Here is a 56315-nt window from a genome sequence, read left to right as displayed (position 1 = left end):
CGCCAATGTGTCACCTGTCCCCGAAGCGCGGCGCCCAGAACGGCAGGTTGCGGAAGTAGTCGATGTCCTGGCCTTGATCGTCGAACGCGAAGGCGATGAGGTCGTCCCACTCGGGTCGCACGTTGCGGCCGACCGGCCACACCGTGTCCTGGCTGGTGTACAAGTAGTACCGCCTCGGCGTGGGAGCCGCGTCTTCCCAATCCACGGCGACCGAGTAACCATCGCCAGGGTTGCCGGTGACGACACCGCGAAGATGGAAGTCCATCACCGACACTGAATTGTCTCGGCGGTCGAACGGCACGTCGTCCGTCACGTTCTTCCGCGTCCGCACGACGATTCGTTCGCCCACCCGCATGTCGACGACCTTGGGCTCGTACCGAGGATCGGGATCCATCCGCCACTCGCCGGACGCCAGAAAGTCCTTCACCTGGTTGCGGCCCGACCGCTTGCTGCCGCATCCCACGATCCAGTAGCACTCGTCGTCACCGAGCTGAGCGACGTCGCCGGACTCCGTGTGCGACGCGCTCTCCTGGGCGATCTCCGCCCCGTCATTCGTGGGCAGTTCGTGAGGCCTTACGGGTGAGGTGTGGACTGAAGGCGTATCGGACGCTGCGGGAGTGGCGGGGCGGGGGTACTCGGGATAGACGAGTTGTACGACCTGCGGGCAGTGATACCTGGTGTAAACGCAAAAGTGCTTGCGCATAACATCCAACACCAACCTCGCCGCGGCGGCAGTGACCTGTGGATCCGCGAGGAGTTGTTCCAGCTCTGTGAGTCCGCGGATCTGCAATCGCACCATGTCGCTACCCGCATCGTCGTAGCGGACCGTCCTGATGCTTAACTTGGGGTGACGCCGCCGGAGCCCCCACCTGGCTCGCGTGTTCGGGAACAACACGCTTTCACGAACATTGACGAACCCGAAGAGTTCGCCGGGAACCCGCTTGTCTTCGTGGACAACGAAGGTTTCCATTTTCCCGACATTGACGCAGAACCGACGGGGCGAGTGCGTGCCCGCGAACGTTCCCGCACTGACACCCCAGTACTGGAATTCGGTTGCGCGAGGGACGGGTACGCACGACTCCAGGTACGTTCGCAATACCCCGGTGACCGCCGTCGAATGTGGTGCGTCCGTGTAGCGCCGAGCAGCTGTCGAGTAACGAATCTCCTGCTCGGGGATTGCCTTCAACGGAGTCTGATCCCCACCGTTGTACTCACCAGGGTTCAGAATCCAGCGGGCCTGTTCCTCGTCGGACAGCAACTCGTCGAGGGCATCGCGTCCCGCTGTGGTGCTGGCGTTGAGAACGTTGCGAAGCCGGACTTTCTTGCTCTCGAGTTCGTGCGTGAGGAATCGCTCGTACTTCTTGAGCTCCTGCTTGGATGCCGTCTCCGGGAGGAGGCGTACTGAGGCGATCTCCGACCCCCACTTGGCCGCATGACCTCCCATGCGTGAGCGAAGGTCGACGGATTCGCCGACGTAGTACGTGTCGTTGTCGAAGCGGAGGAGGTAGTAGCCGCTCTGACGGGGACCGTTCGCCGGTAATGCCGTCGACCGGACGTCGCCGAAGGGAACCTCGGGAAGGAACCCACGCTTGTCTGCCCAGGCCGCTGCCGCATCCGTGTTGCTCATGCCGAAAACATTAGAGCCATGGCGGAGACGGATCTGTCGGCTGATCGATGCAATTTCTCCGCGTCAGTCGGGGCGATGCTGGACGGTGCAACTCACCGCGAGGGCTGTCTCCGTCAGTTGATCTTGTGGTCGGTCCGCGCGCTGCACACAGGCGGGTGACCACGTGGTCCGCTACGTGGTCACCCAGTCGGGTAATGCGGCGAGCGGGAAGCTCGCCCGCTCACCCGGGCGAGTTCGGCCCGAAGGGGGTCGGGGTGGGGACGCGCAATCCGCCGACGTCGACGCCGCTCGGTCCGGCCTGCACACCGGGGACCGAGAGGGGGCCGACGGCCGCGCCGCCGATGTTCGCGGAGAAGCTGGGGTCGGGAGCGATGGCGCTACCGCCATTCGACTGCGCGGACGCGATGCCGGCACCCGCGGCGAAAACGAACGCTGCGGCGAGGAACGTGGTGGCGGTGCGATTCATGAGCGTGGTGTAAGTGGACATCAGGAGGCCTTTCGGGGATGGGTTCAGCGGGGAAGTCGCAGCGAAGGGCCGGCATTGGTGGGCAACCACAGGCCGGCCCCTCGCGTGCGATCAGCAGAAAACGCCGTTGAAGCAAAAGCTGCTGTTGCCGCCGTTGCCCGCATTCTGGGAGCCCTGGCTGTTTCCGTTGCCGATCTGAGCGCCGCCGACATTTGAGTTGAACCACCCACCGGGACCTCCGGGGCCGGCGGAGGCGACGCCCGACCCGGCGGCGAGGGCGAAACCCGAGATGGCGAGAGCGGCCACCGTGAGCTTGAAGGTGTCGACATCTGAATCTCCTTGTTGAGAGAGGGTTTTGCTGACAACAAGAAGCATGCCGGGCACGCGCCATCGGCGGTATTAACCCCAGGAGGGAACCTGATCACCACCCGGGAAGGGCCCCGCCGCGACCGGACCGTGCAGCCCGGTCGCCGCGGTCACGTGCTCACCGACCGGTGAGCGCCCGGGCCTGATCGGTCAAAGCGACTGTCGCCGCGCGCAACTGGTCGACGGAGTCGAGTGGCTCTGCGTATCCGACCCGGGTCACGGCCACGCCGCGGGGCGTGGTGACGCGCAGGTCCAGTCCGTAGCGATCGGCTCCCTCGCAGGTGACCGTTTTCGCGTCGGGGAAGCCGCCCAGCGCTTGGGCCATCGCGCGCAGGGCGTCCGCGTGGTCGGCGTTGAGGTGCTCGATCGCCGGGCCGGCATGCGGGGTGACGGGGTCTGCTGTCGCGGCGGCGTAGGACTCTTCGCTCGCCGAGTCCATTCGGCCGTATCCGCCGACCCACCGCACACGCTGCACCCGCAGGACCCAGAGCGAGAAGTCGCTGAAGTCGATGTAGACGTGTGCCGCCGGAATGGCCGCCAGGTGTGCCTCGCGCGCGGCGGCGAGTTCGTCGCCTTCCGGGCGGTAGACGTACCCGGCGAGGGTGATGCGGGTGCTGGCCAGCGGATCGGCGGGCGGGTTCGGTGCGACGATCGCGATGCTGGCGCGGGGATCGTGCGCGAGGTTGCGGCCGTGCTCCGCCATCTGCGACACACACAGCACGGGGGAGCCGTCGAGCAGACCGTAGGTGACGAACGACGCCCACGGGTCGCCGTCCCTGGTCAAGGTCGCGAGGGTGCCCACATTGGTCGTGGCCGCGACCGTCCGGGCCTCCTCTGCAGCGGACGGGCGGGCCGGGTTGGCGACCTCCTCCAACGGCGGCGGCACGGTTGGGGCATCACCGGGATCTCCGTGATCTACGTTCGTCATTCGTTGAACGGTACCCCGCCGGAAATTGCCGGTGGCATTGCCGTCGACCTGCGCTTACCGTTGAACTGAGGGCTCGATCGCCGAGTGGCTATGCGAGTGCGACCGGGTCCTCGCGAAGTGTGATCGTGGGTGATGCGAGATGACCGCGTTGGGCGTGCTGGCGCTGGTGCTGGGTGTGCTGTTGATCGTCGTCGAGGCACACGCACCGACCGCGGGTGTGCTCGGCGGGCTCGGGGCACTGTTCGTCGGGGCCGGGGTGTGGCTGCTGTTCACGTCCAGCGACACCGCGCAGATGATCGCCATCCCCGCAGCCGCGGGAGTCGCGGTGGTCGGTGTGGGTCTCGCCGTGGTCGGCGGCCGGAAGGCGCTCGCCGCCGGGCACGCGCCCGTGCGCACCGGAATGCAATCCCTCATCGGATCCGACGCCACCGTCCGCAACTGGAAAGGACGGCAAGGTCAGGTCGAGGCCGCCGGAAGCCTGTGGAAGGCGCAGACCCTGTTCGGGGACGACGAGACGCCGACCGCGGGCGATTGCGTCGTCGTCGAGCAGATCCGCGGACTCACCCTCACCGTGCGCCGCCGCGAACCTTGGGAGCTGCCGTTATGACCACCATCATCGTCATCCTGTGCGTCGTCATCACCCTCCTCGCCGTCCTGGCGAGCAGCTCGATCCGGGTGCTGCGTGAGTACGAGCGGGCCGTCGTGTTCCGGCTGGGCCGGCTGGTCGATCTGAAGGGGCCGGGGCTGGTGCTGCTGATCCCGGCGATCGACCGGATGGAACGGGTCAGCCTGCGGACGGTGACCTTGAAGATCCCCGTCCAGGAAGTGATCACCCACGACAACGTGCCGGCCAAGGTCACCGCCGTCGCCTACTTCCGGGTGGTCGACGCCGACCGGGCGATCGTCGAGGTCGAGGACTTCCTGGCCGCCACCCTGCAGATCGCCCAGACGACCCTGCGCTCGATCCTCGGCAAGGCCGACCTCGACTCACTCCTCGGCGAGCGGGAACGCCTCAACGAGGACCTGCAGAAGGTCATCGATCAGCAGACCGAACCGTGGGGCGTGAAGGTCACCACCGTCGAGATCAAGGACGTCGAGATCCCCGCCAACATGCAACGGGCCATCGCCCGGCAGGCCGAGGCCGAGCGGGAGCGTCGCGCCAAGATCATCAACGCCGAAGCCGAGTTCCAGGCCTCCGCGAAACTCGCCGAGGCCGCTGACGTCATCAGCCGCAACCCGACCACCCTGCAGCTGCGTTACCTGCAGACCCTGAGCGCCATGGGCGGCGAGAACAACTCCACCGTCGTCTTCCCGATGCCGCTCGACCTGGTCCGCCCGTTCCTCACCGCGGCCAAGGACTCGGCAGCGACGGACGACGGCGACGAGCGCGCCCGGTTCGAGGCCCAGGCCAACCTCGCCGCGATGATCCCGCCCGCCGGCCCGGAGGCGCGCGCACCGCACCACGCACGAAACTGACGTCGTGCCCCACCGTTCACCCTCCGGCCACCGCGCGTGCCCCGGGAGGTGACCGGAGTGCGCTTGGCTAGGGTGGACACACAGTGGCGTCCACCCGGGCACCTGCCCCCGTCGGGGCGAGCGGAAGCGAGAGACCGATGAGCGGCACAGAGGCAGCCGACATACGGACGGCCGAGTATCCGCGACCGTCGCATTTCGTGCTGCACCTCAGCGACACCCATCTCGTCGACGACGACCTGCTGTACGGGGCCGTCGACAGCGAGGCCACCCTGCGGCAGATCTTCACCGAGATCGAGTCGTCGCACGCCCGCCCGGACGCGCTGGTGTTCACCGGCGACCTCACCGACCGGGGTCAGCCGGGGGCCTACGAGAAGCTGCGGGCGATCGTCGAACCGGTCGCGGCGTCGCTCGGTGCGCAGGTGATCTGGGCGATGGGCAACCACGACGACCGCGGCCACTTCAGGACGGAACTGCTCGGGCAGGAACCGTCGTACGAGCCGATCGATCACGTCTACGACGTCGACGGGCTGCGCATCGTCACCCTCGACACGACAGTCCCCGGACATCACCACGGGGAGATCTCCGAGAGCCAATTGATCTGGCTGGCACAGCAGCTCGCGGTTCCGGCACCCCACGGGACGATCCTGGCGCTGCATCATCCGCCGGTGCCGTGCGTGCTCGACCTGGCGGTGCTGGTGGAACTGCGTGATCAGCCGCGCCTCGCCGACGTGCTCCGCGGCAGCGACGTCCGGTCGATCCTCGCGGGACATCTGCACTACTCGACGACGGCGACGTTCGCGGGCATCCCCGTCTCCGTCGCGTCGGCCACCTGCTACACCCAGGACCTCAACGTCCCGGCCGGAGCGCTGCGTGGACGCGACGGCGCCCAGGGCTACAACCTCGTGCACGTGTACCCGGAGACGATCGTGCATTCGGTGGTCCCGATGGGCAGCTACGACACCGTCGGCGAATACGTCACCGCCGAGGAAACCGAGCAGCGGCTCGCGGCCGAGGGCGTGCGGATCCCGGACACCGGGGAGCGGGCCGTGAAGCCCGTCCGGGTGTGATCAGCCCCTGCGCGGGAACTTCTCCCGGTACGCCATGACGTCGGAGAGCCGGAACCGGCGGTGGGTGCCGCGCATCTCGAGGGGCAGTGCGTTCGTGTCGGCGAGCCGGCGCACATAGGTGTCGGAGACGCCGAGGATCTCCGCGGCCTGCGACGTGGTGAGCAGGTCCGCCACCGCGCCCAGTGCCACACTCTGACCATTCGCGAGGAGCGTGAGCAGTTCGATCACGGCGTCGCGCGCCGGGTCGGGCAGCACCATTCCGTCGAGCGTGACGACCGGAGACGCAGCGAGGGCGGTCCCGAGTTCGGCGGCGACCTTCGGGCCGAGCGCGGAAACGATGTGGTCGATGCTCATGGGTCCACGATCTCATGAGCCCGGACGGGCGACGCCTCGGAGCGGTAGCATTTTCAGATGGACGAGTTGCACGACCCTGACGCCTTCGAACTCGCGCGTGCCGACCAGATCGACGTGACGCCGGAGATCGACGAGATCGGTGAGCTGCTGCGCAAGTCCGGCCGTAAACACGCGGTCGACGACGAGGACGAGCCCTGGCGGCACGGATACCCGTACGACACGAAGATGACGCGCCGGCAGTACGAGAACCGGAAGCGGAAGCTGCAGATCGAACTGCTCAAGTTCCAGGCGTGGGTCAAGGAGCACGGCGAGAAGATGGTCATCATCTTCGAGGGCCGGGACGCGGCCGGCAAGGGTGGCGCCATCAAGCGGTTCACCGAACACCTCAACCCTCGTGGCGCGCGGGTGGTGGCGCTGGAGAAGCCCACCGAACGCGAACGCACCCAGTGGTACTTCCAGCGGTACGTGCAGCACCTGCCGGCGGGCGGGGAGATCGTGATGATGGACCGCTCCTGGTACAACCGGGCCGGCGTCGAACGCGTCATGGGCTACTGCACCCCCAACGAGTACCTGGAGTTCACCCGGTCTGCGCCGGAGTTCGAGCGGATGCTCGTGCAGTCGGGCATCCACATCGTGAAGTTCTGGTTCTCGGTGGGCCGGGAGGAGCAGCACGCCCGGTTCGTCTCCCGCAGCACCGACCCCGTCAAGCAGTGGAAGCTCTCACCCACCGACCTCGCGAGCCTCGACAAGTGGGATGCCTACACCGAGGCCAAAGAGGCCATGCTGTTCTACACCGACACCCCGCACGCGCCGTGGACGGTCGTGAAATCGAACGACAAGAAGCGGGCCCGCCTCGAGGCGATTCGCTGGATCCTCGACCGGTTCGACTACACCGGCAAGGACGATCGCGTCGTCGGCAAGCCTGACTCTCTCCTCATCGGTTCTCCCGCAACGGTCTACGACGAGGGCGAGCGCCCCGCCGATTCGTTCCCCGCCATCTGATCAGAGCCCGGTCTCCCACGGTGCCGGGATCGGGAAGTAGTTCTCCAGGAACTGCGTCACCTTTTTGGTCCGCAACTCCAGGTCGATCTCGGGTGCGCTGCCGTCGTTGAGGCAGAAGAAGTCCATCGACCGCTTCGCGAGCAGCGAGTCCATGTCGCGGAGCCCCGACTTCATGGTGGTGTCGACGTACTTCACCCGCGCCGCCGTCTGCACCACTGCGCGACCACTCATCAACGCGTAGTAGTGATACAGCGAGTTCGTCACCGAGATGTTGGAGCTGGCGCGGAAAGTGCTTGCGGCCGTGGCGGCGAACTCGTCGGGGAACTCCTTCTCCATCTCCTCCATCACGCTCTTGCGGAGCGGGGTGGCGGCGTGTTCGAGGTGCCGGGTGGTCATCAGCCCGAAGCGGTCCTGCAGGAGCCGGCGGTTCACGCGGGCCGCATTCTCGAAGCCGCTGCGCTCGTCGTCGTTGTGGCCCAACCCGATTCGGGTGGTCGCCTCGATGAACATGGTGATCCCGCCGGGGGAGAAGAACATCTGCGGACCCACCGAGCGACCGAAGAACATGTCGTCGTTGGAGTACAGGAAATGTTCGGCGAGGCCGGGGATGTGGTGCAGCTGGCTCTCGACGGCCTGCGAGTTGTGGGTGGGCAGCACCGACGGGTCGGCGAAGAACTCCTCGCTCGGCATGAACGTGACCCGCGGGTCGTCGGCGAGCCACGCGGGACGGTCGGAGTCGGTGGCGACGAAGATGCGTCGGATCCACGGCGCATACATGTGCACCGAGCGGAGGGCGTACTTGAGTTCGTCGATCTGCCGGAACCGGGCGGCGGAGTCGTCACCCTCGCCGACGACGTAGTTCTGCATCCGCTTGGCGCGCTGCGCCTGGAACTCCGCGGACGATCCGTCCACCCAGGAGAACACCAGGTCGACGTCGAAATTGATGTCCGACGCGTGGTCGGCGAACATGTTCTCGATGGTGGGCCACACCCGTCCGAACCGCTCGACGGTGCCGCGGACAGCCTCCTCCGAGCGCACCACCCGGCGGGTCAGCGAGTTCTCCATCGGCAGCACGATCTCGTCGTCGCTGATGGACCACAGCTCGATCTGCACCCCCGTCGACGCCCCATAACTCAGGCCGCTCGCCAGGTGCACGCGCGGACGGAACAGCCGGAAGATGCGGGCCTTCGACGTCGCGGACAGGCTGCCGTCGGAGACCAGGACCGCCGGCCCCTTGGCGTCGACGGTCTTGGAATAGAACGGACGATCCTCACACGCGGCGACCAGGGCGCCGCGCAACGCCTTGCGCTGCGCCCAGTTGACCGCGATGACCGGGCGTTCGTCGTTGCCCCGCACCAGCAGATACTCGACCCCGGCGCCGTCGAGGACGTCGCGGACGAACAGCAGGTCCTCGACCATCGCCTCGTGCGGCGTGGTGTGCGTGATCGGCAGCGCGAAGCGGCCCTTGAACCGGACCACGTCGGAGCGGTCGCGCAATCTCGACGCCGCAGCGGCGGAGGCGTGGGCGACGGCGTCCGCGGTCTCCTGCTCCGGGGGTACGAAGTAGACGTCATGCGGAGCGGAGGATTGCGTAATGTCGGGCCTTTCGGTGGTTGTCGCGAGTGCGATCGTGCCCAGTCTAGGCGCTCCGGTGCGGCTACCGCTGCGAGGAAGCGTCCGACGCGAAGTCCCACGTCGGACGGTTCCCGGCCAGAATCTGTTAGGAAGGACAGATGGCCGAGAGCACCGGGGACATCGATGCACCGAAACGGGATACCTGTCAGGCTTTCGAGGACGTCGTCGCGCTCCTGAACTATCCGATGTTCGTGGTGACCACGCGGTCGGACGACGAGATGTCGGGGTGCCTCGTCGGGTTCGCGTCGCAGGTCAGCATCAACCCGCCGCGCTTCCTGGTCGGACTGTCCAACAAGAATCACACCTTCTCGGTCGCCTCGCACGCGGAGCGTTTGGCGGTTCACCTTCTCACCCGTGACCACGTCGCTCTCGCGACGCTCTTCGGCGAGCAGACCGGGGACGAGATCGACAAGTTCGCCCGATGCGACTGGCATCCCGGCCCCCACGGGCTGCCGATCCTGGACGATTCACCGGCGTGGTTCAGCGGCCGAATCCTCGAACGACTCGAACTGGGTGACCACGTCGCGTTCCTCCTCGCCCCGGAGACCGGATCCGCCCCGGACGACCTCGGGCAGCTGGTCACCTTCTCGGACGTGCGCGATCTCGAACCCGGGCACGAGGCGTGATGCCGCAGATGCGCAAGCTGAGCAGCGGTGCCGACGAGGTGCCGGCGGAACAGTTCTACCGCGACCCACCGGACGGGGTGCGGGTGAACATGGTTGCCAGCCTGGACGGTGCGGCCGCCTTCGGTGGACGCGTCCGACCCCTGTCCGACCCGGTGGATCACCAACTCCTGCGCGCGATGCGTGCGTATGCCGACGTGGTGCTGGTCGGGGCCGGCACCGTCCGCGCCGAGACGTACGGACCGGTGCGGTTGACGGAAGAACAGGCTCGTTATCGACTCGACCGGTGGGGACTCGACGCACCACCACCGATCGCCGTCGTCACACGAACGGGCAATCTGCCGCCCGATTCACCATTGTTCGCCGGTCGTGTCAGGCCGATCGTCATCACCACACGACGAGTCGCGGAAGCCCGTGGGGCAGCCCTCGGGGAAGCGGCGGACATCGTCGTTGCCGGTGACGGCAGCGTCGAGATGCCCGCCCTCATCGCCGCTCTGCGGGAGCGCGGGCTCGGCCGAATCCTGTGCGAGGGCGGCCCCACCCTCCTCCACGATCTCGTCACACACGATCTGGTCGACGAGATGTGCCTGACCCTCGCCCCACGACTGGCCGGTCCGCAAACACTGCCCGCATCGTCCGGTCCGACAGTGCAAGCGCCGCGCACACTTTCACTCGAACATGCTCTGACGAACGACGACTTTCTCTACCTGCGCTACGGCCGGAAAACGCAGTGCGACTGACGCACTGCCGTCAGTCCAGGACGGTGAAGAACGAGTCGCCGTCCTCCGCCGACCCGTCGATCTGCCCCCGGTCGGTGCGCGAGTCCTGCACGATGACGCCTTCGACCACGTCGGCGTGCTTGGTTCCGAACACCGGAATGTCGATCTCCTCGTCGTCGATGACCCGGTCGACGTCCTCGGTCAGCTGGTCGTCGGGGAGATCCGCCAACGACACCTCGCTCTGCTCCTCGAGCATCACATCGGGCTCTTCCTCGGACAACTTCTCGTCGAGGGACTCACCCTCCCGCTCCTCGCGCGCCGTGGTGCCGAACTTGTCGGCCTCACTCCACCCGTCGGGCGGATCGACGACGTCATCGCCGTCGTTGTTGCGCACGTCGTCGGAGTCCAGGCTCTCGCTGGGGCTCAGCGTGTCACCGGGCCCGTCTTCGATACTCATACGCATCAAATGCCCAGATCAGGCGTCGTTGAAACTTCGATCGATCGAGGTCAGGCGACGGCCGGAGCGCTCCGCAACGTCTCGAGCGCCGCGATCTGCGCCGCCGACCATTGCGTCGAGTTCACCCGACTCGAATCGAGGTGCACGAGTACGACGGTCAGCTCCGCGGCCTGCACGCCGTCCTGGTGGATGGTGATCAGGAAAGTCAGCGAGGTGGTGCCGATCCGGTCCAGGGTGACGACGACGTCCGCGTCGCCGGTGAACAGTTCGCGCCCGAAGTTGCTGACGACGTTGACGACGGCGATCTGGGTGACCGGGTCGAGCAGGTCACCGCACGACTCGACGAGCGCCCGGCTCCACGCCGCGCCCGCCGCCTCGTGCGCGCAGTAGAACGGCACATGGCGGCTCACCGACGCCGGTGCGTCCGGCCGGGCGTTGTTCCGCAGGGCAATCGTGTAACGAGGCATGGATCGGACATTACTTGCTGTCCGGACGCACTTGCTTTCCGGGCGCGCAGAGCAGGTGGTAGTCGCTGGACTACCGACCTGCACCGAAAGCGGCGAGGAGGCGCTCCAGCACGTACGGCCAGGGTATGCGCTCCTGCTCCAGCCGGAGATCGCCGTCGCGCAGCGACAGCAGGGCGGCGGTTTCGGACGCGGTGAGGTGCGACCCCTCGGTGAAACTGGGCGACTGTTCCCGGACCGCGAGATCCCGCCACCGATCCAGAGTCGCCGTATCCATCAACAGACTCCGCACGTGCGGAAGATGTCGGCGCAGACGATCGAGGATGGCGAACCCATGACTGTCGAGGTCTCCCCAATACCAGACTTCCGAGCCGACAACCCACGGGATTCCGGCCAACTCGTGAACCGTGTAGCCGCCGCCGTGCAGTGCCACGGTTCCCGCCAGCCGAGGCAGCGCATACAGCCCTTCTTTGTTCTCGAGAATCAGGGTGTGCGCGGGAGCCAGCGGCAACGCGGCGAGCTCGTCCAGCGAGGTCGCGAAGCGCCGCGGAGTTCCGATCAGTAGATCGGGATCGCACAGTGCGACGTCGCGCAGGTTCGGCATGCTCCGGATCCCGAGATCCCGGTGGCCGCGAACGCCGTCGATCAGACTCTCCACCGTTCCGCGATGCCGCGAGAGCCATTTCGTGTCCACCCCCGGAACGGGAAGCTGACGAATGAGATACCCGGAGTTCGGATGGTCGCTCAACCATCGCGCAATGGTGGTCAGCCTGACGAAGTCGTCGCCGTCCAGGTCGAGCCATTTCGCCGCGGTCGCGGCAACCGCGGCCGACAACGCCGGGGAGCCGGGACCGAGGCCGTGGACAAGTGCATCACGTCGCATCACCAGGGCGCGCCATTCGGTTTCGCGGCCACCCGCGGACGCAATCTGGCCGGCCCCGGCCAGTGTCAGCCGCACCGGCACCTCCTGGGTGCCGAAACTCGGCCATCGCCGCGTCGCCCACTCCACAAGGCCGGCGCCGGTATAGGCGCGCCAGGCACGTACCCAGGCGACAACCGTGTCAGGATCCTCGGCAATCTGCGGCTCGGACGGCGGATGCAGCGCAACCGTCAGCGAATCCTGTTCGGCGAGTGAGGGGTCGGCCAGCCAGCGACGGCGGCGACTGTTGTAGGCGGTCCGTGCCTTCGTCGCGGCTGCGGGCGGCAGAACGCACCGTGTGCTCATGTACCAGTCGCGTCGTCGAATTCGATGAGACTGAGTTCGGTGTGCATCCGGTCGCGGATGCTCACGGTCGCAGCGCCGCCGATGTACTCCTCGAGTGTGCCGAGCAACTTGAGCGGGGTCGCCAACACCATGTGAAAACCGAACTGCGCGAACACGTCCAAGGCTCGACGTGTGTAGGCGGAGTCGGCGCGGTCGAACGCCTCGTCCAGGATGACGGTGCCGTAACGGGGAAGGTCCGCGCCGTCGGGGGCGAGCTGATACCGCAACGCCGCCGCCAGGCAGAAGAACACGAGTTTCTGGGCCTGACCGCCGGACAGCCCTGAGCTCGAATCGTGGTAGTTGCGAGCTTCTCCGGCGCCGTCGACCTCGACGCCGATGAATCCGACGTGCAGGCGAGTGTCCAGAACCTGGCGCTGCCATCGCTGATCCGCGGGCTCCTTCGATGCCAGACGCTCCAGCGCAGCCGCCATCCGCCCGAATCGTTCCTCGGCCGCGGGGCGCTGCTCGATGTCCCATCCACCACTCGTGATCCGGGTCAGGTCATCCAGGAAGTCGGCCGCCGCCGGCGAGCGTCGCTCGCGGACGTCGATGCGCAACCACCGGTCGGTGTCGAACGCGGAGCGGTGCAGCGAGTCGTTGACCGGATCGATGCGGGAACGGATCTCGGCGGGCGCCTTACGGATCGTGCGAGCGAGTTCGCCGATGTTACGGTGCGACTGGTCGTGCAGCAGCTGGAAGAACCGATCCTCGTACCGGGGAAGACCGTCGGAGCGCAGGCGTTGGAGGATTGTCAACGCATCGTCGACATATTCGGCATCAACCCTCAACTCACCGCCGCGGGCCTCCCATCGCGCCAGATACTGGGACAGGATCTTGATGATCGACGCGCCGGCGGCGGACACCGCGTTCTGCGCCTCAGCCCCGTCCCTATTGATGCCCTGGCTGACCTCGAACAGGGCCTTGTCGATGTTGTCCGACGTGACCCGCCGCGCGAACTTCCGGAATCGCGCCTTGATCCGTGCGGCAACGGCCGCGGGAGCCGCATCGTTCGCGTCGAGTTCGGCCTGCGCGATCCTCGTCTCGAGTTCCGTCACCGCGGTCCGATGCACCGTCAGAGCGGTATCGGCCTGACGCCGGGCCGCGTCAGCCTCGTTTTCCGCCTTCTCCGCGAGCTCGAGGGCAGCCGACAACGCAGAATGCTCCGGGTTGTCCTGCTGCCAGGAGTCGAGACGGTTGTCCACTGCGTCGACGGCGGCCTGCGCAGCGCGGACGTCGACATCCGTCCACTCCGCATCGAGGATGGTCTGTGCAGCGCGATTCTGCAGGGAGATCCGCTGATCCTCACGGTCCAGCGCGTCGAGTCGGCTCGTCGCACCTGCGATCGTGACGTCGAGATCTGCAATTCGTCGGCGGATGTCTTCGAGTTTGGCTTCGTTGTCGAATCCGAGGACCCACCGCCGTCGGTCGTCGATGCGGTTGCGATCATCCTTCTCGTGCCGCTCCGCGGAGTGCTTGACCTGCCCGGCACGTGTCACGGCCCGGGGGTGGTCCGCGAAGCCGGCCGCGGTGTCGATGCATGCATAGTCGTAGCGGTCGGCGAGATGGTGGTGGATCCACGCGGCGAGCGGACCGTCGGCGACATCTATTCGTCGCACCAGCGACAGCGCTCCGGTCTTCGGCACCGTCGGCGATATGGCGCCGACCCGCACTCTGCGGTACACGAGGCGTGCGCCGAGGTGGGTGGCATCGACGGCAGCGGCAACCGCCGGATACACCTCTTCCGGGACGAGCAGGGTGCGGCCGAGGCCGCCGAGGACTCGCTCTATGGGTCCGGTCCACTCGGAATGCTCGTCCCGCACCGCGATCAACTCGCCGGCGAACGGCACAGCGTCGTCCGATATGCCGGCGGTGGAACAAATCGACTCGCGGGCACGTAGCAGACCCGGATCGATATTTGAGCGTCTGCGGGCGACGATCTCACGATCGGTGATCAGCTCGGCGCGCTCCCTCTGTGCGGTGCCGCGCTGTTCGGCGAGCGTGTAGCGGTCACCGAGCCGGTCCTCGTGTGCGGTGGTTGCCTGCCGTAACTGGTCCTCGAGTTGCCCGCGCAGTCGCGTGAACTCCTCCGCGGTCTCCGGAACGGTTCCGTCCCAGGCCGACACCGCCTCGGCGATCTGATCTCGCCTGGTCCGCACACGCGCCAGCATTTTCATTTCTGCGTCTCGTTGCGCGTGCAGGGTCGCCAGTCGGCCGCCCCCGACGCCTTCGAGTTTCACGGTCAGATCGAGGGTTTCCTGCCGTGCACGTTCCGCTGCGGCGGTGGCTTCGCTCGCACCCGCCTCCAGCAGTGGCGTCAGGGCGTGGCGTTCGGTGAGTTCCCCGCGCAGGAGAGACAGGGTCATCTCGGCATGCACCGCGCCGAGATGTGCGTTCTCCTCGTCTGTGTCGCGAAGGGACTGAAGCCCGCGCCGCCGGGTATCGGCGAGATCGACCAAGGGTGCGAGCATCTCCACCTGCCGGCGCGCGTCCACGACGACGCGGTGCGCCTCCTGCAGGTCGTGGAATTGGTTGACCGCGCGTTCGGCCATCGCGAAGGTATTCGGGGTGTCGAGCATGTAGTCGCGGAACAACTGGTCGAGGCTACCGAGGCTTTTCGCCGACAAGGTGCGGTGCAGCAGGCGCTGAGCCCCTTCCGACGAGATGCCGAGGCGGGAACGGAAACTCCGGGCGAACGGCCCATAGGCTGGGCTGACGGTTGCCGCCGGCCACCGTTTCCTGATGGCCCTCGTGTCGATACCGCGGGTCATGAACGACGCGAAGTCGGTCAGGTCGAGTTCGTGCTCGAGAATGAGATGGACGTGACTGACGTCCGCCACGGCGTTCTGCCCCCGCCCCAGATGCATGAGCTTGATGAGGGTGATCGGCGGATCGTCGGTGTCGGCGCGGTAGGTCAGGGCGATGCCGCTCCACGTCGCGCCGGTGCGCAGGTAGGAGGCGACCAGACCGTCGGTATCGGCGCCCGCCTCGCGTCGCCACGCGCCACGAATGTACGTGACGAAGTTGCGTCCCGAGTTCGTGGCCTCCTGCGCGGCCGCATTGAAGCGGAGTTGATTGCCCGGGACGAGCACAGCCGAGATGGCGTCGATGAGCGTGGACTTGCCGGAGCCGGAATTGCCGGTGATCAGGAAACCCTTGCGGGCCACGGAAAGATCGTGGTGGCCGTGCAACGTGCCCCAGTTGACGACTTGTACACGCGCGAGACGGCGCTGACCGGGATGGATCACTGTGTGTCCTCCTCGAGAATGCGCCGGAACTCCACCTCGACGAGAGCGACCTGTTCCGCGTCGAACAGCTGCCGCAACACGGGGGAGACCTCCATCCGGTCGTCGGTCGACGTCTTGGTGAGCAGCGAGTACTTGTCGAGCTTCTTCCACGATGCGTTGACGCGCTTCGCGTAACCGGCTGGGTCGGTGTCGCCGGCCGCGCGATACATCTCGAGCTGTTCGCGCAGTTCGTCGAGATCGACGATCACCCGTTCACCAGGTTGCGCACGCAGCAGTCGTTGCCGCAAGGCGAGCAGCATGACCGTGTCCATGAATGTCAGACGCTCGGTGCGGAGCACGGTGGGAGTATTGGGGTCACCGGTCTCGGCGGGGCGGGTGAACGCCAGCTCGTTCTCGTCGTCGATGACGAGATCGAGAAAGACGTCGGCGAGGCGGGACCGCAGGATGCGCTCGTCCCGGATCACCGCGCGCCACACCTCGGGATGCCGCGCCGCGGTGACGAGAGGACCCTTGAGTAACTGCACGAACGCGCGGCGCGTCTCGAGGTCGAGTTCGCCGGTGTCTCCAGGGAAGGGGCCGCGGGTCGTCGGCTCGTCGTTCATGTCGGGCTCCCCGTCGGTTCGAACGCCGGACGGCTGGTGAACTCGTCGTCGGCCGGATCGAACAGGCGGCGTCGAATCGTCGCCCGCCGTGGAACTCCGGCTCCCGAGATCCACTCGATGTCTTCGGTGCCGTCGATCGTGTGCCCGTGGTGGGTGGCGAGGACGATCAATCCAACCGCGCTCGCGAGTCCTTGAGTCGCCGGATAGTCGCGCAGGACATCCCCGATCGTGGCGCGACCGTGCGCGCGCAGCGTTGCCGCGACGTTGTCGGTCAATTCGTCCATATCGATCTCGGATTCTCGGACGAGTCTTCGCAGTTCGTCGAGATCGACGGTGCCGGCGTCGTTGGTGAGCACCGGTTCGGTGACGAGGTTGTCGGCGGGGTTGTGCAGGCGAAGAGCCGCGACCGATTCGAGGCTCATACCCACGCGCACCAGCTCGAGGTCGAGCACGTCGTAAGGTCGGCGACGCGTGGCCACGGCGACAGCACTCTGCTGCGCGCTGCGCAGCAACCGCTGCAGCCGGCGGTGTTCCTCGTAATGACGTGACTGGACGAAGTGGCGCAAGGACCGAGACAGGGACGTCATCGTCGAATGCACTTCGGAGCCAGCGGTTTCCATCTCCGTCAACAACGCCCTGAACCGCCGTTTCTGATCGTTGGTCAACCTGGCGGCAAACGGCCGCTGCAACACTGCATCGATCCACTCGTCCATCTGAGACGACCGGGCCGGATCGAGAATCATGTCGTAGAACGCGGTGAAGCTGCGGCCGGCATCGGAATCTCCGATCAGGTCGACCCCGCGGAACACGTCTCCCAGGGTGTCGCCACGGTCACCCTCGTCATCGAGGATTCGGGCCCGCAGGTCGCGGTTGAGTTCCTCGAGTTCGGCGCGGACCCGGGCGAAGTCCGCGGGTACCTCGGAGGCCAGCGCGAGAATCTCGGCAGAACGCTCGACGGCGCGGTCGCCGTCGAGGACCGGGAAGACTCCCGACTCCACTGCTGCGATCTGCTGGTCGACGGATGCGCGTTCGGTCAGCAGCGCGGTGAGACGAGTCTCCGTGCGGGGATCGGAATCACGTGCGAGTGCCTGCAACTGGGTGGAGAGCGTGGTCAGGCGGGATTCGGTCGCGGAACTCGCCTGACTGGTGAAATTCGCGACGAATGCCATCGCGGCGAAGGCCCCCTCGGTCGGTTCCAGAGTCTCCTCACGGGTACCGGCCGCTGCTCGTCGGAGCAGATAACCGGACCGCACCCATTCGGTGCAGTACGCCTGACCGGTTCGCGGGAAGTCGAGACCCTCGTCGCGCATGGTCTGAAGGTCGGAGTCCAAGAGTGCGAAGAGTTCCGGAGCCGGGAGGCGGCGGGTCCCATGGTCGAAGTGCCGGCCCAACAGAGCCAGAATTGCCGGTGCGGTATCGGCGCGCAGCAATGTCCACGCAGCGTGGTCCTGGCGCAGGCGAAGAAGCCGATGGACGTCGGCGGTGATGGACATCGAACTCCTTTCGTGGTGGCGACCATGCTGTCATGGGTGACGGGCTGACGATCAACCCGCGCAGGCCGCGTAATCGACTCATTCGGCGATTCGTTCCCGCCCGCCACTGAGGTCCGCCAACTCTGCCGCCACCCGGCCCGCCTGCCAGCCATGCGCATTTGTCACCGAATGCGAGGTCGTGACGACCGAGGGGAACTGCTTCTCGAACACCGAACCCACCGCCTCGCTGCGCTCGGCCATGATTGGCACCAACTCCTTGCCGTACTGACTGGACGCGTCACGGCCGGCTTGTTCCCGGGCGATCACCAGTCGTTCCCCGATCCGGGTGGCAAACGCGAGGAGGAACGAGCGGCGGAAGCTGGGTGAGCGTTTCACCCGGTCACCGCCCGCCTCGCTCAACGCGTGGGAGGCCTGAACGAGCAGCGAGGTGAACAGCATCTCGCTGAGATCCAGATCGACGGGCATCCCGACCATGCTGACGAGGCCGAATCGTTGGTGCCAGAGCACGCGCACATTGTTGGTCTTCGCCACACAGTGCAGCAACTGCACCTTCGCTTCGGGGTACGGATTGTCGACGAGCAACCGGCGGGTGACCACCTGATCGCTCAGCGAGGTGTGTGCATGCGCGTCGATCACGGCGCTGTCGATCGCATACCGGGTCATCAGATCCTGCGCCTTCGCCGAAAGGGTCTCCGCTTCCTCGGCGAACGTGGTCGCTTCGGCCTTGGCCAGCAGGCCGCGGATGCGGGAGAGCACCTTGGGTTCGGCCCCGCGATTGGCGGGCCGTGACGCCGCCGCCCCCGTCACCCAGTCGGGTGGGGTGGCCATCAGTGGCGTGATGGGGACCAGGTAGTTGCAGAAGCCGAGGAGCGAAAGGATCGCCGTCCAGGTGGCCGTCGGCTCAGCGTTCTCTGCCGCACGCCAGGCGGACAGTCGACCGCGGGCAGGTGCGTCGTCGGCGCCGATGTTCAGCTCGTCGAGCTGCTCGCGCCACGGCTCGGGGGCGCTCTTGTGCGCCGAGGTGCGGCTGGCATGGGAGCCGATCGCAGCGACCGTCAGCCGGGCGGTGCGCGCACCGAATTCCCGGCGCACCGCGTGCACCAACTCGGCCGGCTGCCACCCCGAGGCGAACGCGTGGTCCATCGACGCGTCGAGTAATTGTGAGACCCGGTCCAGGGCAGCACCGGAAACGGGGGAACTCTCGAGCTCCGCCAGGTTGTCGACCGTCCGGCGCAGCGACTCCGCATTCGTCGACGGCCCGAACGCGAACTCGATCCCCGCGAAGATCAACGATTCGGCGTCGATCTCGTGACGGAACTCACGATGTTGCCGGGCGCCGTCACGTTGCTGCTTCTTACGCTTGCGTGCGGCCCGGTTCTGCTGGCTGTTGCGGCTCACAGCGACTCCTCACTCGGGGTGAACTCTGTCCTACGTCATCGGGCAGCGGACCGGCCGCGCGACCGGTGGGCTGTTTCACGCGCCCGGTCGGCGTGGTCGAGCAGCGCGACGACGGTACGGGGCTGGTGGTCGCTCCGTCGAACATCGCCGGTCACGCGCGCTAACTCCGCTTGTACCGCCGCATACCGGCCCTGGGCGACAGCGAGCAGAAGCCTGTTCTTGGTCGATTCGGGCAACTTCGCGATGTGCTTGCGCAGTGCCGCGGTCGCCTGGGCCTTCGAGGGCAAGGCCGAACTGGCCTCGCGCGCCGCGGCCAGCAGATGGGGGTCGATCCGAAGATAATCGGCGAGCGCCTGTTGTGGTCCGGTGAGGTCACCGAGACCGGCGGGCACTGCGGGCTCGAGTTCGTGCTCCGACTCGGTCTCGAACGCGTATTCGTTGTGTTGCGCCGTCCCGATCGCAGCCAACCATCCGAGGTACAGCGGACGCAGGTCACCCATCGTGATCTCGTCGCGCACGCGCGCGAGGGACGCCATCCAGCCCTCCGCCTCTTCGGTGAAGTCGGCCGAGTCGTCCTCGCTGGTGAAGTCGAAGACGAAGTGCTTTCCGGTCGCCTCGGCCGTGAGGTAAGGGTCGACCGTGTAGTCGTCCGCAACTCCCGAGAGCGCCTCAGCCGGTACTTTCACCATCAGACGGCGGGTGCCCCAATTCGTGACGTGGATATGCAGGTCGTAGCACTTGTGCATCATCACGCGTGGATCGCCGCGGAAATCGCCGAAATGATACGTATTGGTGAAGCTGGTCGGCGTTATCACTGCCCTGGTCGACAGCTTGCGTACCTCGGACTGCATCCGCGCATTCAGCGGCTTGTCGACTGCGAGGAACTCGAAGTATTGATACTCGCTCACGAGGTCTCCTCGATGCGAATCGGTTCTCGGGGGGCGAGCACATTCCTATCAGAACTCCCCGACAGCATCGGGGGTCCGAGGCGAGGCCCGTCGGCCCGCGTCACTCGAACAACCCGCGGAGGTCGTCGGCGTCGAGGCTGGAGCTGAGCAGGGAGTCTGCGTCCATCACGCTCGCGAACAGCGCCGACTTCTTCGCCTTCAGCGCCATCACCTTGTCTTCGATCGTGTCCTTCGCGATCAGCCGATACACCATCACGTTCCGCGTCTGCCCGATGCGATGAGCCCGGTCCACGGCCTGGGCCTCGGTGGCCGGGTTCCACCACGGGTCGAGGATGAAGCAGTAATCGGCTTCGGTGAGGTTCAGCCCGAAGCCGCCCGCCTTGAGGCTGATGAGGAACACCGGGGCGGCGCCCTCCTTGAACTCGCGGAGCACGTCCCCTCGACGACGGGTGCTGCCGTCGAGGTAACTGTGCGCGATCCCGGCGTCCGCGAGCCGGTCGCGGATCTTGCCGAGGAACCCGGTGAACTGGCTGAACACCAGCGCCCGGTGACCGCCCGCGACGACGTCGGCGAGCTGCTCGAGCAGGGCGTCCACCTTCGCGGACGGGATGTCGTGATACTCGGCGTCCACCAGGCCGGCGTCGAGGCTCAGCTGCCGCAGCAGGGTGAGCGACTGCAGGATCGTGAAGCGGTTCTTGTCGACGTCGGCGAGCAGGCCGAGGATCTTTTGCCGCTCACGCTGCAGGTGAGTGTCGTAGACCTTGCGGTGCCGCGGGTGCAGATCGACGTCGAGCACCTGCTCCTGCTTGGCCGGAAGATCCTTCACCACTTGTTCTTTGGTGCGGCGCAGCATCAGCGGTTTCACGCGGCGGCGCAGCTGCGCCAGAAGTTCGGTGTCGCCCTGCTTCTCGATCGGCTTGCGGTAGTAGTCGGTGAACCGGGCCGGATTCGGGAACAGTCCCGGGGCGGTGATGGACAGTAGCGACCACAGCTCCATCAGGTTGTTCTCCATCGGTGTGCCGGTGATCGCGAGCTTGAACGGGGTCTCGAGCCGGCGAACGCACTGGTAGATCTTGGACTGATGGTTCTTGGTGAACTGGGCCTCGTCGAGGATCAACCCCGACCACGCGGACTCCGCGTAGGCCTCGAACTCCAGGCGGAACAGGGTGTACGACGTGACGACGATGTCGGCGCCCCGGACCAGTTCGTCGAGGGGGACGCGCCGGCGGGAGCGGGTGTCGGAGATCGCGATGACGTTCGCGCCGGGCGCGAAGCGGGCCGATTCGGACTCCCAGTTCGACACGACACTGGTGGGGGCGATGATGAGGAACGGCGGCGCGTCCGGGTTCGACTGCCGCGCATGGCAGATCAACGCCAGCGCCTGCAGCGTCTTGCCGAGACCCATGTCGTCGGCGAGGATGCCGCCGAGCCCGTGCTCCCACAGGAAGGCCAGCCAGCGGAACCCCTCCACCTGGTACGGGCGCAGCCGGGCATCGAGCGTGCTCGGGACGTCCGCGGGCCCGACGGTGGTCGGCGCCATCAGACCGTCCACCTGCTGCCGCCACTGCGTCGCCTGACGTTCGACGGTGCCGAGCGCGGCGAACTCGTCCCACAGGCTCGCCTGGAAGCGGCTCAGCCGCAACGTCCCGTCGGCGCGGTCGCGGAGGGCGCGCGCCTCGTCGATCAGCTTCCGCAACGTGTGGAGTTCGGGCTTGTCGAGGGAGAAGTAGGCGCCGTCGGGCAGCAGCAACTCGGACTTCCCCGCGGCCAGAGCCGAGAAGACCTGGTCGAACGGTACGTCCCGGCCCTCCACCGTGAAGGTGACGCCGAGATCGAACCAGTCGGTGCCGCCCTCGGATGCGGTGACGGAGACCCCGATGGCCAGGGAATCGCCGGCCTCCCGGTAGTCGGCCGCTTCGCCCACGACGTCGATCGCCACGTCGGACTTGCCGTGGAGCAGGGGCAGGACCTCGGTGGTGAACCGCATCGTGTCGAGTCCGCGCAGTGCCGTCGATTCCGGGCCGCTCGACCCCAACCCGTATCTGTCCCAGGCGATGTCGAGCTCGTCGAGCAGTGCGCGTTCGCGGGCGTCGTCCCGGTACTCGTCGCCAGGGGTCCGGACCGTGAGCGGCGCGCGATGCTCGTCGTCCCCGACGGTGTACAGCCATTCCCAGTCGACGGTGACCTCGTGGTCGGGGAGATACGACGCCCGCATCACCAGGGTGGGCTCGGAGATCTCGGGTGGGACGAACGAGCCGTCCGAGGAGATGACCGTGGCCAGGTTGCGCAGCTTGGGCAGGAAGTCCGTCAGGAAACGGGACTCTTCGGCGGCGGGAACCTCGATGGGTGTGCGGCGGCGCACGAGATCCTGCAGGGGAGCGGGAACGGTTGCGTCGAGCCGGGCGAGGTGAATGCGGTCGTCCGCGTCGACGTAGAACAGGCCGTGGGCCCGGACGCCGATGAAGCCGACGGTCACTGCGTCGGCAGGCTCGCCGTCGACGCGGACCACCGGCCGCACGACGAGCGCGCGGGTGGCGTCGTCGCGGGTGGCGTCGAGGCAGACCTCGGCCGAGCGGTAGGGGGCGAGCGCGCCCAGACGCTTGGAGGAGTGGATGAGCTCGACACCGACCCGGGCCGCCTCGTCGAGCAGCGACCACAGCTGGCGGCTGGCGAAGACGCCGAGGTCGAGATCGGTGTGGTTCTGGCGGCGGTAGGTCAGACCCCCGACGGACAGCAGGTGGATCTCGTGCAGCACCCGGATCTGCTCGGCCGGATGCTGGAACTGGCTGCCCAGCTTGTTCCACGCCAGCCCGCCGACGATCCAGCCCTTGCTGCCCGGCTGGACGGGCCGCACCAGCAACTGAGGTGCCGCACCGGCAGCCGACGCCTGGACCCGGAACTGGATGGCGAGCGGCGAACGCCCTACGGAATCACCGAACGGATCGGCGGTGAGCAGGGAACCGAGGGAGCGTTCCCACGTGGGCGCGACCGCCGCCTGGGCCTCGGACCTCGCCTGACGCATCGCGGTGATCAGCAGGGCGGCGACGTGCTTGCAGTTCATGCCGACCGGACACGTGCAGATCCCGTACCGGTACACGGTGCGGCCACTGCTGGAGACGATGAACGCCGACGCGGAGTACGGCTCCCTCGCCGTTCCCGCCACCTGGCCCCACAGCTCCTTGGCCGCCGGATCCCACGACATCTGGATTACCGCGTTGTCGCGGGCGTACTGGTCGCCGCGGTTGTATGTGGTGGTGCCGAGGACCGCCTTGATCGACGCCACGTCGATGTCGCGCAAGTCCCCGGGAAGCATGGCCACAGAGTAGTCAACCGATCCGACAGGTCCCCGGGGTGCGGTGACTCCCACCCCAGGGTTCCTTGTTCCGCGCCTCACCCGATCGCAGACTTCGGTGCGTCGGGGGAAACCCAGCGATCGGAGAGAACACCATGGCCGAGATGGTCGAAGCACACCAGACACACCGCACCGGTGGAGTCGCGCGAACACTGATCACCGCGTACGGAACGGTCGTGTACGTCACGTTCCTGGTCGTGTTCCTGTACGCGATGGGATGGGTCGAGGGCCTCGTGGTGCCTCACACGATCAACGACGGTCCCGACGCCCCCGTAGCCGCCGCCGTGGTCATCGACGTAGCACTACTGACGGTCTTCGCAATGCAGCATTCGGTGATGGCCAGGCCCTGGTTCAAGAAACGCTGGACCAGGATCGTCCCCGAACCGATGGAGCGCTCGACCTACGTACTGTTCGCCACGGCCGCGCTGGCGCTGATGATGTGGCAATGGCGTCCGCTGCCCGAGCAGATCTGGGACGTGGAGACCAGCTGGGTCCGCGCCGCGATCTACGTCGTGTCGCTCGGCGGGTGGGCCCTCGTGCTGGCGGCGACGTTCGCCATCGACCACTTCGATCTGTTCGGGCTGCGCCAGGTGCTGCGGAACCAGAGCGGAAAGTCGGCTCTGCCCAGTCACTTTCGGACGCCGGTGCTGTACCGGGTGATCCGGCACCCACTGTATGCCGGCTTCATCATCGCCTTCTGGGTGGCGCCGACGATGACCTGGGGACGGTTGCTGTTCGCCATGGGGACCACCGGCTTCATCCTGGTGGCGGTGCGCTTCGAGGAGCACGATCTGGTCGACACGTTCGGCGACGACTACCGCACCTACCGCTCGCGGGTGCCGATGCTCGTCCCGAGGGTCGGCTCGGGAGGGCGGTAGCGTCACAGACCGCCGGCGACGTCGATGGTCGTGGCGGTGACGTAGGACGCCTGGTGGGACAGCGCCCACAGCACCGCTTCGGCGATCTCCTCGGGCTCCGCGACCCGGCCGAGTGGCACCTTCCCGGCCACTCGCCCGGGTCGTCCCGGGTCGCCGGCAGCGGCGTGGATGTCGGTGTCCGTCGTACCGGGAGCGATACCGACGACGCGGATGTTCGCGCTCGCCAGCTCCCGTCCGAGTCCCGTCGTGAAACTGTCCACGGCCGCCTTGGACGCCGCGTAGCCGACGTATTCGCCGGGGGCGCCGGTGCGGGCCGCGATCGAGCTGAGGTTGACGATGACGCCGGGGCGCGCTGTCCGGATCCAATGCTCGGCCGCCGCGCGGGCGTAGGCCATCGCCCCGAAGACGTTGGTGTCGAACACCTCCCGCACCACCTCGTCCGGGGTGGTGAGGAACGTGCCGAGCGGGCCGGTGGTCCCCGCGTTGTTGACCAGCGCGACCAGCTGGCCGCGCTGGTCGGCCGCATCGACGACGGCGACGGCCTGTTCCGCGTCGCGGACGTCTGCCCGCACCGCGGTGGCGCGGACTCCGCAGTGGTGGACGAGTTGCTCGGCGGCCTCGTCGTCGTTCTGGAACGTGAACGTCACCTGATAACCGCGATGGACGGCGAGGCGCACCACCGCTGCGCCGATGCCGCGGGATCCACCGGTGACGAGGATGTGTTCGGACACGATACGAGCGTATCCGGGCGATCAAATGCGGACCAAAACTGACCGCTATCGGCTCTACGGTGAGTGAAACCGATACGCCGACGCAGGAGGACCGCATGACCGTCAATCCGATTCCCGAGGGCTACACCACCGTCACGCCGTGGATCATCTCCCGGGACACCGCGGCGCTCATCGACTACGTGAAGGCGGCGTTCGACGGCGAGGAACTCGGTCGGATGGTGGGCGAGGACGGCACCATCGGGCACGCCGAGGTGAGGATCGGGAACGCCGTCGTGATGATGTTCGACGCGCGACCGGACTGGCCGCCGACGCCCGGGTTCCTCCGCCTGTACGTCGACGACGCGGAGGCCGTGCTCGCGCAGGCCGTCACCGCCGGCGGCACGCTGGTGACGACGGCGACGCACCTGTTCTGGGGCGACCTCGTGGGACGCGTCCGCGACCCGTTCGGCAACCTCTGGTGGGTCCAGACCCACATCGAGGACGTCGACGAGGCGGAGATGACCAGGCGCATGAGCGATCCGACCTTCACCGCCGCAATGGAATACGTGCAGAGCGCGGACTTCTTCCCAGGACGATAGCCCGGGTCAGCGGTTCGGCCTGCCGAACGTGATGCTCGGCGCCGTCACGGTGACGGACGCGATCCGGACCGCCACGCCGGAGGGCTTCGTCGGCTCGGCGTCGATGATCGTGGGGTGATAGTCGACCTGCTCGGGCGACTGACGGGCCGGCGCGAACACGCTCCGGACGACACCGATCGGCGTGCGGGCAATCGCGTCGGCCGACTGCTGGATCTGTTCGAGCGTCCGGAACACCGTGTCGAAATTGTCGGACCGCTGGGTGGTGCTCACCGCCTCGACCACCGGCCGCATCGTCCGCAGCAGGAACACGACCTCCTCGAGCAGTTCCTCGGTGAGCCGGAGGATGTGGAACGACGTCTTCGCGACCTCGATCGGCACGGTCACGGCGCACACGGCGACGCGGACGGGTCCCTCGGCGGCCGAGGCCGCCTTCCTGAAGGTGCGCTCGACGGGGGACGGCACGAAGCGAAAAACGAACGTCACCAGCCGACCCCCTCACAGTGCGGCGTCCTACCTGTGCCGGGGAGGTTACCGCGCACACGCTCGCCCCGCAGGACGAGCGAGCGGCGTCAGCCCGGCAGCAGGGCCCGCACGGCGTCGATGGTGTCGGCGTCGGCGGCCGTCTTGTCGGGGCGGTAGCGCAGGACCCGCGCGAACCGCAGCGCGAGGCCGCCGGAGTAGCGACTGCTGACCTGGACGCCGTCGAGTTCGATCTCCACGACGAGGTCGGGGTGCAGGTACACGGTGTGATCGTCGCGGCTGCGTTCGTGGCGCGGGAATTCGTCCGTCTGCCACTGTAGAAGCGCGTCGGTGAGGCCCTTGAACGTCTTGCCCACCATGATCGGTTCGCCGCCGTCCGGATCGCGCGCCCCGAGGTGCAGGTTGGACAGGTAGCCGGTGCGCCGCCCGTAACCCCATTCGGCGCCGAGCACCACCAGGTCGAGTGTGTGCTCCGGTTTCACCTTCTGCCAGGCGCGGCCGCGTCGTCCCGCCGCATAGGGTGCGGTGAGCGATTTGACCATCACTCCTTCGTGGCCGGCGGCCAGCGCGTTGTCGAAATGGGTTGCGGCGCTGTCGCTGTCGGGGCGGATGAGTCCGGGAATGCGGTGTTGCGGGGCAACGCGTTCCAGGGCCCCCAGCCGCTCCTCCAGGGGCGCGTCCAGCAGATCGACGCCGTCGAGGTGCAGGCAGTCGAAGAAGTAGGGGTGCAGCAGCAGGTCGCGGGCGGACTCGGCGCCGAAGCGGCTCATCGTTTCCTGGAACGGTCGGGGACGGCCGCTGTCGGTGAGTGCCAGCGTTTCCCCGTCGAACACCGCCGACGTGCAGGGCAGGCCGGCGACGAGTGCGACGAGTTCCGGCACGCTGCCGGTTATCTCACGGAGGGTGCGGGTGAAGATGCGCACCTCGTCGCCGTTGCGGTGCACCTGGATCCGCGCCCCGTCGAGTTTGTATTCGACGCTGACGTCGCCGCCGAGTTCGGTCCACGCGTCGGCGAGTGATTCGGCGGGGGACGCCAGCATCGGCCGGACCGGACGACCCACCTCCAGCCGGAACGCGGTGAGGGCGTCGACACCGCCGTCGAACGCCGCGACCGCCGTTGCGGGCAGGCGCCCCGACAGCATGAACGCCCGGCGCACCGGTTCGACGGGCAGGTCGGCGGCCGCCGCGATCGCGTCGGTCATCACCCCCTCGAGCGCGCCCTGGCGAAGGTCGCCGGTGAGCAGTCGCAGCAGGAAGTCCCGCTCGTCGGCGGTGGTGCGGGCGAAGAGGTCCGCGAGCAGTTCGCGTCGGCGGGCGGCGGATCCGGAACCGGAGATCCCGGCGACGGCGGTGACGGTCCCGTCGAGTTCCGACACCGTCACGGACGGGACGTCGGCCGGGGTGGCGGGAATGTCGGCGAGTGTCCGCCAGCCGATCCCGATCCGGCCCTGCCGAAGCTCCCCGGACAGCCACGCCACCACCGGTTCCACCTCCGCCGGCTCCAGTTGGGTGAGGACCTCACGCAGCGCCCCGACCTTCACCTTCCGCGACCGCGTGGCCCCCACGTCCCGGGACGTCGCGACGATCTGCGAGAACAGCACACCCCGACGGTAACCGGAACGTCCCGTGGGCGGTCAGAATCCGCCTGATCGAAACGCTGGGCGGACCGGACGGTCGTTCGTAGGCTATCGACGATGAGCACCCCACGTCGCCGGCCGCTGAAGACGGTCACGGGAGTCAGCGGCGCCGTGAGCACCTATGCCGCCGCCATGGATCCGCAGCAGTCGACCGTCGCGTCGTCGATCGAGATCGCGAAGATCGCCGAGGCGAACAAGTTCGACGCGCTGTTCGCCGCCGACCTGCTGAGTTTCGGGGCGCAGGGGGCGATCGGCGCGCAGGAACCGCTGATCTTCCTGTCGGCGCTCAGCGCCGTGACCTCACATGTCGGGCTGATCGCAACGGTGACCACCACGTTCCACCACCCCTACAACCTCGCGCGGCTGTTCGGCACCCTCGACCACGTCAGCAACGGCCGCGCCGCCTGGAACGCCGTCACGTCGTCATTGGGCGAGGAGAACTACAGCGACCGCGACCTGCCGAGCCCCGAGGAACGCTACGCCCGTGCCACGGAATCCCTCGAGGTGATCAACGCGCTGTTCGACAGCTGGCAACCCGGGGCGCTCACGTCCGACGGCGCCGGGGGAACCACGCTCGACGCCGATCGAGTGCGGCCGATCGACCACGCGGGCACGTACTTCACGGTGAAGGGTCCGTTGAACATCCCGCCGCTGCCGCAGCGTCGTCCCGTGCAATTCCAGGCCGGCCAATCCGCGGCCGGGGTGGAACTCGGTGCCCGATTCGCGGAGGTCGTGTTCACGTCGCTGCCCACCCTCGAGGACGCCGTCACCTACACCAAGGGCATCCGGGGCGCGGGCCGCCGAACTGGGCCGCGCCGACGGGCTGCCACTGATCATGAGTTCGTTCCACGCCACCTACGGTGAGTCCGAGGAGGAAGTGCGCCGGCTGGTGCGGGAACAGGAGGAGGCGACGGACCTCGACGCCGGCCGGATTCGGCTGGAAGACATGCTCGGTGGCGACCTCGACCTGTCCGGACTGCCGCTCGACAAGCCGATCCCGGCCGACGTCCTGCCCGACGTGCGGTCGGTGAACCGCCGCCGCGGCAGGGTCGAAATCTTCAGCCGACTCGCCGCGACCGGGCGGACCCTGCGGGAGCTGATCATCGCATCCAAGGACACCGGCCACTGGGCGGTCGCGGGAACACCCGAACAACTCGCCGACGCCGTCCAGGAACGGTATGACGCGGGTGTCCTCGACGTCATCTCCGTTGGCGGGCTCGCCGAGGAACGGACCCGGGACTTCGTCGTCAACGGGCTGCTGCCCGAACTGCGGCGTCGCGGAATCGTCGGCAACGACTACGTGGGCGGCACGTTCCGGGACAATCTGGAACTACCCCCGCTGCCCCCTCGGGACTGACGGCGTCAGTTCTCCACCTCTGTGCCGTCCACGACGATCCGCACGCGGTCGGGATAGAACGACACGTGGTCGTCGATGCCCGACGCCTCCGCGGTGGTGAACGGGTAGAACCAGGCGGCATCCTCGACGGGCTCGGAGCCGTCCGCCCCGGTGAACGACAGATACGACGCCGTCCCCTTGTACGGGCAGGACGTCCGGGTGTCGGAGGCGGTGAAGAACTCGGACCGCACGTCGAGACGGGGAACGTAGTAGCGCACCGGCAGCGACGTCTCGAACAGCAGCCGCGGGCGGACCGCGTCGGCGACGAGCGTGTCACCGATGAACACCTCGACGTGCCGGGACGACGGCAGCACGTCGATGCGGACATACGGGTCGCGGGCATGGACGAATACCTGCTGATCCTCCTCGTACCAGGCGTCCATCCTGTGCCAGTAGAACGCGACGTACGGGCTGAGGTCGAGGGAATCCTCCAGTTTTACGTCGTAACCCCACACCGATTGCTCGGCGCGGCGGTCGCCGACGACGAGATCCCAGTACCGGGCCTTGCCCTTCCACGGGCAGGTCGTCGTCGCGTCGACGGGCTCGAGGAGGTCGAAGTTCACGTCCTCGCGGGGAATGTAGTAGACGGGCAGGAGCCCCTTCTCGAACAGGTACACCGAACGGGTGGTGTCGGCGACCGCCTGACCGCCGAAGAACACCCGGATGCGCTTGTGATTGGGTTCGATCGAGATGCGGCCGTTCTCCGCGAACTGCTGGGTGGCGGCGGCATGCGTGAGAGCTGTGGACATCACTCCATGGTGGCACCTTCGGCGCCCCGTGCGCCTTTTTGGTAGTCAGGGCGACCGGAACGGCGCACGGGTGCAGAGCGCCGCGACCCCGGCGGTCACGACCCACACCGTGAACGGGTAGAGGGCCAGGCGTTCGGTGATGCCGAACGGTTCGCCGGAGAGGAGGATCGCCGCCATTCCGACTAGCCCGACGAGGCAGCAGAGACCGGTCCAGAGGGCGAAGATGCGCCAACGTTCGTAGAGCGCGATCGCGATGACGATCATGGCGGCGTTGCGTGCCAGGAACGTCGGACTCGCGACCAGCTGGTGCAGGTGGGCGTCGACGTTGATGGGCGCGACGCCCGTCAGAGCCGCACTGACGGCCGCCAGACAGAGCAACGTCAACGCGGCCCGGCGCAGGCGTCCCGGTGGGAGGAACTCGCGCAGGCCCACCGCTCCCGCGACGATGAGCACCCCGGTCAGCACGAAAGCGCTGTTGATCACCGTGTGCAGCGGCGAACAGAGCCGGGCTGCGGCGACCTGGGCCGCGGAGCCGTCGCAGCCCGTGACACCCAGATTGCTGATCGAATTGACCCGCACCTCGTACGGCCGCGGCCAGGCGCGCGCGGTCACGACCTCCGCGAGGAAATACAGGGCCATGAGCACCCAGGCCGTGGCTCCGACCCGCACAGCGAACAGTCGCTGGGCGGGTGAAGACGTTCGCGGGGCGCTCACCCCTCCGAACCGTACCCGGCTCACCGAGAGGATTGTTGACAATCTTCGGGAGCGGCTCGACCATGTAGCCATGGCCCCGTTGACGAGAATTCCGGTAGCTGACTCCGAAGAGACGGGACAGATCGACGCGTGCCTGAGCTGACACGTCCCGCCGCCGACCTGCACGCCGAGCTCGCCGAGCTGGGCATCGACCTCGACACCGGATCGCGGCGGCGCGCCGAATACTCCTTCGACGCCTCCAATTACCGGGTGCCGCCGCTGGCCGTGGCGTTTCCGCGCAGCGCCGGCGACGTGGTGGCGATCGTCCGGGCGTGCACCGACCGCGGCATCCCCATCACCAGCCGGGGCGGCGGTACGTCACTCGCGGGCAACGCGATCGGCCGGGGAGTGGTGCTCGACTTCTCCCGGCACATGAATGAGGTGCGGGCCGTCGACGCGTCCGCTCGAACCGCCGTCGTCGAACCCGGCATCGTCCTCGCGGACCTGCAGAAGGACGTGCAACTGGCGACGGACGGCGCGTTCACCTTCGCGCCCGACCCGTCCAGCAAGTCCCGCGCGACCGTCGGCGGTGCGATCGGCAACGACGCCTGCGGCAACCACTCCGTCCGCTACGGCCGCACGTCCGATCACGTCGTCGCACTCGACCTCGTGACGGCGAACGGACACCGGCTGACCGCCACCCGCGACGGGCTGCGCGCGACCGATCCGGAAGACAAATCTGCGGTGAGCGAGGCCGAACGGATCGCCGCTGGACTCGACGAGCTGACGCAGGAGCATCTCGGCGACTTCCGGCTCGAACTCGGCCGCATCCCGCGACAGGTGTCGGGATTTCACCTGGCGAACCTGTTGCCCGAGAACGGCTTCGACGTCGCCCGCGCACTGGTGGGAAGTGAGGGGACGTGCGCGGTGATCGTCGCCGCAACCGTCGCGCTGGTGCCGGTGCCGCCCGCGGCGATGCTGCTGTGCCTCGGCTACCGCGACCTGGTGGACGCGGCCCGCGACAACGCGCTGATCCTCGCGTACTCGCCCGCCGCGATCGAGGGTATCGACTCGGCGATCGTCGACACCATGCGGCACCTGCGCGGCGCCGACTCCGTGGTCGGGCTGCCCGACGGCGAGGCCTGGCTGTACGTCGACCTCGACGGCGAGGACCTCGCCGAGGTGAAACTGCGCGGGGCCGAACTGGTCTCGAAGCTGCGGGCGGCCGGACGGCTCGTCGACTCGCTGGTGGTCGGGGACCCGGCGGAACGCGCGTCGCTGTGGCGGGTACGCGAGGACGGCGCCGGACTGTCGGCCCGACTCGTCGAGGGCGGCGAATCCTGGACGGGCTGGGAGGATTCCGCCGTCGCACCCGACCAGCTGGCCGACTACCTCGTCGACATCAAGGCACTGCTCGCCGAATTCGGGCTCACCGGCGTGATGTACGGGCACTTCGGCGCCGGCTGCATGCACATCCGCATCAACTTCGACCAGCGTACCGACGAGGGCCGGGACGTGATGTCGCGGTTCATCCACCGCGCCGCGGAACTGTGCGTGCGGTTCGGGGGATCGATGTCGGGGGAGCACGGTGACGGTCGCGCACGGTCGGCGCTGCTGCCGATCATGTACACCCCCACCATGATGGCGGCGTTCGCGACGTTCAAACGGCTCTGGGATCCGGCGGCCGTGCTGAACCCGGGCAGCATCGTCGACCCCGAACCGCTGCTGGGCAGCCTCGCTCTCGACGGCGTGAACCCGCGGTCGTGGCAGACCACTTTCGACCTCACCCCCACCAGCGACGTCCCCGTCGCAGCGTTCGTCCACGCCGTCCAGGGCTGCATCGGGGTGGGCCGCTGCCGGGCGTCGACCGGCGGGGTGATGTGCCCCAGCTTCCGCGCGACAGGCGACGAGAAGGACTCCACCCGCGGCCGGGCCCGCGCCCTGCAGGAGATGGTCCGTAATTCGCCGACCGTCGCCGACGGATGGCGCTCCGAGGACGTGAAGGAATCCCTCGACCTCTGCCTGTCCTGCAAGGCGTGCTCCACCGACTGCCCGGTGGGCGTCGACATGGCCACGTACAAGTCCGAATTCCTCGACCACCACTACCGCGGCCGGGTGCGTCCGCTGTCGCACTACTCCCTCGGCTGGCTGCCGGTCTGGCTGAAGATCGCCGAACGCTCGGCCCCCGTGGTGAATCGGCTCACCGCGGGCCGGCTGGCGAAGGTCGCGGCCAAACTGGGCGGGCTCACCCCGCACCGGTCGATGCCGGAGTTCGCGTCCCGCAAGCAGATCCGCCGTGAGGTCGGGGAGACGTCGCAGTACGGCACCGCGGACGTCGTGGTGCTCGCCGACACGTTCACCCGCGGGTTCCGTCCCGAGGTGGTCGGTGCCGCGTCGCGGGTACTCGCCGAGGCGGGCCTGAGCTCGCAGTGCCGCAGTGACGTGTGCTGCGGGTTGACGTGGATCTCCACCGGACAGCTGAAGCAAGCCAAGAAGACCCTCGCCAAGGCGGCCGAACTCCTCGACGACGGCACCGATCGTCCCATCGTCGTCCTCGAACCGAGCTGCGCCGCCGCGTTCCGCAAGGACCTGCCCGAACTCGTCCATACCGACGCCGCCCGACGCGTCGCCGCCCGCGTGCAGAGCTTCGCCGGCGCGGTCCTCGAGCGCGCACAGGCAGGCTGGACCCCGAGCGTGACTCTGCCCGACGACGTCACCGTGCAGACCCACTGCCACGAATACGCCGTGTTCGGCGCCGCCGGCCAGCGGAAGGCCCTGCAGGCCGTCGGCGTCCAACGCGTGCGGGAGGCCACCGGATGCTGCGGCGTCGCAGGAAACTTCGGGTTCGAGGCCGACCACTACGACCTCAGCATGCAGGTGGCGGAACAGGCACTCGCCCCCGCACTGCGCGACAGTCCCGAAGACGCAGTCGTGCTGACCGACGGATTCAGCTGCCACATGCAGGTGCGGCAACTCGACCCGTCCCGATCGTCGCAACACCTCGCCCAGCTGCTCGACCCCGCACCACCGTCGAAACCCGAACCTCAGAGCGGAGACTGACATGTCGCAGTTGTCGATGACCAGTGAACAGCGCGAGAAGTTCCTCGCCGACGTGCACGTGGGGGTGATCGCCGTCGACCGCGACGGACGGGCCCCGCTCACCGTGCCCATCTGGTACGGCTACGAACCCGGCGGCGACGTATACGTCTGGACCGGTCGCGGGTCGCTGAAGGAGCGGCTGATCCGCGCCGCCGGCCGCTTCAGCCTCGTCGCCCAGGACGAGAAGCCCCCGTACCGGTACGTCAGCGTCGAAGGTCCCGCGGAATTCGACGAATCACCCACCGCAGACGCCGTCCGCGGACTCGCCGCCCGCTACCTGCCCGCCGACGAGGTCGACGGGTTCGTCGAGCAGGCGTACGACGACAACGCGATCGTCATCCGCATGCGGCCGGAGCACTGGCTGAGCGTCGACTACGGGAGAGGCGCGTAGCGCCCGTGCGCCTTTTTGGTAGCTGGGACAACCAGAAAGGCGCACGGGCGATTCGGTTCACGTTGATTCTGACGATGGCGGTGTGGGCCGATGTGCGGAAGCGTTGAAGGGCAGTTGTTCCGCCTCGACAGGAGCGCCCTTCATGACCGAACTTCTCGACCTGAGCACCGACGTCCTCGTCATCGGCGGCGGCCCCGCAGGAACGTGGGCCGCCCTACGCGCACGGCAATCCGGAGCGGACGTCGTCCTCGTCGACAAGGGGTACTGCGGAACCAGCGGCGCCACCGCGCCTTCGGGCACCGGCGTCTGGTACATCGACCCCGATCCGTCCGCGCGGGCGAAGGCCAAGGCCAGCCGCGAAACGCTCGGCGGACATCTCGCCGACCACCACTGGATGGACCGCGTCCTCGACCAGACGTACGCGAACATGAACCTCCTCGGAGAGGAAGGCCGGTACCCGTTCCCCGTCGACCCCGACACCGGCAGGCAGATCCGCACCGGACTTCAAGGGCCCGAATACATGCGACGGATGCGGGCGTGGGTCAAGAAGGCCGGGGTCCGGATTCTCGACCACTCGCCGGCCCTCGAACTGCTCGTCGACACCGACGGGCAGGTGCGCGGTGCGGCGGGCTACCAGCGCCAGGACGACCGTGACTACCGGATCACCGCCGGCGCCGTCGTGATCGCGAGCGGCGGTTGCGCGTTCCTGTCCCGCGCACTGGGCACCAACGTCGACACCGGCGACGGCGCACTGATGGCCGCCGAGGTGGGTGCGACGTTCTCCGGCATGGAATTCTCCAACGCGTACGCGATCGTCCCCGCCAACTCCACCATCACCAAGACCGCCTACTACGGCTACGCCACGTTCTTCCACGCCGACGGACGCGTCCTCGAGGGCGCCGGCTCCACCAAGGGGCGTTCGGTGATCGCGAAAACGCTGCTGTCCGAGCCGGTGTTCGCGCAGCTGGACCGCGCCGACGACGACGTGCAGCGCCAGATGCGACTCGGCCAGCCCAACTTCTTCCTGCAGTTCGACCGTCGCGGCATCAACCCGTTCACCGACCGCTTCGAGGTCAGCATGCTCGCCGAGGGGACGGTGCGCGGAACCGGCGGCATCGACGTGGTGGACGACGCCTGCGCCACGTCCGTCCCCGGCCTGTTCGCGGCGGGCGACGCCGCGACCCGCGAGCGCATCTGCGGCGGCTTCACCGGCGGCGGCAGCCACAACTCGGCGTGGGCGATGTCGTCCGGCAGCTGGGCGGGCACGGGGGCCGCGCGCTTCGCGCGAACCGAACGTCGGGTCCGGGCGGGCGATCTGCGTCCCGCCGGCAGGGCCGGACTGCGGCCCACACAGCGGTCGGGGCTGGAGGCGTCCGCCGTCGTAGCGGCCGCGCAGGCGGAACTCATCCCGTACGAGAAGAATTACCTGCGGGACGGTGCGCGGGTGCAGGGTGCGCTCGACGAACTGGAGTCGTTGTGGACGGCACTGTCGCTGGGGCTCGGCGGCGAGTCCGGCGACGACCGCGTCCGGGCCCGTCAGGCCGCGGCGATCACCGCGGTGGGCCGGTGGATGTACCACTCGACGCTCGCGCGGACGGAAACCCGCGGCATGAGCAAGCGCGCGGACTACCCCGACCTCGACCCCGCGCAGCACCACCACGTGCTCACCGGTGGGCTGGACGAGGTCTGGACCACGACCGGCGCCGCGCGCAGTGGGCTGTTGCGGGTGGCCTCGTGATCGAGGTGCTGCTGGCCGACGCGTGCATCGGCTGCGACAAGTGCGTCGACGCGTGCCCCATCAACGTGTTCGACCGCACCGATACCGGGATCCCCGTGATCGCGCGGCAATCGGACTGCCAGACGTGTTTCATGTGCGAGGCGTACTGCCCGGTCGACGCGCTCTACGTGGATCCGCAGTCCACGCCGCTCGTCGACGGGCAGCACATCCCGCAGGACCACATCGGCCGGTACCGCGAGAAGCTCGGCTGGGGGAAGGGGCGTGCCGCAGGCTCACTCACGGCTGTCGGGCCGTCCCTGCCGCACGGGGCGCCGCCGCCAAGGCTTCGCCCGTGAGTGCGTAGCGAGTCCAGGGACTCGTCAACCACTCACGGGCGTCGGAGCCGCTAGATTGGAGATACCGGAACAGTCGTTACCTGGTGCAGGGGTGCGGATGCAGAATTCGAAGTCGACACCGATGACCGTGCCCGGGCTGCGGGTGTACCGGCCCGAATCGCCCGCGGCGCGGATGGCGCTCGTCGGCGCGACTGTCGTGGTCGGTCTCGTACTCATGTGGATGGCAGGGCGGCCGGGTCCCGTTCGCACGTGGATGGTGGCGGCCGGAATCGCCGTCCTGCTGGTGGCCCGGGGACTGCACCTGCGGCGGCCCGTCACCATGACGCATTCGGTGGCCGCCGTGCTGTTCGTGGCGGCCGCGGATGTGGCGTACACGAGCGCACATTCGACTCCGGGGTTCCTCCTCCTCGTGGCCACCGGACCCGTCCTGATGCTGCCGGTGCGCAGTGTGCCGCAGCCCGAGGACCGTGCCCGCGTCTTCTCGCTGATCCAGCAGACCACGGACGATCCACTGTCGCCGTTCGCGCTCAATTCGGCGAAGTCGTACTACTTCAACGCGTCGGGCACCGCGGCGATCGCCTACCGGGCGCGGTCCGGAATAGCGGTCGTCTCCGGCGATCCCATCGGCAACGCGCTCGAATTCGGCGCCCTCCTCGACGAGTTTTCCGAGTTCGCGGCCGAACGCGGTTGGCGCGTCGCCGTGCTCGGCGCGGGGGAGCGCGCCTGCAGGCTGTGGGAGATCGGTGGCGACACCCGAAAGCCGTTGACAGCGGTCCCGATCGGCCGCGACGTCGTGATCGACGTCGGACACTTCACCCTGCACGGCAGAAAGTTCCGCAACCTCCGGCAGGCCGTGCAACGCACCCACAACGCCGGACTCACCACTGAGATCGTTCCCGAAGCCGCGCTCGACGAACCGACGCGGCGGGAGTTGACGGACATCGTCGAGGACGCGCGTGCCGGACATCAGCACCGCGGATTCTCGATGATCCTCGACCACCTGCTGGACGGCACGCTCCCCGGTCTTCTCCTCGTCGTCGCCCGCGACTGCACCGGTCGCGCCGTGGCCTTCCAGCGTTACGGCACCGCCGATTCCGCCCGCGAACTGAGCCTCGACGTTCCGTGGCGCGGCGACGGCGCGCCGAACGGCACCGACGAACGCATGACCGTCGACGTCATCCGGTACGCCGAGCAGACCGGTGCGCGATACGTCTCGTTGTCGTTCGCGGCATTCCCCGAACTCCTCGACCCCGACGCACCCGGCGCGGGGGCCCGGCTCTTCCGTCGTGTCCTGCACCTCGGCGACGTGCTGATCTCGCTCGAATCGCTGTACCGCTACCTCGGCAAGTTCCATTCCATCGGGAATCGGCGATACGTGCTCCTGCGCTTCCGCTACCTGCTGCCCGTGGCGTTCGCGTGCCTGACGTTCGAGTTCGTGCCGCACCGGGAGCGGGGCTGAGGCGCGAGGTCAGAAGTCGAAATTCTTCTCGTTCGTCGCGGTGAGCGCGTCGACGACGGCCGCGAGATCGGTCTTGGAGACGTCCGGGGTCGCCTCCTTCGGTGCCGGTCTCGTCGCCTTCTCCGGTGGGGTCTGCTTCTTGCCGGGCCGTTCGTCCGTCATCTGTGCACCTTCGCGATAGGCCGAGCCGGGCAGAGTTACTCACCAGTACACCGTCGGGCGTCCGTCTCCGCAACCCGGCGGGGTCCTGATGTGACGCGGTCCACGCCGAACCAGCTATCTGTCAGCTATTACGCTGACCCGGACTGGGGCGACAGATGCTCGTGGACGGCGATCCAGCCCGAGCCTTCGCGACGCCGGAACAGGATGGTCTCCCGTTCGTCGAGCTCGACCGTTCCCGTCGAATCCCGCACGGTGGTGCCGACACGGTGGGTCAGCACCGCGACATCCGGGGCCGGGAACGTGACGTTCTGCTCGCTGGAACGGCACGCCAGGACGCGGAACCCGTCCGATTCCCACTCGGTCCACAGGTCGCGGTAGGCCTCGCGACTGGGCAGCGGCACCGGGTGGGTGTAGAAGACGAACGTCGCGTCCGGGCTGAACGCCTCGAAGTAGGCGGTCGTGTCGTGCTCGCCGAATGCCCGGATCAGAGCGTCGATCGCGTGCTGGACGTCTGCCGTCGTCGTGTCAGCCATGAGCGTGGGTCTCCTCGACTGCGAGTGCCGCCTCGCTGTCTTCGATGAACCGTTCCTCGGTGTCGAGGTCCAGCGACCGGGACAGGACCCAGTACACGATCCCGGACACGGCGAGTCCGACCGCGAACGCGACGTCGACGTCACCGAGCGCCGCGGCGATCGGTCCGACGTAGAACGGCAGCACCATGAACGGAACGGACGCGACGATGCCGGCGAAGAAGGCGGTCATGCCCCGCCACGACCACATTCCGTACAGCCCGTCCGGGGTGAACAGGTCGGTGATGGCGTAGTGCCCGCGGCGCACGAAGAAGAAGTCGGTGAGATTGACGGCGGTCCACGGCACGAGGAGGTACAGCATGATCAGCAGCGTCGTGTTCAGGACGGTCGTCGAATCGGTGAACAGCAGGCTCAGCACCAGCCAGACCGCGGCCAGCGCGAGGACGGTCACCACCCGGATCCGGCGGGACGGGGTGACCTTCCGGAAGGAGTCGATGCCGGTGATCACGGTCAGCATGCCGCTGTACGCGTTCAGGCCCATGGTGGCCACCAGCACGAGCGTCGCGACGAGGGCGAGCACGCTGCCGAGGAACGGGACCACCGCGTTGCCGGCGTCGTGGATGCCGGCGAGTGCATCCGTGGCTCCGAGCCGGGTGGCCATCCACGCACCGACCGGGATCAGCCAGACCGGCGACGCGGACGCGCCGAGGAACACGGCCGACACGATCGCCGACGTTCGCGTGTTGCGCGGAAGGTACCGCGAGTAGTCCGACACGTACGGCGCGTAGGTGATGTTGTAGGAGGCCGCGACACTGAACTGGGCGATGAATGCCAGCAGGGTGAACCCGCCGGTCGTGGCGCCCGCGTCGCCGCCGGCGTGCCCGAACACGACGCCCCACGTGAGGATGGCCCACAGCGGCAGCGACAGCCAGAACAGCACACGGAACGACAGGTGCAGCAGATCGTGACCGTAGATCGCGAGCAGAGTTGCGACCGCGGTGATGACGACCGCGATGACGGCCGCGTTCCAGCCGAAGATGCTGTGCAGGCCCGCCTTGATGATGACGACGTCCACGACGTTGAACCCGACGTACGTGAACAACGTCCCGATCAGTGCGAGGACGACACCCCGATAGCCGAACTGTGCGCGGGACTGCACCATCTGCGGGAGTCCGAGGACCGGTCCCTGCGACGCGTGGAACGCCATGAACAACGTTCCGAAGAAGATGCCGAGGATGCCCGCGACGACCGTCCAGCCCAACGACAGGCCGAGGGCGGGGCCGACGAAGCCGATGGCCACGGTGAAGGGCTGGAAGTTTCCGACGAACCAGAAGGGGCCCTGGTCGCGGACCTTCCCGTGACGTTCGTCCTCGGGGACGTAGTCGATCGAGCGGGTCTCGATGGTGCCACCGAGGGTCGCGGCGGTGTCGCCGGAGTGATCTGACACTGAAACTCCTAGGAGGTGCTGTGGCTCTGATCACTACTCTGCGCACTGCGCCGCTCCGGCACCAGAGGCGAGATGTACAGTTCGTCTATTACGGTTGGGCAATTCGTACAAGAGGTCGCCGGTGATCACCGTCCAGGACGTCCTGTCCGCTCCCACGCTGCGGCTCACGTCGATGAGCGGGACGGCGGGAGTCGACAACCCCATCACCGCAGCGCACGTGTCCGAACTGACGCGTCCGCGGGACTGGCTCCAGGGCGGGGAGTTGCTGATGACCGTCGGCCTCATGCTTCCCACCACCGAATCCGGATGCCGCGACTACGTCCGGGACTGCGTCGCGGGCGGGGTCGCCGCACTGTGCCTCGGTCTGGGGCACGGGCTGCCCTATCAGGCACCACCGGCGCCGCTCGTCGAGGCGGCGCGTGAATTCGGCGTCCCGCTGCTCATCGCCCCCGACTCGGTGCCGTTCATCGCCATCACCAAGTGGATCTTCTCCCGGATAGCCGAGGAGGAGAAACGCGCGCTCGAGGACGCCATCGAACTGAGTTATCAGCTCACCGCGGTCGCGGCCGGACCGTCGCCCCTGAGCGGCCTGCTCGACAAGTGGCGTTCCGTCAGCGGCTCCCTCTGCGCGGTGCTGGACGCGTCGGGCGGGGTCGTCCAACTCTCCGACGGCGTCGACGCGGCGTTCCTGCTGGACGCCCAGGACCAGGTGGGTCGCTACACCACCCGCGCCAGGGGCTGGACGGCGTTCGGCGGCGCCGGTCGGCGGGAACTCGAACTGCACCCCGTTCGCCTCGAGAACCCGCTCGCGTTCGTCGTGCTCGAGCGGTCGGCGGACAGCGCGCTGCGGCACGCGTCCAATGTTCTCGTCTCGCTCCTGTCGCTCGAACTCGAACGCCGACACGTGGCCGGCGAACCCGAGCGGCAGCGGCGGGCGGCGGCGCTGGCGCAGTTGCTCCGGCCCGGACTTCGACGGGAACGCGCGCATCAGATCGCCGCCGGCATCGGGCTGTCCCGCGACCCCCTTCAGATCGCCGTCGTGCGCTCCACTCCCGACTCAGTGGCCGACCTGACCGTCCGGATCGGTTCGGTCCTTCCCGATTCCGTCCTGAGGCAGCGCAATTCGGACATCGAGATCGCGCACCCCGAGTCCGCCCGGCTCGCGGATCTGCTGTCGGGGGTCGCGGAGGGATGTGCGATCGGGATCGGCGCGCTGGTCCCCGTGGACGCGCTGGCCGTGTCGGCGATGCAGGCGCGATCCCTCGTCGCGGTCAGTGCCCGACTGGGCCGCGCCGTCGACGCCAAGGAGGGCGAGACCGTGCAGTTGCTGCTGCGTCTCGGCTCGGCCGATGTGCTCAGCGGCTTCTCGACCGCCGTCCTCGCACCGCTCGATCAACTGGAGCCGCGCGAGCGCGTCGAACTCCAGCGAACGCTCGAGGAATGGCTGCGAGCCAACGGGGCGTGGGACCCAGCGGCGGCCGCCCTCTCCGTGCACCGCAATACCGTCCGGAATCGGATCGACAAGATCGCGGCGCTGACCGGACGGAACCTCGACCAGGCCGACGACCGCATGGAGTTGTGGCTGGCGCTCAAGGCCAGGGCGGTGACCCCGTCGACGGACGAACCCGACTGATGGTCACGCCCGGACCAGGATCTTCACCGCCGTGTCGTTGTGCTCGATCAACGTCGTGAGGCCCTCGGAGACCAGGTTGTCGAGTTCGATCCGGCCGGTGATGAACGGGGCCAGGTCGATCACCCCGCTGCGCACCATCTCGATCACCGCCTCGTGATCGCGGACGTAGGCGATGGTGCCGCGCAGGTCGATCTCCTTGAGGACGAGCTTCTGCATGTCGACCGTCGCGGGCTTGCCCCAGATCGACACGTTCACCACCACGGCTGCGGGCCGGACGGCGTCGAGGATGGTGTCGAGGACGGCGTTCACCCCCGCGCACTCGAACCCGAGATCGGCGCCGACACCGTCGGTCAGCTCGAGAACGCGGGCCTTCACGTCCTCCGACGACGGGTCGATCACGTGATGCGCGACTCCGCTGGACAGCGCCTTCTGCTTCCGGGCGTCGCTGAGTTCGGTGACGATCGTGGTGACACCCATGCCCTTGAGGACCGCGGCGACCAGGAGACCGATCGGCCCGGCACCGCCGACGAGCGCGACGTCACCCGCCTTGGCCCCGCTGCGGACGACCGCATGATGCGCGACGCTCAGAGGTTCGATCAGGGCCGCCTCGTCGAGCGGGATGTCGCCGATCTTGTGTACCCACCGGCGATCCACCACCACCTTCTCGCTGAGTCCGCCTCCGCCACCGGCCAATCCGATGAAACCCATCTTCGTACACAGGTGATAGTTGCCTGCCTTGCAGGACGCGCACTCGTTGCACACGAAGTACGGCTCCACCACCACGTTGTCGCCCACGGCGACATCGGTGACGCCCGCACCGACCTCCTCCACCGTCCCGGAGAACTCGTGGCCCATCGTCACCGGCGCGTTCTCGTGCGACAGCGGATGCGGATGTCCGGGCGGGGAGATGAAGATCGGGCCTTCCAGATACTCGTGGAGGTCGGTGCCGCAGATGCCGCACCACGCGACCCGGAGTTTCACCGCGCCCGGCCGCAATTCCGGCTCGGGGATGTCGTCGATCCGGATGTCGCGTCGTCCGTGGAAGCGTGCTGCCCTCATGAATCCGCCCTCACTACGTTGTGAACGTGCTGATTCGGGGAACGGTACGGGCGCGCTGCCGGGAGCGGGAAGAGTTGCAGTGTGTTGCAATTCGATGGCGCCGGTGTGACGTTCACCGGCGGATAGCTGGTTTGGCCGGATCCGCGGGTATCTTCGAGGGGAAGGACTGGTTCGATCTGGGGGAGTGAGGCATGGCACGCATACGCACGGCGGCTGAAGCTGAAATCAATGCCGCCGAGCAGATGCAGAAGCTCGGTTACGGCGACGCCACAGCGTTGCTCGGAGGCGCGGACGGCGGCATCGACGTCTACTCGTCACGCGCGTACGCGCAGGTGAAGTGGCGTGGCGGCACGGCAGGCAGGTCGGACCTCGCGAACCTCTACGGCACCCGCGGAACCAGCCACGCCCGGAAACTCCTGTACTTCTCCGGCCCCGGATACACCGACGAGGCCGTCGACTACGCGGACACGGTGGGCATCGCCCTGTTCCGGTGCGAGCCCGACGGCGAAACCCCGCCGGTCGGCACCCACGCCCCGAAACTGGTGGCCGCCGCGCGTAACTCGACGGTTGCGGTGGACCCGTCCCCGTCCCCGCCGCCGCCACCGGAGCCCGAGTCGCCGGCGCGCATCGTCGCCCGCAACGCATGGGCGATGGTCGCAGGCTTCTTCGGCGCGCACTGGCAACTCCTCGGCGCCGTCATCTGCTCGATTGTCCTCATGATCGCCCCCTTCGGCGAAGGGAACGTCGGGCTGCGGGTGTTCGCGACGATCCTCGCCGTCGTCGGCGCACCGGTGTTCTGGCTCCTCTACGTCCAGCACCGGCACGCGAAGGACCGGTAATACGAGAAACCACCGTCAGTACGCACTGACGGTGGTTTCTCGTCGTGGATTCGGAGTAGGCGAATCTCAGTTCGCGGTCGGCAGCGACTTCAGCGATGTGACGGTGGCGACGCAGGCGCGAGCGGCTTCGGCGCCCTTCTTGACGAAGTGGTCGTGGAAGTAGTTGAGGTGCTCGTCGTGCTCGTGGAAGTGGTGCGGCGTCAGCACAACCGAGAACACCGGCACGTCCGTGTCGAGTTGCACGCGCATGAGGCCGTCGATCACCGCGGTCGCGACGAACTCGTGCCGGTAGATGCCGCCGTCCACGACGAGCGCGGCGGCGACGATGGCGTCGTAACGCCCGGTGAGGGCGAGGCGGCGTGCGTGCAGCGGGATCTCGAACGCGCCCGGCACCTCGAAGAAGTCCAGTTCGTCCTTCGTATACCCCAGCGTGGTCACCTCGTCGGTGAAGCCCTCGCGTGCGCGGTCGACGATGTTGCGGTGCCACGTGGCCTGGATGAACGCGATCCGTCCCTGACTCTCACTCATGGTCTGAAACTACTGCACCGGTCCTAATGCTGTGAACGGGGCAGTGCCGTGGACCGGCCCCACCCGGAGTCGTCGGTGAGGTGCTCGAGCAGCGGCTGAATCCGGTACGGCAGCGGGCTGGTCAGCGCGATGGTGGTGGTCGAGTGCGTGATGCCGGGCAGATTCGCGATCTTCTCGAGCAACTTCTGCAACTCCGCGTGAGTGGACGTGGCCACCCGCACCAGCAGGTCTTCCCGGCCGGTGGTCGCGTGGATCTCGATGACCTCCGGTAGGTCGACGAGGCGGTTGCCGACGGCGGTGAGCTTGCCCTGCTCGAGTTCGAGCCCGACGAACGCCTGGATGGGAATCCCGACCTCGGCGAGGTCGAGGTTGGGGCGGAAGCCGGTGAGCAGTCCGCTGGTCTCCATCCGCTTCATCCGGGACTGGACGGTGTTGCGGGCGACGCCCAGCGAGTTGGCGAGTTCGGCCACGCTCATGCGTGAGTCCTTGCCGAGCAGTCCGAGCAACTGCACGTCGAGCTTGTCGATGCTGAGCACTTTGGGTACCTCCGGGAAGTGACGACCGTCACCTGTTGCGTGAACTGATCAGTTGATCCGATTTACGTTGACCAAATCTTAGACCAGATACAGGATCAAGCTCACGAAATGCTCAACGCGACGGATCGGGAATCGCAGATGACTCAGCTAGACGACGCTCGTACCAGTGCAGCATCCTTTGATCTCGCCGACCGATACCGGGCCGACTCGGGCCCGGTGTTGATGACCGGCGTGCAGGCCATCGCCCGCCAGCTGGTGGAGCAGCACGAACGCGACCGCCGCGCGGGACTGAACGTCGCGACGTTCGTCTCCGGCTACCAGGGCAGCCCCCTCGCCGGCCTCGACCGCACCATCGCCGCCATACCCACGTTGAGCACCGACCACGACGTGAAGTTCGTGCCCGGCATGAACGAGGAACTCGCCGCGACGTCCGTCTGGGGCAGCCAGGTCGACCTCCCGCAGGGCGAGCGCACCCACGACGGCGTCGTCGGCGTCTGGTACGGCAAGGGTCCCGGCCTCGACCGCGCCAGCGACTCCATCCGGCACGCCGCCATGTACGGCGCCAACGCCCGCGGCGGCGTCCTCGTCCTCGTGGGCGACGACCCCAACGCCAAGTCCTCCACCATCCCCTGCGCCAGCGAGCGGTCCATGGCCGCGATGGGCATGCCGGTGTTCTTCCCGCGCAATGCCGAGGAGGTCATCACGTTCGGCCTCTACGGTGTGGCATTGTCGCGGATCTCCGGCTGCTGGTCGAGCATGAAGATCGTCGCCGACGTGGCCGACGGACTGTGGACCCTAGACCGCAACTTCGCCGACCTCGACATCGTGCTCCCCGAGATCGAGTGGAACGGCAAGCCGTGGTCGTACCGGCAGCGCGTGCTCGCATCCCCGCCCGACAGCGTCTACGCCGAGGCCGACCTGTACGGGCCGCGCTGGGCGATGGTCGAGGCGTTCAACGCCGCCAACGAGATCGACAAGATCGAGGTGAACCCGCGCAGCGCGTGGCTGGGCATCGCCGCCGTCGGCACCGCGTACGACTCGCTGCGCCAGGCCCTGCTCGACCTCGGGCTCGGCGACTCCCAGCTCGAGGACGCCGGCATCCGCATCCTCCGCGTCGGCATGCCCTACCCGCTGGGCGCCGACAAGGTTCGCGAACTCGCCGACGGCGTCGAGCAGGTCCTCGTCGTCGAGGAGAAGATGCCGTTCGTCGAGTCGCAGCTCAAGGACATCCTCTACGGCGGCGCCAGCGCGCCCGCCGTGCTGGGGAAGAAGAACGCGCAGGGCAAGAACCTGATCCCCGTCGACGGTGAACTGACCGCCGCCCGTCTCACCGGACCGCTGCGCCGCGTCCTCAAGGACCGGGTCGCGCTGACGCCCGCCCCGCCGCCGCGCCTCGAGCTGACCGTCCTGCCGACGTCGCGCACCCCGTACTTCTGCTCCGGCTGCCCGCACAACCGCTCCACCGCGGTGCCCGAGGGATCGATCGCGGGCGGCGGCATCGGCTGCCACACCCTCGTCACGATGTCCGGCCGCACCGACAGCGCCGTCACGATGCTCACCCAGATGGGCGGCGAGGGCGCGCAGTGGATCGGGCAGGCCCCGTTCAGCGACGTCAAGCACATGTTCCAGAACGTCGGCGACGGCACCTACTTCCACTCCGGCCAGCTCGCCGTGCAGGCGTGCGTCGCCGCCGGCGTCAACATCACGTACAAGGTGCTCTACAACTCCGCCGTCGCGATGACCGGCGCCCAGGACGCCGAGGCCGGGCTGACCGTGCCGCAGCTGACCCACAAGTTGGCGTCCGAGGGCGTCAAGCAGATCATCGTGTGCGCCGAGGATCCCAAGCGGCACAAGGGCGCGCACTTCGCCGCCAACACGCTGCTGTGGGACCGGACCCGGCTCGACGAGGCGCAGCGCGTCCTCCGCGACATCGAGGGCGTCACCGTGCTGATCTTCGACCAGCAGTGCGCCGCCGAGGCCCGCCGCAAGCGCAAGCGCGGCAAGCTGCCCGCCCGCCGCACCCGCGTCGTCATCAACGAGGCCGTCTGCGAGGGCTGCGGCGACTGCGGCGTCAAATCCAACTGCCTGTCCGTGCAGCCCGTCGACACCGAATTCGGCCGCAAGACCAAGATCGACCAGACGAGCTGCAACACCGACTACTCCTGCCTCGAGGGCGACTGCCCGTCGTTCGTGACGGTCGAGCTGCCCGAGGAAGGCGCGCCGAAGACGTTGCGCGAGATCCCGGTTCCGCCGGAGGTCGGCGACCCCGATCCCGCCGTGTGGACCGGAACGCACAACCTGTTCATGGCCGGTGTCGGTGGTACCGGCATCGTCACCGTCAACCAGGTGCTGGGCATGGCCGCACTGCGCGCCGGGCTGCACGTCGAGGGACTCGACCAGACCGGTCTCAGCCAGAAGGCCGGACCCGTCACGTCGCACCTGCGGCTCAGCGACCAGAAGACGCGGTCGGGAAGCTCCGCGCCGTCCAATCGGATCAGCCCCGCGACCGCCGACTGCGTCCTCGCATTCGACCTGCTGACCGCGGCCGACGCCAAGTACGCCGGCTTCGGCAGCTCCGACCGCACCATCACCGTCGCGTCGACGAGCCAGACCCCGACCGGCGACATGGTCTACGACCCCGCCGTCCGTTACCCCGACGAGGACAAGCTGCTCGAGCGCCTCGACGTCTCGGCCCGCGAACTGACCGCGATCGACGGGCTCGCCGCCGCCACCGCACTGTTCGGCAGCACCGCCGCCGCCAACTTCCTGCTGGTCGGCGCCGCCTACCAGGCCGGCGGACTGCCCGTCCCCGCCCGGTTCATCGAGGAAGCCCTCGAGATCAACGGGGTGGCCGTCGAGTCCAACAAGGCCGCGTTCCACTGGGGACGCGTCGCCGTCGCCGACCGGGCGGCCTTCCTCGCCGCCACCAGCTCGGCCGCCGTGGCTCAGCGCAGCGACACCGTCGTCCCGGCGCACCTGTTCGCCGGGTCTACCCTCGACGGTGCGACGCTCGAGCTCACCGAACGCCGCGCCGCGAACCTCGTTGCCTTCCAGGGTGACCGCGTCGCCGCCCGCTACCTCGCCCTGGTGCAGCAGGCATGGGACGCCGAGCGCCGGCTGGGCAGCCGGACCGAGTTCAGCGAGGCCGTTGCCGCAGGCCTGCACAAGCTCACCGCCTACAAGGACGAGTACGAAGTGGCCCGGATGCTCACCGACCAGGCGTTCCTCGACGCCGCCGCCGGCGAAGTCCCCGGCGCGGGCAAGCTCACCTACAAGCTGCACCCGCCCGTCCTCAAGGCCATGGGCCGCAAGACCAAGATCGGATTCGGCCCCCGCTCGCACGTGGCGCTCAAGACCCTCGCCAAGGCGAAGTTCCTGCGCGGCACCGCATTCGACCCGTTCGGCTACGCCAAGGTCCGTCGCCTCGAGCGTCAGCTGCTCGCGCACTACGAGACCACGGTGGCCGGCCTCGTCGCCGACCTCTCCGCCGACACCTACGACACCGCAACGCTGATCGCCGCGACTCCCGACCTCGTCCGGGGCTACGAGGACGTGAAGCTGCGCAACATCACCGTCTACCTCCAGCGTCTCGCCGAACTCGGCGTCGACACCTCCACCATCACGATTGCCACCACTCCGGAAAGGTCCTGAGAAGACATGACTCTCACCGCGGAACGTCACGACACCGCACTGCCCGAAAACGCCGGAGTGTTCGAGCGCACCGATTTCCCCACCGACACCGCCCACGAGCAGGTGACGTTCTTCCAGGACCCCGCCACCGGACTCAAGGCGATCGTCGCGATCCACGACACCACCCTCGGACCGGCGCTCGGCGGAACCCGCTTCTACCCGTACGCCGACGAGGCCGCCGCCCTCAAGGACGTGCTGCGCCTGTCGCGGGGCATGACCTACAAATCGGCGATCGCCGGAGTCGACCTCGGCGGCGGCAAGGCCGTCATCATCGGCGACCCCGCCACCGGAAAGTCGGAGGCGCTGCTCGAGGCGTACGCCCGGTTCGTCCAGACGCTCGGCGGCCGGTACATCACCGCCGGCGACGTGGGCACCAACTCGGATGACCTCGACGTGATGGGCCGTGCCACCGACTACGTCGTCGGACGCAACACGTCCGCCGGCGGGTCCGGCGACAGCGCCCCGATGACCGCGCTCGGCGTGTTCCAGGGCATGCGCGCCGCAGCCCAGGCGAAGTGGGGCACCGCGAGCCTCGCAAGCCGCACCGTCGGCGTCGAGGGCACCGGCAAGGTCGGCTACCAGCTGATCAAGCTGCTGCTCGCCGACGGCGCGTCGGTGGTCGCCACCGACGTCAACGCCGCCGCACTCGACCGGGTGGCCCGCGACTTCCCCGAGGTCAAGATCGCGTCCAGCGTCATCGGCCAGGAACTCGACGTCTACGCGCCCTGCGCGATGGGCGCCACGCTCACCGACGAGTCCGTCGCCGCGATCACCGCCCAGGTGATCTGCGGGGCCGCGAACAACCAGCTCGCCCACCCCGCGGTCGAGCACGACCTCGGCGAACGCGGCATCACCTGGGTCCCCGACTACGTCGCCAACGGCGGCGGGCTCATCCAGGTCGCCGGCGAGCGGCTCGGAACGTCCGCAGACGACGTCCGAGCGCAGGTCGAGAAGATCTTCGCCACCGTCGTGCAAATCCTCGACGTCGCGAAGCGGGACGGCATCCTCGCCGGCGCCGCAGCCGACGCCGTCGCTGAGGCCCGGATCGCTGCAGCCAAGTAGGCCCTCCGGGCCCGTGCGCCTTTTTGGTAGCTCCCGCAACCAGAAAGGCGCACGGGCGCGAAGCGCCTAGGCTGTCAGCCGCCGGTGCAACTCCCAGGCATTGCGCTCGACGCGGTTGGATTCGAGCATCCCGTCGGCGCGAACGTTCCACACCGCGGTGCCCGTCAGATGAATGGGCTGCCCGTCGGGTTCGGTGCCCATGAACCCGCGATTGCGGCCGGTCATTTCCCACAGCGACGCGACGCGGGAACCGTCCTCGTTCTGGAACGTTTCGACGGGGATGAATTCCAGATCCTCGACGGTCGCCTGGAACTTCCGCACCCATTCTTTGAAGGCGTCCCGGCCGCGGATCGCCTCCCCGCCGGTGACGATGACGAAATCGTCGGCGACGAGTTCATCGATCGCGTGCGGGTCCTGGGGTGACTGCCACACCCGTGCCCAGAAATTCTCGACTGCGTGAACTCCGTGTTGTACAGACATGGTTTCCTTGCCTCTCGCTGACTTGGTATTTCCAAGTTAGCATGGATATGACGAGGTAGCGCCCCCGTTTTCAGGAGTTGTGGTGGGCGGTGCGGCTAACCCTGCGAATGGCCCGCCGGCGCCGGCGTTCCCCGCTGCACATGCACAGTCGATGCCGGAACGCGTCGACCGTCGTCGGTGACGAAGGCGAGGGACACGGCCTCGCCGGTGGTCTCGTCGGTGTACTCGGGGGAGGTGCTACCCGGACGCGGCAGTTGGTCGCGACCGAACTGGCCCAGTGCCCCGATCACGACATGCAGCTGCTTGCCCTTCTCGGTCAGCACATACTCCTGACGTTCCCGCGACCCTTCCTTGCGATAGGCGCGGCGTTCGAGGATTCCTTCGTCGACGAGCATCGCCAACCGTGCGGTGAGTACGTCGGACGCCACCCCGAGGCTGCGGGTGAACTCCGAGAATCGACTGTTGCCCCAGAAGGCGTCGCGGACGATGAGCAGCGTCCACTTGTCGCCCAGGACTTCGAGGGTGCGCGCGATGGAGCAACGGGCGGGCGTGGCCGACGACGGACTCATGCGTCGAGGATAGTCCTCACTGGCTTGGCAGGTCCAAGTCAGCGGCTCCGCCTCACGCCCGCATCCCGGTGACGACTGCGTCGAGGAACTCGTCCGCGATCTCTTCGGGTGTCTCGGCGCCCGCGGGGGTGATCCAGAGGTAGCTGTAGTTGAACATGCCCAGCAGGCCCTTGACCATCAGCCGCGGGAGAGCGCGGAACTGTCCGTCGCGAATGCCCTGCTCCAGCGCGTTCCGCCAATGGGATTCGTAGCGTTCACGTTCGGCGATGATCCGGTCGCGACGCTCGTCCGTCAGGGCGTGGTACTCGCGGAAGAAGACCGTCCACTCCGCGCGGTGCTCGGCGATGTTCCGCATGAGCGCTCGTGCGAGGCCACGCAGCCGTTTCTCCGGATCGGCCTCGGACAGCGCGAGTTCGTCGGCGACCGTGTTCATCTGCGCGAGTTGCCGGCTGCTGATCTCGTAGAGGATTGCCTCTTTGCTGCCGATGTAGTGGTACAGCGCGCCCCGGCCCAGCCCGGTGGCCTCACCGATCTCGGCGACCCCGGTGCCGTGGTAGCCCGACTTCGCGAACAATTCGGCGGCCACCTGCAGGACTCGGTCCCGGTTGGCGTCGTACTTGTCGCTCATCGAAGGGCCCCTTTGTCTCCCGGCGGTCGAAGATGTGAGTCTAGACGGCCCGGATCACGGGTTCGGCGCGGCCAGCCCGGTGATCAGGGCGTCGAGAAAGCCGTCGGCGATCTCCTCGGGGGTGCGGGCCCCGTCGGCGGTGAGCCAGAGGTAGCTGTAGTTGAACATGCCGAGCACACCCTTGACCATCAACGGCGGCAACAGGGTGAACACGCCGTCCCGGACGCCCTGGTCGAACGCGTGCCGCCAATGCGATTCGTACCGTTCGCGTGCCGCGACGACCCGCGCACGCCGATCACCGGTCAGGGCGTGGTACTCGCGGAAGAACACCGTCCACTCCGCACGGTGCTCGGCGATGTTGCGGAGCAGGGCACGGGCGAGACCGCGGAGGCGTAGCTCCGGATCCGGTTCGGTCAGGGCGAGTTCGTCGGCCACGTCGTTCATCTGCGCGAGCTGCCGGCTGCTGATCGCGAATAAGACTTCCTCCTTGCTGCCGATGTAGTGGTACAGGGCCCCGCGGCCGAGCCCCACCGCCTGCCCAGGTCGGCGATCCCGGTGCCGTGATAGCCCGACCTCGCGAACAGCTCGGCGGACACGCGCAGAATCTCGGCGCGGTTGAGGTCGTACTTGGTGCTCATCGAATCACCGTTCGACGTGCACGATCAGGGCCTGCCCCTGGCCGCCGCCCCCGCACAGCGCCGCTGCGCCGACGCCACCGCCGCGGCGTCGCAGTTCGAGCGCGAGATGCAGGACGATCCGTGCCCCGGAGACGCCGATCGGGTGGCCGAGCGCGATCGCGCCGCCGTTGACGTTCACCCGGTCAGCGTCGAGACCGAGGCGTTCGGACGAGACGAGTGTGACCGCGGCGAACGCCTCGTTGATCTCGACGAGATCGAGTTCGCGAGGCGCGATCCCCTCGCGTCGGCACGCGGCCTGGATGGCGTTCGACGGCTGCTCGTGCAGACCCGAATCGGGTCCGGCGACCACGGCGCGTGATCCGATCTCGGCCAGCCACGACAGGCCGAGCCGGACGGCCGTCGACTTCCGGGTGACCACGACGGCACAGGCGCCGTCGGAGATCGGTGACGAGTTGCCCGCCGTCAGCGAGCCGTCGGCGGCGAAAGCCGGAGGCAGTCCGCCGAGGTCCGCTGCCGAGGTGTCGGCCCGGATGCCCTCGTCGTGGCTCACGTCGTGCGACTCACCCCGCCCGGACGTGATCGAAACGGGAACGATCTCGACCGCGAAGACGCCGTCCTTCCGCGCCCGTGCCGCCGCACGGTGCGACCGTGCGGCCCACTCGTCCTGGGCCTCCCGGGTGATCCCGTACGCGGGATTCCTCGACTCGGTCAGCGCCCCCATCGACGACCCGGTGAAGGCGTCCTGGAGCCCGTCGAACGCGAGGTGGTCGATCAGAACCGTGTCGCCGTACTTGTGCCCGCGACGACTGTTCCTCAGGAGGTGCGGCGCAGTGCTCATCGATTCCTGACCGCCGGCGACCACGATGTCCGCGTCGCCGGCGACGATCATCTGGTGAGCCAGCGTTATCGCGTCGATTCCGGAGAGGCACATCCGGTTGATGTTCAGTGCCGGTGTGGTCATGGGGATTCCGGCGGCCGCCGCCGCGACGCGCGCCGGCAATTGGCCGCTGCCTGCCGTGAGCACCTGGCCCATGACGACGTGGTCGACGGCGCGTGCGTCGACGCCGGCGGATTCCAGCGCGCCACCGACGGCGTGGCCACCCAGCTCCTGGGCGCTCAGGCTCGACAGCGATCCCATGAAGCGTCCGAACGGGGTTCGTGCCCCCGCGATGAGGACGGTGGGGTCTGCGTTCGTCATTGTGCTTCTCCTTCGAGAGCGTGGTGCCGCCCTGCGGCCGTTCCCGACCGCAGGACGGCTGATGTCAGTTCTTGCGCGACGTCTCGAAGGCGTCGGAGAACGCGTATCCGTCGAGCAGACGTCCCGCCGTGACCAGGTACTGGATGGTCGGGGTCCCCTCCTCGAGCCAGTTCAGGCGGGCGTCCCGGTAGAGGCGTTCGATCGGATGCGCGCGCGTGTATCCGATTCCACCGTGGATGAGCAGGGCCCGGTCGGTTACCCGGCCGACGGCCTCGAGGCCGAACAGTTTGCACATGCTGGCCTCGGCGGGAATCCGTTCGCCGGCATCCCACTTCTGTGCCGCGTCGGCCAGGATCCCGCGCAGGGCGTAGACGTCGGTGGCCATCTCCGCCAGGTAGCGCTGGATGGCCTGCCGTGTGCCGATCGGCTTGCCGAACGTGACACGGCTCTTCGCGTGGGCGATCGACAGTTCGAGGGCGCGCTCGGACGTGCCGAGGGAACTTGCCGCGATGAACACCCGGCTGATCTCCAGTGCGCGTTCGAGGTGCTCGTTCCCCTGCCCTTCGGCGCCGACGAGCGCGGTGGCGGGAACCCGGACGGAGTCGAGGGTGACGCGTCCGTGCTCGGTGCCCTTACACCCCATCGTCTCGGGAAGCGCTGCGATCGAGAGACCTTCGGTCTCGCGGGGAACGAGGAACGCGGAGACGTCGGTGGCGGTCGTCTTCGCGAAGACGATGAAGTGAGAAGCGATGTCCGAGTTGGTGATCAACCACTTCTCGCCGTTCAGGACGTAGTCGTCGCCCTCGCGCACCGCTGTCGACCCGAGGTCCGCGCCCGTCCCGAAGCCCGGCTCCGTGAGCGCGAACGCGACGGAGTTCCGGCCCGTCGCCGCGCCCGGCAGCACGTCCGCCTTCTGCCGGTCGCTGCCGATCTCGGAGAGCGCGTGGGCGAAGGAGTTGTGCACGTGGACGATGACCCGGAGCCCGCCCTGCACCTTTGCGAATTCGGCGATGATCGGCAGGTACTGGGCGATCGAGAGGCCGCTGCCGCCGTATTCGCGGGGGACGAGCAGGCCGAGTGCGCCGATCCGCTCGAGGATGGGCATGACGATGTCGTGCGGAACCTGCTCGTCGTCCTCGATCCGCTGTTCGAGCGGATCGAGTTCGGACCAGATCGCCTCGAAAATGCGGTCCCGGAGCGCCAGGTACTCCGACTCCGGAATGCCGACCGAATGCGTGAGTGTCGCGGTCATGGTGTTGCTTCCCTTCGTTGTTGGTCGTTGCGGTCGTGGTGTGTCACAGCGCCCAGCCACCGTCGACGGTGAGGACGGAGCCTGTGCAGAATGTGGCGTCTTCGCTGAGGAAGACTGCGGCCTTGGCGATTTCGTCGACGGTGCCGAATCGGCCGAGGACGGTTTCGCGTTCGATGCGCCTGCGTGCGGATTCGGGCACCGCGTCGGTCATGTCGGTGGTGACGAACCCGGGGGCCAGCACGTTGACCCGGATGCCGTCACGCGCGACCTCCTTGGCGAGTGAGCGACCGAAGCCGATCATCGCGGACTTCGCACCCGCGTACGCGGTGTCGCCGGCGTGACCGATCACGCCGACGACCGACGACACCAGCACGATGCTCGGTGACCTGCCGTGCACGAGGTGGGGCAGCGCGGCCCGCGCGAGGGCGACGGTGCCGCGGAGGTTCGTCTCTATCACGCTCCACCAGGCGTCCGGGTCCGTCTCGACGAGCCGGCCGCCCGACCACTGACCCGCGTTCAGGATCAACGAATCGAGGTGTCCCCAGTGGGAGACGACGCGCTCCACCGCCGTCGGCGCCGTGGTGTCGTCGTGCAGGTCGAAGCGGATCGGGAGTACCTGTTCGGGGGCGTCTGCGGCGAGCTTCTCCGCGTCGTCACGTCCGGTCCGGTATGTGCATCCCACCCGGCAGCCGCGCTGTGTCAGGGCTGTGGTGACGGCGGCCCCGATGCCGCGGGAGCCGCCGGAGACCAGCGCGACGCGTGGGTCGTCGTGATCGTTCTCGTTCATGCTCGGAAATGTACTGATCGATCCAAAAATAGTCCAGGGCGCACGGGAAAATGCACGTAAACGGCTTATATGATCGATCTTCAGGCGAGGTCACTCATTGGATCGATCGGTACAAAACTATTGCGATCGACGCGCGGAATGTGCTAGACCTGTGACCGTGGCCACACGGGGCGACGGCGCGGACGCGATGTCCGATCGGCGAACCCCGGACGAGGCCCGACGGCTCGAACACAACCGCGGTGGCACCGGATCGACACGGCAGCCGCACCGCCCCACATCAGCAGCGATGGGAGATTCGATATGAGAGTCATCGACGACCTGGAGGTCACCCGGGTCAAACCCCGAAAGGTCGCCTTCGCGTCCTTCGTCGGAACGGCAATCGAGTGGTACGACTTCTTCATCTTCGGGACCGCGGCCGCCCTGATATTCGGGAAGGCGTTCTTCCCGTCGTTGAGCCCACTGTCGGGAACGCTGGCAGCCTTCGCGACGTTCGGTATCGCGTTCGTGTCGCGTCCCGCAGGCGCGATCGTCTTCGGGCACTTCGGAGACCGGATCGGCCGCAAGAAAATGCTGGTGTTCTCCCTGGTGCTGATGGGGTCGTCGACGGTCGCGATCGGACTCATCCCCACCTACGGAGCGATCGGTCTCGCGGCGCCCGTGCTGCTCGTCCTCGCTCGCCTGGCGCAGGGCTTCGCGGTCGGCGGAGAATGGGGCGGCGCGGTACTGATGGCGGTCGAACACGCACCCCGCGAGAAGCGGGCGTTCTACGGCAGCTGGCCGCAGGCCGGCGTTCCTGCCGGACTGGTGCTCGCGACGCTCGCGTTCCTCCTGGTCGAGCGGCTTCCGGAAGACCAGGTGCAGGCATGGGGATGGCGGCTTCCGTTCCTGGCCAGTGCCGGGTTGGTCGCGGTCGGGATGTACGTTCGACTGAAGGTCGTCGAATCGCCCGAGTTCGAGAACGTCAAGCGCAACAAGAAGATTGCCGACTTCCCGATCCTCGCGGTACTGCGGGGCGAGAAGCGCGCGCTGGGCGTCGGGATTCTCACCCAGGCCGCCTCCCTCGTGCCGTTCTACCTCGTCACCGTCTTCGTGCTGTCGTACGGTCCGAAGGAGCTCGGCATCTCGCGGCAGACGATTCTGTTGAGCATCCTCGTCGCGTGCGTCCTCGACATCCTGTCGGTGCCCTACGCGTCGATGATCGCGGACCGGATCGGAGCTCGGAAGATGTTGATCTACGGGTCCCTCTACATGGCGGCGATCGCGTACCCGTTCTTCTGGTTGCTGTCGACCGGCGTCGGTGTCGCCGTTCTGCTGGCGATGATTCTGATCATCACCATCGGTCACGCCGTCACCTATTCCGCGGTGGCCGGGTATGTCACCGGTCTGTTCCCGGCCGAAGTCCGGTACACCGGCGCCTCCGTCGCCTATCAGTTCGGTGGTGTGGTGTTCAGTGCTCCCGCACCGTTCATCGCGGTGGCAATCGCTGCCGAGACGGACGGTGCGTGGGCACTGGCCGCGTACATCGCCGCCGCGTGCGCCATCACCGTCCTGGTCCTGACCCTGACGAAAACTGCAAAGGTGAATCACTGATGTCTCTCGACAGACTCGCATCGTCCGCACTCGCCGGTGCATGGCAGGACATCGAATCCCTGCTGGACCGCGACCCG

51 protein-coding genes and 2 pseudogenes (1 of these 53 cut by a window edge) are annotated in these 56315 nt (G+C 67.8%); 20 read left to right on the top strand and 33 right to left on the bottom strand.

The genetic code is table 11. The annotated features are described in order from the left end of the window. Positions 1–10 precede the first annotated feature (10 nt). The 4 genes from ACFVJ3_RS29745 to ACFVJ3_RS29730 all read right to left on the bottom strand — a co-directional run bounded on the left by ACFVJ3_RS29745 (position 11) and on the right by ACFVJ3_RS29730 (position 3387). The gene (locus tag ACFVJ3_RS29745; RefSeq protein ID WP_378455478.1) at positions 11–1627 is read right to left on the bottom strand and encodes a GIY-YIG nuclease family protein; all 1617 of its coding nucleotides are present in this window, start codon (positions 1625–1627) and stop codon (positions 11–13) included. A 220-nt stretch (positions 1628–1847) separates the two neighbouring features. Continuing rightward, entirely contained in the window at positions 1848–2114 is a 267-nt protein-coding gene (locus ACFVJ3_RS29740) for a hypothetical protein (RefSeq protein WP_378455477.1), read from the bottom strand. A 90-nt stretch (positions 2115–2204) separates the two neighbouring features. Continuing rightward, complete coding sequence (locus ACFVJ3_RS29735; RefSeq protein WP_378455476.1) at positions 2205–2477, bottom strand: hypothetical protein; 273 nt, start codon at positions 2475–2477, stop codon at positions 2205–2207. Positions 2478–2577: 100 nt separating this feature from the next. After that, positions 2578–3387 carry a HugZ family protein gene (locus tag ACFVJ3_RS29730; RefSeq protein WP_378455475.1) on the bottom strand — a complete coding sequence of 270 codons (810 nt, stop codon included), beginning with the start codon at positions 3385–3387 and terminating at the stop codon, positions 2578–2580. A gap of 139 nt (positions 3388–3526) precedes the next feature. On the opposite strand from ACFVJ3_RS29730, the gene ACFVJ3_RS29725 reads away from it, so the two are divergent. The 3 genes from ACFVJ3_RS29725 to ACFVJ3_RS29715 all read left to right on the top strand — a co-directional run bounded on the left by ACFVJ3_RS29725 (position 3527) and on the right by ACFVJ3_RS29715 (position 5930). Then, positions 3527–3994: an NfeD family protein gene (locus tag ACFVJ3_RS29725; protein ID WP_378455474.1), complete on the top strand. Its 468-nt coding sequence runs from the start codon at positions 3527–3529 to the stop codon at positions 3992–3994. Next, complete coding sequence (locus tag ACFVJ3_RS29720; protein WP_378455473.1) at positions 3991–4863, top strand: slipin family protein; 873 nt, start codon at positions 3991–3993, stop codon at positions 4861–4863. The genes ACFVJ3_RS29725 and ACFVJ3_RS29720 overlap by 4 nt, the downstream gene beginning before the upstream one ends. Before the next feature lie 137 nt (positions 4864–5000). Beyond that, entirely contained in the window at positions 5001–5930 is a 930-nt protein-coding gene (locus ACFVJ3_RS29715; RefSeq protein ID WP_378455472.1) for a phosphodiesterase, read from the top strand. Here ACFVJ3_RS29715 and ACFVJ3_RS29710 read toward each other — a convergent pair whose 3' ends face one another. Beyond that, positions 5931–6284: a helix-turn-helix domain-containing protein gene (locus ACFVJ3_RS29710; RefSeq protein ID WP_378455471.1), complete on the bottom strand. Its 354-nt coding sequence runs from the start codon at positions 6282–6284 to the stop codon at positions 5931–5933. 57 nt (positions 6285–6341) lie between these two features. Between ACFVJ3_RS29710 and ppk2 the strand changes: the two genes are divergently transcribed. Then, positions 6342–7286, top strand: a complete 945-nt coding sequence (gene ppk2, locus ACFVJ3_RS29705; protein WP_378455470.1) for a polyphosphate kinase 2 — start codon at positions 6342–6344, stop codon at positions 7284–7286. On the opposite strand, the gene ACFVJ3_RS29700 is transcribed toward ppk2, so the two are convergent. Further along, entirely contained in the window at positions 7287–8783 is a 1497-nt protein-coding gene (locus ACFVJ3_RS29700) for a stealth family protein (RefSeq protein ID WP_378455469.1), read from the bottom strand. 236 nt (positions 8784–9019) lie between these two features. On the opposite strand from ACFVJ3_RS29700, the gene ACFVJ3_RS29695 reads away from it, so the two are divergent. Both ACFVJ3_RS29695 and ACFVJ3_RS29690 read left to right on the top strand, forming a co-directional pair. Further along, positions 9020–9547, top strand: a complete 528-nt coding sequence (locus tag ACFVJ3_RS29695; RefSeq protein ID WP_378455468.1) for a flavin reductase family protein — start codon at positions 9020–9022, stop codon at positions 9545–9547. Next, positions 9547–10284 carry a pyrimidine reductase family protein gene (locus ACFVJ3_RS29690; RefSeq protein WP_378455467.1) on the top strand — a complete coding sequence of 246 codons (738 nt, stop codon included), beginning with the start codon at positions 9547–9549 and terminating at the stop codon, positions 10282–10284. The genes ACFVJ3_RS29695 and ACFVJ3_RS29690 overlap by 1 nt, the downstream gene beginning before the upstream one ends. A 10-nt stretch (positions 10285–10294) precedes the next feature. Here the strand turns inward: ACFVJ3_RS29690 and ACFVJ3_RS29685 are convergent, their stop codons facing one another. The 9 genes from ACFVJ3_RS29685 to ACFVJ3_RS29645 form a co-directional block, all read right to left on the bottom strand. Next, on the bottom strand, positions 10295–10726 hold the full coding sequence (locus ACFVJ3_RS29685; RefSeq protein ID WP_378455466.1) for a hypothetical protein: 432 nt from the start codon (positions 10724–10726) through the stop codon (positions 10295–10297). A 44-nt stretch (positions 10727–10770) separates the two neighbouring features. Beyond that, the gene (locus ACFVJ3_RS29680; RefSeq protein WP_378455465.1) at positions 10771–11187 is read right to left on the bottom strand and encodes an acyl-CoA thioesterase; all 417 of its coding nucleotides are present in this window, start codon (positions 11185–11187) and stop codon (positions 10771–10773) included. A 70-nt stretch (positions 11188–11257) separates the two neighbouring features. Further along, complete coding sequence (locus ACFVJ3_RS29675; RefSeq protein WP_378455464.1) at positions 11258–12409, bottom strand: DUF3322 domain-containing protein; 1152 nt, start codon at positions 12407–12409, stop codon at positions 11258–11260. After that, the gene (locus tag ACFVJ3_RS29670; RefSeq protein ID WP_378455463.1) at positions 12406–15693 is read right to left on the bottom strand and encodes an ATP-binding protein; all 3288 of its coding nucleotides are present in this window, start codon (positions 15691–15693) and stop codon (positions 12406–12408) included. Before ACFVJ3_RS29670 ends, ACFVJ3_RS29675 begins: the two co-directional genes overlap by 4 nt. After that, complete coding sequence (locus tag ACFVJ3_RS29665; RefSeq protein WP_378455462.1) at positions 15690–16295, bottom strand: DUF4194 domain-containing protein; 606 nt, start codon at positions 16293–16295, stop codon at positions 15690–15692. Before ACFVJ3_RS29665 ends, ACFVJ3_RS29670 begins: the two co-directional genes overlap by 4 nt. Further along, positions 16292–17788 (bottom strand): DUF3375 domain-containing protein, encoded by a 1497-nt coding sequence (locus ACFVJ3_RS29660; protein ID WP_378455461.1) that lies wholly within the window; start codon positions 17786–17788, stop codon positions 16292–16294. Before ACFVJ3_RS29660 ends, ACFVJ3_RS29665 begins: the two co-directional genes overlap by 4 nt. 78 nt (positions 17789–17866) lie before the next feature. Continuing rightward, positions 17867–19186, bottom strand: coding sequence for a DUF2786 domain-containing protein (locus tag ACFVJ3_RS29655; protein ID WP_378455460.1), 1320 nt, complete (start codon positions 19184–19186; stop codon positions 17867–17869). Positions 19187–19221: 35 nt separating this feature from the next. Beyond that, positions 19222–20094 carry a hypothetical protein gene (locus ACFVJ3_RS29650; protein WP_378455459.1) on the bottom strand — a complete coding sequence of 291 codons (873 nt, stop codon included), beginning with the start codon at positions 20092–20094 and terminating at the stop codon, positions 19222–19224. Between the two features lie 100 nt (positions 20095–20194). Further along, positions 20195–23407 (bottom strand): SNF2-related protein, encoded by a 3213-nt coding sequence (locus tag ACFVJ3_RS29645; RefSeq protein ID WP_378455458.1) that lies wholly within the window; start codon positions 23405–23407, stop codon positions 20195–20197. A 134-nt stretch (positions 23408–23541) separates the two neighbouring features. On the opposite strand from ACFVJ3_RS29645, the gene mddA reads away from it, so the two are divergent. Further along, entirely contained in the window at positions 23542–24324 is a 783-nt protein-coding gene (mddA, locus tag ACFVJ3_RS29640; protein ID WP_378455457.1) for a methanethiol S-methyltransferase, read from the top strand. Positions 24325–24326: 2 nt separating this feature from the next. Here the strand turns inward: mddA and ACFVJ3_RS29635 are convergent, their stop codons facing one another. Next, positions 24327–25055 carry an SDR family oxidoreductase gene (locus ACFVJ3_RS29635; protein WP_378455456.1) on the bottom strand — a complete coding sequence of 243 codons (729 nt, stop codon included), beginning with the start codon at positions 25053–25055 and terminating at the stop codon, positions 24327–24329. 95 nt (positions 25056–25150) lie between these two features. On the opposite strand from ACFVJ3_RS29635, the gene ACFVJ3_RS29630 reads away from it, so the two are divergent. Continuing rightward, positions 25151–25633: a VOC family protein gene (locus ACFVJ3_RS29630; RefSeq protein WP_378455455.1), complete on the top strand. Its 483-nt coding sequence runs from the start codon at positions 25151–25153 to the stop codon at positions 25631–25633. A 6-nt stretch (positions 25634–25639) separates the two neighbouring features. Here the strand turns inward: ACFVJ3_RS29630 and ACFVJ3_RS29625 are convergent, their stop codons facing one another. Then, complete coding sequence (locus tag ACFVJ3_RS29625) at positions 25640–26116, bottom strand: hypothetical protein (RefSeq protein ID WP_378455454.1); 477 nt, start codon at positions 26114–26116, stop codon at positions 25640–25642. Between the two features lie 86 nt (positions 26117–26202). Next, positions 26203–27714, bottom strand: a complete 1512-nt coding sequence (locus ACFVJ3_RS29620; protein ID WP_378455453.1) for an ATP-dependent DNA ligase — start codon at positions 27712–27714, stop codon at positions 26203–26205. A gap of 93 nt (positions 27715–27807) precedes the next feature. Here ACFVJ3_RS29620 and ACFVJ3_RS29615 point away from each other — a divergent pair. Then, positions 27808–29107: pseudogene (locus tag ACFVJ3_RS29615) on the top strand (NtaA/DmoA family FMN-dependent monooxygenase). A gap of 5 nt (positions 29108–29112) precedes the next feature. Here the strand turns inward: ACFVJ3_RS29615 and ACFVJ3_RS29610 are convergent. Next, positions 29113–29895: a DUF427 domain-containing protein gene (locus tag ACFVJ3_RS29610; protein WP_378455452.1), complete on the bottom strand. Its 783-nt coding sequence runs from the start codon at positions 29893–29895 to the stop codon at positions 29113–29115. 45 nt (positions 29896–29940) lie between these two features. Next, the gene (locus ACFVJ3_RS29605) at positions 29941–30681 is read right to left on the bottom strand and encodes a DUF998 domain-containing protein (protein WP_378455451.1); all 741 of its coding nucleotides are present in this window, start codon (positions 30679–30681) and stop codon (positions 29941–29943) included. A 57-nt stretch (positions 30682–30738) separates the two neighbouring features. Between ACFVJ3_RS29605 and ACFVJ3_RS29600 the strand changes: the two genes are divergently transcribed. The 5 genes from ACFVJ3_RS29600 to ACFVJ3_RS29580 all read left to right on the top strand — a co-directional run bounded on the left by ACFVJ3_RS29600 (position 30739) and on the right by ACFVJ3_RS29580 (position 37610). Continuing rightward, positions 30739–33648 carry an FAD-binding and (Fe-S)-binding domain-containing protein gene (locus tag ACFVJ3_RS29600; RefSeq protein WP_378455450.1) on the top strand — a complete coding sequence of 970 codons (2910 nt, stop codon included), beginning with the start codon at positions 30739–30741 and terminating at the stop codon, positions 33646–33648. A 1-nt stretch (position 33649) separates the two neighbouring features. Beyond that, complete coding sequence (locus ACFVJ3_RS29595) at positions 33650–34078, top strand: pyridoxamine 5'-phosphate oxidase family protein (protein WP_378455449.1); 429 nt, start codon at positions 33650–33652, stop codon at positions 34076–34078. Between the two features lie 142 nt (positions 34079–34220). Then, complete coding sequence (locus tag ACFVJ3_RS29590; protein WP_378455448.1) at positions 34221–35816, top strand: FAD-dependent oxidoreductase; 1596 nt, start codon at positions 34221–34223, stop codon at positions 35814–35816. Beyond that, positions 35813–36151 (top strand): 4Fe-4S dicluster domain-containing protein, encoded by a 339-nt coding sequence (locus ACFVJ3_RS29585; protein WP_378455447.1) that lies wholly within the window; start codon positions 35813–35815, stop codon positions 36149–36151. Before ACFVJ3_RS29590 ends, ACFVJ3_RS29585 begins: the two co-directional genes overlap by 4 nt. Positions 36152–36248: 97 nt before the next feature. Further along, the gene (locus tag ACFVJ3_RS29580; protein WP_378455446.1) at positions 36249–37610 is read left to right on the top strand and encodes a bifunctional lysylphosphatidylglycerol flippase/synthetase MprF; all 1362 of its coding nucleotides are present in this window, start codon (positions 36249–36251) and stop codon (positions 37608–37610) included. A 9-nt stretch (positions 37611–37619) separates the two neighbouring features. Here the strand turns inward: ACFVJ3_RS29580 and ACFVJ3_RS29575 are convergent, their stop codons facing one another. From ACFVJ3_RS29575 to ACFVJ3_RS29565, 3 genes are all read right to left on the bottom strand, one after another. Next, the gene (locus ACFVJ3_RS29575; RefSeq protein ID WP_378455445.1) at positions 37620–37772 is read right to left on the bottom strand and encodes a hypothetical protein; all 153 of its coding nucleotides are present in this window, start codon (positions 37770–37772) and stop codon (positions 37620–37622) included. A gap of 128 nt (positions 37773–37900) precedes the next feature. Then, positions 37901–38305: a YybH family protein gene (locus tag ACFVJ3_RS29570; RefSeq protein ID WP_378455444.1), complete on the bottom strand. Its 405-nt coding sequence runs from the start codon at positions 38303–38305 to the stop codon at positions 37901–37903. Next, positions 38298–39749 (bottom strand): purine-cytosine permease family protein, encoded by a 1452-nt coding sequence (locus ACFVJ3_RS29565; protein WP_378455443.1) that lies wholly within the window; start codon positions 39747–39749, stop codon positions 38298–38300. Before ACFVJ3_RS29565 ends, ACFVJ3_RS29570 begins: the two co-directional genes overlap by 8 nt. Before the next feature lie 121 nt (positions 39750–39870). Between ACFVJ3_RS29565 and ACFVJ3_RS29560 the strand changes: the two genes are divergently transcribed. Then, positions 39871–41382: a PucR family transcriptional regulator gene (locus ACFVJ3_RS29560; RefSeq protein WP_378455442.1), complete on the top strand. Its 1512-nt coding sequence runs from the start codon at positions 39871–39873 to the stop codon at positions 41380–41382. A gap of 3 nt (positions 41383–41385) precedes the next feature. Here ACFVJ3_RS29560 and ACFVJ3_RS29555 read toward each other — a convergent pair whose 3' ends face one another. Then, the gene (locus ACFVJ3_RS29555; protein WP_378455441.1) at positions 41386–42441 is read right to left on the bottom strand and encodes a 2,3-butanediol dehydrogenase; all 1056 of its coding nucleotides are present in this window, start codon (positions 42439–42441) and stop codon (positions 41386–41388) included. A gap of 191 nt (positions 42442–42632) precedes the next feature. Between ACFVJ3_RS29555 and ACFVJ3_RS29550 the strand changes: the two genes are divergently transcribed. Then, positions 42633–43280: a restriction endonuclease gene (locus tag ACFVJ3_RS29550; RefSeq protein WP_378455440.1), complete on the top strand. Its 648-nt coding sequence runs from the start codon at positions 42633–42635 to the stop codon at positions 43278–43280. 66 nt (positions 43281–43346) lie between these two features. On the opposite strand, the gene ACFVJ3_RS29545 is transcribed toward ACFVJ3_RS29550, so the two are convergent. Then, complete coding sequence (locus ACFVJ3_RS29545; RefSeq protein ID WP_378455439.1) at positions 43347–43808, bottom strand: 6,7-dimethyl-8-ribityllumazine synthase; 462 nt, start codon at positions 43806–43808, stop codon at positions 43347–43349. Between the two features lie 23 nt (positions 43809–43831). Continuing rightward, on the bottom strand, positions 43832–44344 hold the full coding sequence (locus ACFVJ3_RS29540) for an Lrp/AsnC family transcriptional regulator (protein ID WP_073360678.1): 513 nt from the start codon (positions 44342–44344) through the stop codon (positions 43832–43834). Positions 44345–44482: 138 nt separating this feature from the next. On the opposite strand from ACFVJ3_RS29540, the gene ACFVJ3_RS29535 reads away from it, so the two are divergent. Both ACFVJ3_RS29535 and ACFVJ3_RS29530 read left to right on the top strand, forming a co-directional pair. Further along, positions 44483–47995, top strand: a complete 3513-nt coding sequence (locus ACFVJ3_RS29535) for an indolepyruvate ferredoxin oxidoreductase family protein (RefSeq protein WP_378455438.1) — start codon at positions 44483–44485, stop codon at positions 47993–47995. A gap of 6 nt (positions 47996–48001) precedes the next feature. Next, positions 48002–49096 carry a Glu/Leu/Phe/Val dehydrogenase gene (locus ACFVJ3_RS29530; RefSeq protein WP_378455437.1) on the top strand — a complete coding sequence of 365 codons (1095 nt, stop codon included), beginning with the start codon at positions 48002–48004 and terminating at the stop codon, positions 49094–49096. Between the two features lie 66 nt (positions 49097–49162). Here ACFVJ3_RS29530 and ACFVJ3_RS29525 read toward each other — a convergent pair whose 3' ends face one another. The 7 genes and pseudogenes from ACFVJ3_RS29525 to ACFVJ3_RS29495 all read right to left on the bottom strand — a co-directional run bounded on the left by ACFVJ3_RS29525 (position 49163) and on the right by ACFVJ3_RS29495 (position 54648). Then, positions 49163–49576 (bottom strand): ester cyclase, encoded by a 414-nt coding sequence (locus ACFVJ3_RS29525; RefSeq protein ID WP_378455436.1) that lies wholly within the window; start codon positions 49574–49576, stop codon positions 49163–49165. 95 nt (positions 49577–49671) lie between these two features. Then, the gene (locus tag ACFVJ3_RS29520) at positions 49672–50145 is read right to left on the bottom strand and encodes a winged helix-turn-helix transcriptional regulator (protein ID WP_378455435.1); all 474 of its coding nucleotides are present in this window, start codon (positions 50143–50145) and stop codon (positions 49672–49674) included. A gap of 52 nt (positions 50146–50197) precedes the next feature. Next, positions 50198–50773, bottom strand: a complete 576-nt coding sequence (locus ACFVJ3_RS29515) for a TetR/AcrR family transcriptional regulator (protein ID WP_005252730.1) — start codon at positions 50771–50773, stop codon at positions 50198–50200. 54 nt (positions 50774–50827) lie between these two features. Beyond that, positions 50828–51411: pseudogene (locus ACFVJ3_RS29510) on the bottom strand (TetR/AcrR family transcriptional regulator). Positions 51412–51415: 4 nt separating this feature from the next. Then, entirely contained in the window at positions 51416–52609 is a 1194-nt protein-coding gene (locus ACFVJ3_RS29505; RefSeq protein ID WP_378455434.1) for an acetyl-CoA C-acyltransferase, read from the bottom strand. Positions 52610–52673: 64 nt separating this feature from the next. Beyond that, positions 52674–53861 carry an acyl-CoA dehydrogenase family protein gene (locus ACFVJ3_RS29500; protein ID WP_378455433.1) on the bottom strand — a complete coding sequence of 396 codons (1188 nt, stop codon included), beginning with the start codon at positions 53859–53861 and terminating at the stop codon, positions 52674–52676. 43 nt (positions 53862–53904) lie between these two features. After that, a complete protein-coding gene (locus tag ACFVJ3_RS29495; RefSeq protein ID WP_378455432.1) occupies positions 53905–54648 on the bottom strand; it encodes an SDR family NAD(P)-dependent oxidoreductase in 744 nt (247 codons plus the stop codon). Positions 54649–54948: 300 nt separating this feature from the next. Here ACFVJ3_RS29495 and ACFVJ3_RS29490 point away from each other — a divergent pair, with 300 nt between their 5' ends. Together ACFVJ3_RS29490 and ACFVJ3_RS29485 are read left to right on the top strand one after the other, a co-directional pair. Beyond that, positions 54949–56238 carry an MFS transporter gene (locus tag ACFVJ3_RS29490; protein WP_378455431.1) on the top strand — a complete coding sequence of 430 codons (1290 nt, stop codon included), beginning with the start codon at positions 54949–54951 and terminating at the stop codon, positions 56236–56238. Then, positions 56238–56315 carry the beginning of an AMP-binding protein gene (locus ACFVJ3_RS29485; protein WP_378455430.1) on the top strand. Its footprint extends 1557 nt past the window's final position, so the window shows 78 of its 1635 coding nt (coding positions 1–78); it begins with the start codon at positions 56238–56240; the stop codon falls past the right edge of the window. The genes ACFVJ3_RS29490 and ACFVJ3_RS29485 overlap by 1 nt, the downstream gene beginning before the upstream one ends.

It is taken from the genome of Rhodococcus sp. NPDC127593 (genome assembly GCF_042671975.1).
Taxonomy (GTDB): Bacteria; Actinomycetota; Actinomycetes; order Mycobacteriales; family Mycobacteriaceae; genus Rhodococcus_F.
The sequence above is the reverse complement of the archived record's forward strand: the minus strand, read 5'-3'. Positions and strand labels throughout refer to the sequence as shown.

Excerpts from the sequence above, each read along its gene's own strand:
- ACFVJ3_RS29645 (WP_378455458.1), bottom strand. The coding sequence starts at position 23,407 with ATGCTTCCCGGGGACTTGCGCGACATCGACGTGGCGTCGATCAAGGCG.
- ACFVJ3_RS29515 (WP_005252730.1), bottom strand. The coding sequence starts at position 50,773 with ATGAGCGACAAGTACGACGCCAACCGGGACCGAGTCCTGCAGGTGGCC.
- ACFVJ3_RS29685 (WP_378455466.1), bottom strand. The coding sequence starts at position 10,726 with ATGCGTATGAGTATCGAAGACGGGCCCGGTGACACGCTGAGCCCCAGC.
- ACFVJ3_RS29520 (WP_378455435.1), bottom strand. The coding sequence starts at position 50,145 with ATGAGTCCGTCGTCGGCCACGCCCGCCCGTTGCTCCATCGCGCGCACC.
- ACFVJ3_RS29710 (WP_378455471.1), bottom strand. The coding sequence starts at position 6,284 with ATGAGCATCGACCACATCGTTTCCGCGCTCGGCCCGAAGGTCGCCGCC.
- ACFVJ3_RS29590 (WP_378455448.1), top strand. The coding sequence starts at position 34,221 with ATGACCGAACTTCTCGACCTGAGCACCGACGTCCTCGTCATCGGCGGC.
- ACFVJ3_RS29695 (WP_378455468.1), top strand. The coding sequence starts at position 9,020 with ATGGCCGAGAGCACCGGGGACATCGATGCACCGAAACGGGATACCTGT.
- ACFVJ3_RS29530 (WP_378455437.1), top strand. The coding sequence starts at position 48,002 with ATGACTCTCACCGCGGAACGTCACGACACCGCACTGCCCGAAAACGCC.
- ACFVJ3_RS29665 (WP_378455462.1), bottom strand. The coding sequence starts at position 16,295 with ATGAACGACGAGCCGACGACCCGCGGCCCCTTCCCTGGAGACACCGGC.
- ACFVJ3_RS29525 (WP_378455436.1), bottom strand. The coding sequence starts at position 49,576 with ATGTCTGTACAACACGGAGTTCACGCAGTCGAGAATTTCTGGGCACGG.
- ACFVJ3_RS29660 (WP_378455461.1), bottom strand. The coding sequence starts at position 17,788 with ATGTCCATCACCGCCGACGTCCATCGGCTTCTTCGCCTGCGCCAGGAC.
- ACFVJ3_RS29580 (WP_378455446.1), top strand. The coding sequence starts at position 36,249 with ATGCAGAATTCGAAGTCGACACCGATGACCGTGCCCGGGCTGCGGGTG.
- ACFVJ3_RS29570 (WP_378455444.1), bottom strand. The coding sequence starts at position 38,305 with ATGGCTGACACGACGACGGCAGACGTCCAGCACGCGATCGACGCTCTG.
- ACFVJ3_RS29715 (WP_378455472.1), top strand. The coding sequence starts at position 5,001 with ATGAGCGGCACAGAGGCAGCCGACATACGGACGGCCGAGTATCCGCGA.
- ACFVJ3_RS29610 (WP_378455452.1), bottom strand. The coding sequence starts at position 29,895 with ATGTCCACAGCTCTCACGCATGCCGCCGCCACCCAGCAGTTCGCGGAG.
- ACFVJ3_RS29680 (WP_378455465.1), bottom strand. The coding sequence starts at position 11,187 with ATGCCTCGTTACACGATTGCCCTGCGGAACAACGCCCGGCCGGACGCA.
- ACFVJ3_RS29490 (WP_378455431.1), top strand. The coding sequence starts at position 54,949 with ATGAGAGTCATCGACGACCTGGAGGTCACCCGGGTCAAACCCCGAAAG.
- ACFVJ3_RS29535 (WP_378455438.1), top strand. The coding sequence starts at position 44,483 with ATGACTCAGCTAGACGACGCTCGTACCAGTGCAGCATCCTTTGATCTC.
- ACFVJ3_RS29630 (WP_378455455.1), top strand. The coding sequence starts at position 25,151 with ATGACCGTCAATCCGATTCCCGAGGGCTACACCACCGTCACGCCGTGG.
- ACFVJ3_RS29550 (WP_378455440.1), top strand. The coding sequence starts at position 42,633 with ATGGCACGCATACGCACGGCGGCTGAAGCTGAAATCAATGCCGCCGAG.
- ACFVJ3_RS29500 (WP_378455433.1), bottom strand. The coding sequence starts at position 53,861 with ATGACCGCGACACTCACGCATTCGGTCGGCATTCCGGAGTCGGAGTAC.
- ACFVJ3_RS29690 (WP_378455467.1), top strand. The coding sequence starts at position 9,547 with ATGCCGCAGATGCGCAAGCTGAGCAGCGGTGCCGACGAGGTGCCGGCG.
- ACFVJ3_RS29495 (WP_378455432.1), bottom strand. The coding sequence starts at position 54,648 with ATGAACGAGAACGATCACGACGACCCACGCGTCGCGCTGGTCTCCGGC.
- mddA (WP_378455457.1), top strand. The coding sequence starts at position 23,542 with ATGGCCGAGATGGTCGAAGCACACCAGACACACCGCACCGGTGGAGTC.
- ACFVJ3_RS29505 (WP_378455434.1), bottom strand. The coding sequence starts at position 52,609 with ATGACGAACGCAGACCCCACCGTCCTCATCGCGGGGGCACGAACCCCG.
- ACFVJ3_RS29675 (WP_378455464.1), bottom strand. The coding sequence starts at position 12,409 with ATGAGCACACGGTGCGTTCTGCCGCCCGCAGCCGCGACGAAGGCACGG.
- ACFVJ3_RS29725 (WP_378455474.1), top strand. The coding sequence starts at position 3,527 with ATGACCGCGTTGGGCGTGCTGGCGCTGGTGCTGGGTGTGCTGTTGATC.
- ppk2 (WP_378455470.1), top strand. The coding sequence starts at position 6,342 with ATGGACGAGTTGCACGACCCTGACGCCTTCGAACTCGCGCGTGCCGAC.
- ACFVJ3_RS29555 (WP_378455441.1), bottom strand. The coding sequence starts at position 42,441 with ATGAGGGCAGCACGCTTCCACGGACGACGCGACATCCGGATCGACGAC.
- ACFVJ3_RS29720 (WP_378455473.1), top strand. The coding sequence starts at position 3,991 with ATGACCACCATCATCGTCATCCTGTGCGTCGTCATCACCCTCCTCGCC.
- ACFVJ3_RS29730 (WP_378455475.1), bottom strand. The coding sequence starts at position 3,387 with ATGACGAACGTAGATCACGGAGATCCCGGTGATGCCCCAACCGTGCCG.
- ACFVJ3_RS29545 (WP_378455439.1), bottom strand. The coding sequence starts at position 43,808 with ATGAGTGAGAGTCAGGGACGGATCGCGTTCATCCAGGCCACGTGGCAC.
- ACFVJ3_RS29605 (WP_378455451.1), bottom strand. The coding sequence starts at position 30,681 with ATGGCTACATGGTCGAGCCGCTCCCGAAGATTGTCAACAATCCTCTCG.
- ACFVJ3_RS29745 (WP_378455478.1), bottom strand. The coding sequence starts at position 1,627 with ATGAGCAACACGGATGCGGCAGCGGCCTGGGCAGACAAGCGTGGGTTC.
- ACFVJ3_RS29595 (WP_378455449.1), top strand. The coding sequence starts at position 33,650 with ATGTCGCAGTTGTCGATGACCAGTGAACAGCGCGAGAAGTTCCTCGCC.
- ACFVJ3_RS29740 (WP_378455477.1), bottom strand. The coding sequence starts at position 2,114 with ATGTCCACTTACACCACGCTCATGAATCGCACCGCCACCACGTTCCTC.
- ACFVJ3_RS29575 (WP_378455445.1), bottom strand. The coding sequence starts at position 37,772 with ATGACGGACGAACGGCCCGGCAAGAAGCAGACCCCACCGGAGAAGGCG.